Origin of the sequence: Blastomonas sp. AAP53, assembly GCF_000331245.1 — a bacterium.
Classification (GTDB): Bacteria; Pseudomonadota; Alphaproteobacteria; order Sphingomonadales; family Sphingomonadaceae; genus Blastomonas.
Genome location: NZ_ANFZ01000018.1, coordinates 225,817 through 280,673, shown reverse-complemented (window position 1 = coordinate 280,673; position 54,857 = coordinate 225,817). Strand labels below are relative to the sequence as shown.

Genomic DNA, 54,857 nt, shown 5'->3' with positions numbered 1-54,857 from the left:
TATCGATCTTGAGGTCGCTCTCCTTGACCTCGATCTCGATATTGTCGTCGATCACCGGATAGACCCAGACGCTGGAAAAGCTGGTGTGCCGCCGCGCCGAGCTGTCATAGGGCGAAATGCGAACCAACCGGTGCACGCCGCTTTCGGTCTTGGCAAAGCCGTACGCGTTCTCGCCCTTGATCAGCAGCGTGGCGGACTTGATACCGGCCTGTTCGCCCGCGTGATAATCGACCAGCTCGACCTTGTAGCCGCGCCGTTCGGCCCAGCGCGAATACATGCGCTGCAGCATCTCGGCCCAATCCTGGCTCTCGGTGCCGCCCGCGCCCGCATGGACTTCCAGATAGGTGTCGTAGCTGTCGGCCTCGCCGGCGAGCAGCGCCTGCACCTTGTCGCGTTCAGCGCGCTCGGCCAAGGCCTTGAGGCTGGCGAGCCCTTCGGTGATGGTCTCGTCATCGCCCTCGGCTTCGCCCAATTCGACGAATTCGATGGCGTCGGCCATCTCGGCACCGATCTCGTTGACCGTGCCAATCGCCTGTTCCAGCCTGCGCCGCTCGCGCATGACCTCTTCTGCAGCCTTGGGATCGTTCCACAGCGTCGGGTCCTCGACACGCGCGTTCAGCTCGTCGAGGCGACGCAGCGCGCGGTCCCAGTCCAGAAACTTGCGGACCAGTGCCAGCGCGGCGTTGATGGTATCGATATGGGCCTGCCCTTCGGCACGCATGGGTTTCACTCCTGATGACTTGGAGCCGCGCTCTAGCCGATTGCCTGCCAATCGCAAAGCCCTGCACAGCAATGGCGATTGATCTTGGTCCACAAGCGCCTAGATTGGTGACCATGCACGGCACCCCAGGCCCGGTCACCATCGATCTGAACATGCTGATGCGTGCCTATGCGATCGGTATTTTCCCGATGGCCGATGCCCGCGACGATGTTGATGTGTTCTGGGTGGAGCCCGAAATGCGCGCCATCCTGCCGCTCGATGGCTTTCGTTTCTCGAAATCGCTGAAGAAGGTGGTGCGCCAGAACCGCTTCACCGTCACCTGCAACCGCGCCTTTGGCCGTGTGATCGCGATGTGCGCCGAATCCGCCCAGGGCCGCGAGCAGACCTGGATCAACCGCACGATCGAGGCGAGTTTCCTCGCGCTGCACCGGCAGGGGCGCGCGCACAGCATCGAATGCTGGCTGGGCGACGAGCTGGTCGGCGGCTTGTATGGCGTGGAAATCGGTCGCGCATTCTGTGGCGAAAGCATGTTCAGCCGCGCGACCGACGCCAGCAAGGTGGCGCTTGCGTTCCTGGTAGCTGCAATGCGCAAGGGCGGCCTTCAACTGCTCGACTGCCAGTTCATCACGCCGCATCTGGCCTCGATGGGCGCGATCGAGCTTCCGCAGGCCGACTATCTGGAACTGCTCGGTGATGCGCTCAGCGATTCGCCGCTGGCCCCATCGAAGACGCAGCGGCCGCACCCGGTGATGCCAGGTCTTTATTCGGTATCGGTTGAAGGCGTGGTGGGGCCAGGCGTCGATTCGGGACTGGTGGCCGGGTTTGCCGCATTGGCAGGCGCAGGCGCAGTGGGCGCAGGTGAAGGCGCGCCGCCTTCAGCCTCTGCCGGGGCTTCCTCGCCAGGATATTCCATCGCGCAGTTCTTGACCCAGACGTCGTAGATCGGATGCTCGACAACGTTGAGCGACGGCGATTCCTTGAACACCCAGCCGGAAAAGACGCGCTTCCAGACCGGGTCGGACGAGCGTGTCTCGCGGTCCTGCACCAGCAGCTGAACGAATGCTCCGGTCTCGGGTACCGGTTCCCATGGCGCGGTCCGCTCGCACGCCGACAGGCGGATGATCGCATTGCCGATGCGCCGCGATTCGCCGGGCTTCATCTCAATGTCGCGGGTTTCGCCGTTGCGCTTGTTGAGAAAGGCTATGGTGGCGACCCGCTCGGCCATCGGCGTGGCATCACCCTCGGCCAGCGGGACCGGCGCGGGTGCCGCCTTGCGACCGTCCGCAGGCTTCAGCGCCACGCGTTCGGACGATGGCTTCAGGCGCTTGCCATATTGCAGCCCGCCATAGACGCCCGCCCCGATGAGCGCGGCGACGATAATGATGATGGCGATGATTCGCCCGCGCGTCACGCCTCAGGCGTCCACGCTTCGTAATCGCCGGTCGCTGCCGCGCGAACGCCGCCTCGCTCCAGCGAACCTGCGGGACGATAGGCTCCGGTCGTGCCGGTCAGATTGGGGACGTAATCCTTTTCCCAGATCCGCGGCGGCGGCAGATGGCTCTCGGGAATCGCGTCATAGCTGTTGTGCAGCCAGCCGTGCCATTCGGACGGCACGCGGCTCGCATCATTGGCGCCGTTATAGAGCACCCAGCGGCGCTCCTTCTGGCCCTTTTTGGGCTTGGAGCGGAAATAGCGGTTGCCCTGATGGTCTTCGCCGACCTTTTCGCCGTTCAGCGCGCTGAACAGATGCGTACCGACGGTCGCGCCGTCCCACCAGGTGAAGATCTTTGCCAATAGTCCCATGGAGGCCCGCTTAATGCCTGTGCGCGCAAAGGGGAAGATGGTTTTGTGCACCAGCACGCGTTCACCGGGCGTTTCGAGGCGGGCAAAACGGCAGAAGCGGGACGGTGGTGCCATCCCGCTTCTTTCCACAGGTGCGACCCTTGGGGATCGGGGCCGTCGGGAAACGCTGTCCCCGGCAATCCGGTTCAGCCAGCCAGCGCCATCTGCTTGTCGGACACCAGACGGTGCATGGCCTTTTGCAGCTTCTCGAAGGCGCGCACTTCAATCTGGCGCACGCGTTCGCGGCTGACGTTATAGACCTGGCTCAGCTCTTCGAGCGTCTTGGGATCATCAACCAGACGACGCTCGTTGAGGATGTGCCGCTCGCGTTCGTTGAGCGACTGCATCGCCTCGCCCAGTAGCGCGTGGCGCATCTGTGCTTCCTGCGCATCGGCAACGGCAACGTCCTGCAACGGCCTGTCGTCGGTCAGCCAGTCCATCCACTGGCCATCACCATCCTCGCGCATCGAGACGTTGAGCGACGCATCGCCCCCCATCGCCATGCGGCGGTTCATGTTGACGACTTCGGTCTCGGACACGCCCAGCTTCGTCGCGATCGTCGTGACATCGTCGGGGTGCAGATCGCCATCCTCGAACGCGCGCAGATTGTTCTTCATCCGGCGAAGGTTGAAGAACAGCTTCTTCTGCGCCGCAGTGGTGCCCATCTTCACGAGGCTCCAGCTGCGCAGGATATATTCCTGGATCGACGCCTTGATCCACCACATTGCGTAGGTCGCAAGGCGGAAACCGCGATCGGGCTCGAACTTCTTCACGCCCTGCATCAAGCCGATATTGCCTTCGGAGATCAGCTCGCTGACCGGCAGGCCATAGCCGCGATAGCCCATCGCGATCTTCGCGACAAGACGCAGGTGCGAGGTTACCAGCTGCGCAGCGGCTTCAGGATCCTGATGTTCCTGATAGCGTTTGGCGAGCATGTATTCCTGCTCGGGTTTGAGCAGGGGGTATTTGCGAATTTCGGTGAGGTAGCGGTTCAGGCTCGCCTCTCCGCCAAGGGCGGGGATGGTTGCCGGGACACTTCTGGTCGCGCTCATTTTTTCCCTTTCTGCCAATCCGTTATGCAGGCCTCGAAGGAGCGCCCGTCATGGGGATCGCATTTCGACTTGCAACCTAAACACGCAATCTATCCAAAAGTTCCGCCATGTCGGCCGGAATCGGACTAAAAAAGTCGCATTCAGATCCAGTCACCGGATGTATAAAGCCCAGACGCTGTGCGTGCAATGCCTGACGCCGGAAATCCGCCGCTTTGAGCAGGTCCCGCAAGCCTTTTGGCGGACGCGAATACAGCGGATCACCCAGCAGCGCGTGACCGATGCTGGCCAGGTGCACACGCACCTGATGTGTGCGCCCGGTCTCCAGTCGGCACTCGATCCGGGTGGCGCCAGAGAGCTTTTCCTCGCTGGTGAAGTGCGTGACGGCATGCTTGCCGCGCCCCTCGCCCACCAAAGCCATCTTCTTGCGGTCGTGGTCGCTGCGCCCGATATTGCCGGATATGGTGCCGCTGGCTGGAACCGGCCGTCCCTGCACGACGGCAACATAGCGCCGGTTGATCGCATGCTCGGCAAATTGCGCTGCCAGCCCCAGATGCGCGGCATCGGACTTGGCAACCACCAGCAGCCCGGACGTGTCCTTGTCGATGCGGTGGACGATGCCCGGCCGCGCCACGCCGCCGATGCCTGACAGCTGGCCCGCACAATGATGCAGCAGCGCGTTGACCAGGGTGCCGTCGGCATGGCCCGCCGCCGGATGCACCACCAGCCCGGCGGGCTTGTCGACCACCAGCAGGTCGCCGTCTTCGTACACGATATCGAGCGCGATATCCTGCGCTTCGGTGTCGAGCGCGCGCGCCTCCGGTATGGCAATCGCGTAATGCATGCCCGCAGCCAGCTTGACCGACGGGCGGGTCGATGGCTTGCCATCGAGCATCACGGCACCCGCCAGGATCAGCGCCTTGATCCGTTCGCGCGACAGCGAAGGCTCGACCACGGCAAGGCCCGCATCCAGCCGCTGTCCTGCAACGGTTTCCGGAATGATCCCGGTGGCACTGGATTGCGCTGAATTCATCGCTATCGTGTGGCCGATGCCGGTCCAGCTTTCAAGCGCGCTCCTCGTCGAGCTAGTTGCACAGGCAGCAACTGCCCATCCGCAGGAATGCTGCGGGCTGCTGATCGGAAGCGAGCAGCGCGTTCAGACCATCCGTCCATGCGCCAATGTTGCCGACGATCCGGCGACCGGTTTCGAGATCGATCCTGGCGCGCTGATTGCGGCGGAACGCGCCATGCGGCAGGGCGGCGAGCAGCTGATCGGCCATTATCATTCGCACCCCAACGGCCGGTGCGAACCATCACCGCGCGATGCCGCCAGCGCAGCGGATGATGGAAGACTGTGGCTGATCATTGCAGGCCAGCAGGTCAGTGTCTGGCGGGCGGTCAGCGGCGGCGCATTATACGACGCGTTTGATCCGGTCCCGATCACCCTGTCGGATGGATGAGCGCCCCTGCCTGCCATTGCCTTGACGCTTGTCCGCATTAAGGCTTGAACCCGCTCACCCTTTTCGCCACATCGGCGCTATACGGCCACCGCGCCATTTCTTGCGACCAATTGTCCCATCATCGCCACAAAGGCCACCCCCTGCTTATGCCCAGTTCCACGGACCTGTCTGAAATCGAACTCGCCAGCCTGTTGTGCTCGCGCCTGTGTCACGATCTGCTGAGCCCGATCGGAGCGATGAACAATGGCCTGGAGCTGCTGGCGGATGAAACCGATCCGGAAATGCGCGCGCGCTGCATCGAATTGCTGACCGACAGCGCCCGGGCATCTGCCAACAAGCTCAAGTTCTTTCGGCTGGCTTTTGGCGCTGCGGGCGGTTTTGGCGACAAGGTTGATGTCAACGAGCCGCGCCAGTTGATCGAGGGGCTGGTCGTCGACAAGCCGCGGGTCGAGCTGCAATGGCATGTGCCTACCGCCATGCTGGCAAAGCCCGCGGTCAAGGTGCTGCTCAACCTGGCGCTGATCGGGCTCGACGGGCTGGTGCGCGGTGGACAGCTGATCATCGCCGCCGAGGAACAGGGCGGCATCTGCGAGATCGCAATCAACGCCGCCGGCCCCAAGGTGGTGATCGACGAGGCGCTGGCAGCCATGTTGCAGGGCAATGTCACCGCCGCTGCCTTGAGCCCGCGCACCGCGCCTGCCTATATGGTGGAGCGCATCACCCGCACCAATCGCGGCACCATCCAGCTGGCCACCACGCCCGAATCGCTGATCATCGGCGCGACGCTGAGCGTCTGATCGCCAGGGCAGGCCCGCGTGCAGTCTTTCACGGCCGCAACGTGATCTTAACCATATCCAGCGCACACCGTCCCCCAGCGCATGCGGACGGTGACGATGGACGACCTGGTACAGGAATTTATTGCTGAGACCCGTGAAACGCTCGATGCGTTGGCCAGCGAACTTGTGCTCTGGGAGCAGGACCCGCAGGACAGCGAGCGTTTGGCCAGCATCTTCCGCTTCGTCCACACGGTCAAGGGCAGCTGCGGCTTCCTCAACCTGCCGCGCTTCGAGCGGCTGAGCCATGCCGCCGAAGATGTGCTGGCGCAGGTCCGCGATGGCAGGCGCGAGGCTTCTGCAGCGCTGGTCGATGCGGTTCTGGCTGTCATCGACCGGATCGGTGAGCTGATCATCGTCATGGAAACGGGCGAGGCGCTGCCCGATGGCAGCGACGCAGACCTGATCGCCGCACTGGGTCGCTCCGACGAACCTCTCGAAATCGCCCAGCCCAAGGCTGCCCCGCTGCCCGATGACGCCAGAGGCGCAGCGCGCAGGCAAGCCATCCGCTCGATCCGCGTCCCCCTCGACCTGATCGACCATCTGATGAACGGCGTGTCGGACATGGTGCTGGCGCGCAACGAGGTTGCCCGGTGCCTGCGCGACGAGCAGAATGGCGCGTCGCTGGACAACGCCTTCGAGCGGCTGTCTGCCTGCATCGCCGATATGCGCGACGCGATCGGCCAGACCCGGATGCAGCGGATCGAACGCATCTTCTCGCCGATGCCGCGGCTGGTGCGGGATCTGTGTGCGGACCTGGGCAAGCAGGTCGATTTGCGCACGTCGGGCAACAATGTCGAGCTGGACCGCGAGATGATCGAGATGATCCGCGATCCGCTGACCCACATCATCCGCAACTCGATCGACCATGGCATCGAATCGCCTGCGGCCCGCCGGATCATCGGCAAGCCCGAGACAGGCCGCCTGAACATTTCGGCGCGCCAGTCGGGCAACCAGATTCTCATCGAAATTGCCGATGACGGCCGGGGTATCGATACCGACAAGCTGATGTCGCGCGCTCTGACATCCAAGGTGCGCAATGCAGCCGAAATCAACGCGCTGAGCGAACGCGCCAGGCTGGAGCTGATCTTCGCCCCCGGCCTTTCAACAGCAGACAGCGTGACGGCGGTCTCCGGTCGCGGTGTCGGCATGGATGTCGTGCGATCGAACATCGAACGGATCGGTGGTTCGATCGATCTGGAGAACAACCCCGGCAAGGGGCTGCGGGTCATCCTGCGGGTGCCGCTGACCTTGACCATCATCCCGTGCCTGACGGTGCGGGCCGGTGGTCAGGAGTTCGCGATGCCACGCTCTGCAATCCGCGAAATCCTTTTCGATACAAACAACCAGGTCCGCATTCAGCAGGTCGGCGGTTGCGACCTCGCCCATATTCGCGGTGAGTGCCTGCCCTATGTCGCGCTGGAAACGCTGCTGGGGCTGGAGCTGAACCCCGATCCTTCGAGCAGCTATCGCACCATCATCACGGTCAACGCCGCCTCTGATCTGCGCTATGCGCTGGGTGTCGAAGAGGTCATCGATCACGAAGAACTGGTCGTGCGGCCAGGCGCGCCGGTGATCATGGCCGACGGCCTGTATGCGGGGACGACATTGCCCGACAACGGCCGCCCGATGTTGCTGCTCGATCCATTGGGCCTCGCCCACCGGGCACAGCTCAACGAACGCGGACGGCTCGATCCATCGACAGGCGAAGACGCGCAGGCCACCCCCGTTCCCGATGGCGGCTCGGCATTGCTGTTCCGCGAGACGAGCGGGGATTTGCGGCTGATCGCGCTGAGCGCCGTCGAACGCGTCGAGGACGTTTCCACCGATCGGCTCGCCATAGCGGCGGGGCAGGTCCGGGTGAGCATCGATGGCGAAAGCCGTCCGGTCATCGGCCTGTCGGCCGTGCCCGCCGAGTCCCATGTCAAGCTGCTCCACCTCACCGATGGCCGGATGCAACTGATGTATTCGGTCGATGACGTGATCGATATCGTCCGGCTACCCGCCAAGGTCGAGCCTGCACCCAGGCCCGGTCTGGTCGGCGGGATCGCACTGCTGGGCGATCTGCAGCTTGAAGTGCTCGACGTGCACTGGATCTTCAGCTCGCAAGGCGGTGCGCCGAGCGAGTCCGAGCGCCCTGCCTGCCGGCTGATCGGCCAGGACGATCCGTGGACGCGCAACATCCTGGCTCCACTGGTCGCCGCCGCTGGCTATCGCCCGATCCTGACCTCTGCCGATGCCGATGATGACGGTGTGGACGCGGTCATCAGCATCATCGTTGGCGATGCCGCGCCCGCTCCTGTTGCCTTGCGCGGCCAGATCATCCGGCTGAGCGATTCGATCAGCAGCACGGGTCAGGATTGCGACACCATCTATCGCTACGACCGCGCGGCGCTGCTGGGCCGCCTGATCGCCGGGCAGACGAGGCAAGCGGGATGAACAACCTCTATCTGATCGCCGTCATCGCAGGCGAAACGGTGGCCTTGCCCACCAACCAGGTCGACAGCGTGGTCAAGGTCCGCGAATCGGTTCCTGTACCGTCTGCAGCCCCCTTCATTTCCGGGCTGTTCGCGCTGCGCAGCCGCGTGCTGACGCTGATCGATTGCCAGTTCTTCGTGACCGGCGAGCCGATCGACCTCGTTCCCGGCCAGCCCGCGATCGTCGTCAATATCGGAGGCTGCAGCTATGGGCTGCTGGTCGACGATGTGCTCGACGTCGTCCAGATGACGGGCCAGGCCATGCCGCTGCCCGGTCAGCTGCCCGCCGGATGGAGCGACATTGGCCGTGGACTGCTTCAGGTTGCCGATGCCACCTACCTCATGATCGACCCGGAGTATCTGGTGAACCCATCCACCCGGCGTGCGGCTTGACCCGGCTTTTGCGGATGAACGTTCACTGCAAAGGCATTTCCGTTAAGCTGCTGATTACCAATCGCCCCTACACTTGCACTGCGGCAAGCATGTCGCTGGGAGGCAGCTTTGATGAAAACGTGTCTGGTCGTCGATGACAGCAAGGTGATCCGCAAGGTCGCCCGGCACATTCTTGAAACGCTTGATTTCACCGTTTCCGAAGCCGCTGATGGCAGCGAAGCGCTTGAACATTGCGGTCGCGCGATGCCCGATGTGGTGCTGCTGGACTGGAACATGCCGGTTATGGGTGGAATGGAATTCCTCTGCGCGTTGCGTCAGGTCGAAGGCGGCGCAACCCCCAAGGTTGTCTTTTGCACCACCGAAAACGGACGCGGCCACATTCAGGCAGCGATCGAAGCGGGTGCAGACGAATATGTCATGAAACCGTTCGACCGCGAGACCCTTCACAGCAAGCTCCAGATCGTCGGCTGCGCCTGATCTGCGCGACGGGGGGAGGGCAGATAGCATGACAGGGTCAGGACATCTGGCCACCGCACGCACTGGCCTGCGGAGGGCTGAAGCCGTCGCTGCAAACAGCCGGGTGCTGATTGTCGACGACAGCCTTGTCACGCGCTCGATCGTCCAGCGGATTGTCGAAGCCCTGCCCGGCTTTTGCGTGGCTGCAAGCGTGGCCTCGGCTGAAGCAGCACTCGCCTATCTGGCCGACAATGGCGTCGACATCATCATTCTCGACATCGAGATGCCGCACCGCGACGGTCTGGATGCCCTGCCCGACCTGCTGGAGGCGAGCCACGATGCCAAGGTTCTGGTGCTGTCATCGCATTGCGGTACCGGGGATCAGGTGGTGATCAAGGCTCTGGCTCTGGGGGCCAGCGATACCCTGGCCAAGCCGGATCGCCAGTTTTACCCGCAGGATTTTATCGCCGCGTTTCATACACGGCTGCAGCTCCTGGCCGAGGCGCGGCTGACGCGGCGTGAAACGGTGCCCGTGGTTCTGGCCCGCCGGGTTGTTCCGCCCTGCCCGCTGCACTGCATTGCCATCGGATCTTCCACGGGCGGCATCTCCGCGATCCATGAACTGCTGACGGCGCTGGACCCGCGCATCACCGCACCAATCTTGATCACGCAGCATCTGCCAACCGAATTCATGCCGCATTTCGCGCGGCATATCGACGACCTGGGCCTGCGCCCGGCGCGGCTTGCGACGCATCGCGGCAAATTGGAACGGGGGCACATCTACTGCGCACCGGGCGATGCCCATCTGGGGCTGGAACGCCACAACGGGCAGGTCCGGATGCTGCTGCTGCCTGCCTGGCCCAATACCGCCTACCTGCCCTCGGTCGACCCGATGCTGGAGTCGGTCGCGCGGTGCTTTGGCGCCAGCGGTGTAGGCATCATGCTCAGCGGCATGGGTTCAGATGGCATCAACGGCGCTCATGCCCTCGCTGAAACGGGCGCCCCTATCTACGTTCAGGATGTGCAATCCAGCACGATCTGGGGAATGCCGGGTGCCGTTGCCCGCGCGGGCCTTGCCAGCGTCATCCTGCCGCCCACCGGAATTGCCCGCTTCATGGCCGATTGCTGGCTGGAGGACACATGATACACTCTCCCCCTGCCGCCAGCGCCACCCGCATACTTGCAGGGCTGCTGGAAGCGCGCACAGGCCAGCAGATCGCGCCGAGCCGCTACTGGCGAATCCAGACCGCGCTCGCCCCGCTGCTCAAGCAGCATGCCATTCCCGATCTCGACGCTCTGGTCGCGGTCCTTTCCGATCCGGACAATGAAAGCCTGCTGCAGGAATCGCTTGAGGCAATGTTGAACAACGAAAGCTTCTTCTTCCGCGATACCGCGCTGTTCGCGTCGTTGCGGTCCGAAGCCTTTCCCACCTTGCGAGAACGCCGCAGCCAGCAAAAGACGCTGCGGATATGGTGCGCCGGGACATCGACCGGACAGGAGGCGTATTCGGTCGCCATGCTGTTCCACAGCGAGCGCGACAAATGGACCGACTGGACCATTGAGATCGTCGGAACCGATATCTCGGCGACGGTCATCGAACGCGCCAAGGCGGGCCGCTACAGCCAGTTCGAAATTCAGCGTGGCCTGTCGGTCGATTACATGCTGCGCTACTTCTCGCAGGATGGGGAAGATTGGGTGATCGATCCGGCCTTGCAGAAAATGGTTCGCTTTCAGCAGGAAAACATCCTCAAGCCGCGTACCGATCTCGGCAAGTTCGACGTGATCCTGTGCCGCAATGTGCTGATGTATTTCGGGCCGGAAACGCGGTCGATTGCGTATGCCAAGCTGGAACGATCGCTGGAAGATGATGGCCTGCTGATGCTGGGTGCGGCCGAGTCCGTGTTGAGCCAGACCGATCTGTTCTCCGCCACGCGCGAGATGCGCGGGCTGTTTTGCAAGGCGGTGCCGGGCCGCACCGGCAAGTCCAGCCTGCCGGCCCCCTTCGACTGATCTATTTGCCCGGCTGTTTGTTCGCAAACGCAGCAAATAGCTGTCCTGTCCGGGCATTTGCACTATGCCAACGGCCATGCAGCCTGATTCGTCCCTGACTGATCCGCCCGAACGCGGCTTTGGCCGGCTCGACTGGGCCGTGGCCGTGGCGATGATGCTGCTCTGGGGCTTCAACATCATCGCGATGAAATCTGCCGTGGACAGTGCAGGCGCACTGCCCGGTGCGTTTCTGCGCCAGGCGATCGTCGCCGTCGTGTGCCTTCCATTCCTGCGGATCGTTCCAGGCCGGATGCGGTTGATCGGCGTGTTGGGCGTGCTCAGCGGCGGACTGTTCTATGTCGCCATCGGCCTGTCGCTCAAGGTCAGCACCAATGTCAGCGCGCTGGCCATCGCAGGGCAACTGGGCGTGCCTTTCTCGCTGATGCTGGCGGTGGTTTTCCTGAAGGAAAAGATTGGCGTGCCGCGCCTGATCGGCATCCTGTTGGCGCTGTTCGGCGTGGTGCTGCTGGTCTTCGATCCCAAGGTGGCCAGCGAGTTGCCAGCGATCGCCATTTCCGCGTGCGGGTCGCTGATCTGGGCGATCGCGACGCTGATCCAGCGCAATCTGGGCGGCATCGGCGTGCTCAACATCAGCGGCTGGATGGGGCTGATCGGATCGCTGGTGATCCTGCCCTTCGCGTTGCTGCTCGAGCCCAATGGCATGGCGATGCTGCCGCACCTCAGCATGGAAACCTATGCCTGGACCATCTACGCGGCGCTTGGCTCGAGCATCGGCGGCCACGGCGCGATGGTTTGGCTGCTTCAGCGGCACAGCGTCTCCACGGTCAGTCCGCTGACGATCCCCACCCCTGTCATCTCGGTGGCCTTTGCGACCTGGTGGTTCGGCACGCCGCTCACCCCGCTGATGATTGCAGGTGGATTGATCGCGCTCGTCGGCGTCTCTATCGTGGCCATCCGCAACGCGCAAAGATCGCGGATGCTGGCCGAAGCGCGGCTGATGAAGGAGGGCACCAGGTCTTGATCGACAACCCGTCACCGAATTTTGACGAGCGCTCGCTGCCGATCACGATGCTGGTGCTGCATTACACCGGCATGCAGGATGCGCCCTCGGCGATCGACTGGCTGGCCAATCCCGATTCCAAGGTCTCTGCGCATTATGTCGTGACCGAAGATGGCCAGATCATCCGCATGGTCGATGAGGCCAACCGCGCCTGGCACGCAGGCCGCGCGCACTGGCGCGGCATCACCGACGTCAACAGCGCCAGCATCGGCATCGAGATCGTCAATCCCGGCCACGAGTTCGGCTATCGCCCCTTCCCCGAAGAGCAGATGTCGGCGCTGATCCCGCTGGTGGCGGAGATCGTCGATCGCCACGGCATCCCGCGCGCGAACGTGGTGGGGCACAGCGATGTCGCGCCCGCGCGCAAGCAGGATCCGGGCGAACTGTTCGACTGGCAAAGGCTGGCGCGGGTGCGCCTGGCGCTGCCGATCCCCGACGGGCGGCTGGTCGATCCGTACTGGAGCGACGGCGCGTTTTTGCTCGCGCTCGAACGCTTCGGCTATGACATTTCCGATGGGCGCGCCGCCACGACCGCATTCCAGCGCCGCTGGCGCCCCGGCACGATCACCGGCGAGGTCGATGGCGAATGCCGCGCCATCCTGTTCTCGCTGCTGCTGGACCGCGACGCGGGCCGTTACCGCTGATTGCGTTCAGGCAGGTTCGCCGCTAGGGCCGCTTCTGCCAGAGGGTCGGGCAGCCGCGGGTCATGCAAATGGCGCGAGGAAAGTCCGGGCTCCACGAAACAAGGATGCCGGGTAACGCCCGGCGGGGGCGACCCCAGGGACAGTGCAACAGAAAGCAGGTTGCCAAGGCTTCGGCCCGGTAACATTGAAAGGGTGCGGTAAGAGCGCACCGCGCGGCCAGCAATGGTTCGCGGCATGGTAAACCCCATCCGGAGCAAGACCGAATAGGGGCGGATTTGGCGATACGGTTTCTGCTTGCAGAGGCGCGTCCCAGGGGTGTTTCGGCCCCTTGCCGCCCGGGTTGGTTGCTTGAGCGGTGCAGCAATGCCCCGCCTAGAGGAATGGCTGCCCATGACCGGCAACGGTCAGGACAGAACCCGGCTTACAGACCCTCTGGCAATTTTTCTGAATTCAGCCGCGGTGACGCGCGAAGCTCACAGCGCAGCCAGCACCAGCTTCGACGGCACCGAATAATCGACGGCGGCTGGCGATTGTTCGAGCTCATCGAGCGTGCACTCGGCAAAATCCTGGGCTGCATCATCGCCGGCATACGCCTGCGAACCCAGCACGTAGGTTGCCATCATGGCGATGGACAGCATGGCAGAAAACATCAGCTGGCGGCTCATTGCGGAAAATCCTAAGAAACGTCTTGATATGCAATCTATGCTGCAGACGCGAGATAGCTAGCCGATCAATCCTTTCAAGACCCTTAGCGTTCGACAAACGACATTGGCGGTCGATAAGGGGAAAGCTCTGTCAGCCGAGGAAACCGAAAATGAACGACATTGCATGGGCCATAGAACTGCAGATCCGGCGGTTCGCCATGCTCAACGACGCCCATGATGCCGATGGGCTGGCGGCGATGTTCACCGCCGGCGGCAGCTTTGCCCGGCCCAGCGAGCCCGATGCTCCGGTGATCGGCCGCGACAATATCCATGCGTTCTTTCGCGACCGCCCCAAACGCGTCACCCGGCATGTGATGGCGAACACGATTGTCGACATCATTTCAGACACCGAGGCGCGGGCGCACAGCTATGTCGTGCTGTACATGGCCGACAAGACGCTGGTGGGCGATTTTCACGATCGCCTGGAACTGCACGACGGCATATGGCTGTTTGCAGAGCGCCGTGGCAGCCTGGTGTTCTGACCCCCGCCTTCGGGCAAACCCCACGTTACCCAGCAGGGGACTAGCCCTGCCCGCCCAGCATCGCTAGATGACACGCATGGCAGGCAGACGATCCACGGACTGGGGATTCCCGCGCTGGCGCGGCTACGGGTCTTCGCGCGAGGCGCAGACCGTGCGCCTGTGCGACCGGCACAATTGCACCGAAGCGGGCAAGTGCCCCGCGCCCAAATCGCCCAACAGCCCCGACCGCTGGTATTTCTGCGAAAAGCACGCAGCTGAATACAACCAGGGCTGGGACTATTTCGCCGGGCTCGACAAGGAAGAGGCCGCAGCACGCGCCGCCGAGGAAAAGCGTGATACCTCTGGCTATCGCGAATCGGTGTTCAACGAATGGGCGGGCTCTGGCGATGGCAGCCGTTCGCGCGACGAGATGCGCGCGCTCGATGTGCTGGAATGCAATGCGCATAGCGAGTTCGACGAGATCAAGAAGGCCTATCGTCGCCTAGCCAAGGCCAACCATCCCGACACCAACCAGAACGACAAGGACGCCGCCCAGCGGTTCCAGGCGATCCAGGCGGCCTATGCGGTGCTGCGTAGCGCCGAGGAAAGAAAGACCTGGAAGGGCGTGTAAACGTCTCTGCCTGTCCCTATCTGCTTCCCCATGAAAAGCGAAATTCGCGCCAACTGGTCGCATGCGATCCTTGTGTGCAAGAAATGCCAGAAGCGCGCAAAAGCCAGCTTCGGGCCAGAAGGCGACCCCTCGCTCGCCAAGGCTCTCAAGCGGAGACTGCCGGGCGGAAAGGGGCGCAAGGCCAGGCTCGGGGTGATCGAAGTCCCCTGCGTCGATATCTGCCCCAAGAAGGGGGTCGTGCTGATCGATACCCGCCACCCCGACAGCTGGCGGATCGTGCGCGAAGATGCCGATATCGACCGGCTGGCCGAAGAGTTGACCTGACCCCCGCCTCCCCCGTGTTCCCGATACAAAAAGGCCCCTCCCGTTGCCGGAAGAGGCCCTTTCGCATGATGCAAGGGTAGTGCGTATCAAAGCTTAGCGGCAGCTGACCCGGCTGCGATCGATGGCGCGGCCTGCGGCTGCACCGCCCAGGCCACCGATAACGGCACCCAGCGTCTTGTCACCACGGCCGGCGATCTCATTGCCCAGCAGCGCGCCGACACCTGCACCGACCAGCAGGCCGGTGGTGCCGTTGCTGCGCTGGCAGCGATAACGGCCGTCATCGCCACGCCAGTAGCGGCCCTCATAGCGCGCCTGGCGGCGCGCATCGCGGCGGCCTTCACGATAGGCGCGGCGCTCGCCACGGTCGAACTGGGCAACTTCCTGCGTCTGGAAGGTCGTCGGCAATGCAAGCACGGGGGCGGGGGCAGGCGCCGGGCTCAACAGGGCAGCTGCACTGGCAAGGGCAAGGTTCAACATGATGGTATCTCCACTGATTGCTCCGGGCGGTTTGTCCCGGCTCAACGCTAACAACATTCATCCTCGCCCCCGGTTTCATGAACAGAATACAACGGTGCTGAATCGGGGCCATATGAGGTCGAACCGAGGTTCTGGCGCGACGAGCCGTTGTTTTGCTTGCAACCTTGCGCTGTCTTATCCATATAAGACACATGCTGAACATTCTTTCCATCATCATCGGGGTCGTCGCGCTGCTGCTCGCGATCCCTGCCTTCATACCCCTGCTGGGTGCGCTCAACTGGCTGATCGTGCCGATTGCGCTGCTCGGCGTGCTGCTCGGATTTCTGTCCAGCAGCAACACCGGGCGCAATTTGTGCCTGATTGTGCTGGTGATCTGCATTATCCGGCTATCTCTGGGCGGCGGCATTCTCTAATTCGCCGCGATGAGCGGTGATAGCGAACGATTGAAGGGCCTGCCCGAAGCGGTGGGCGCCTACACCATCTGGGGCTTCATGCCGCTGTTCTTCAAACAGCTGCAGGGCATATCCCCGGCGGAGATCGTCGCACACCGCGTCGTGTGGTCGGTCATCCTGGTGCTGGCGATCCTGTGGGTGCGCAAGAGCCTCGGCGAGTTCCGCACGGCCATTTCCGATCCCCGGACCCGGCGGTTCATGCTGGCGAGCACCGCGCTGATCGGGGCAAACTGGCTGATCTACATCTGGGCGGTCGCCAACAACCATATCCTGGCCGGCAGCCTTGGCTATTACATCAACCCGCTGATCAACGTGGCGCTGGGCGTCGTCTTCTTCAGCGAAAAAATGAACCGCACGCAGTTGGTCGCGATCGCGCTGGCCGCTGCGGGCGTGCTGGTGCTGGCCAGCGAGTCGCTGGCATCGATCTGGATCAGCCTGTCCCTAGCAGCCACCTTCGGGCTGTATGGCATGGTCCGCAAGATGGCCCCGGTGGGGTCGCTGCCGGGCCTTGCCTGCGAAACCGCGCTGATGCTGCCGCTGGCGATCGGCTATGCCCTTTGGGCGGCGCTGTACGACCCGACGCCGGGCTTTGGCTATTCAGGATATACCGATGCGTTTCTGATCGCGGGCGGCGTGATGACGACACTGCCGCTGCTGCTGTTTGCCAGCGCTGCACGCAAGATGCCGCTCTCGACGCTGGGCTTCATCCAGTTCATCGGCCCGACTATCCAGTTCGTGCTGGGCGTGTTCGTCTATGACGAACCGTTTACTCGCGCGCATGCGATCTGCTTTGCGCTCATCTGGAGCGCGGTGGCGATCTTCTGCGGGGATAGCGTGAGGCGTTCACGCGATGCGCGGCTTGCGGCCGCGAGGTAAGGAAAAACCCTCCCCCTTGGGGGAGGGTCTTGGGTCAGGTCAGCCCGCGCCGACGAGGCCCTTTTCCTGCATCATCGCCTGAAGCTCACCGGCTTCGAACATTTCCATCATGATGTCCGATCCGCCGACGAATTCACCCTTCACATAGAGCTGGGGAATGGTCGGCCAATCGGAAAATTCCTTGATGCCCTGGCGGATTTCCATGTCCTGCAGGACATCGACGCTCTCGTAATCCACGCCCAGATGGTCGAGAATGGCAATGGCCTTGCTCGAAAAGCCGCACTGCGGGAACAGCGGCGTACCTTTCATGAACAGCAGGACGTCGTTGGCCTGGACGATTTCAGCGATGCGCGCGTTGGCGGTGTCGGTCATGGGTTCAGCTCCGTGAATATGCAGATCATGCCAATTAGCTGGGAAGAGCCGTGGTCAGTTGCAAGGCATGCAGTTCTCCGCCCATCCGGCCACCCAGCGCGGCATAGACGGCGCGCTGCCGGGCAACGCGCGTCAGCGGGCGAAAACTTTCAGCCACCACATGCGCGGCATAATGGTCGCCATCGCCCGCCAGATCGGTGATCGTGACGTCGGCATCGGGGATGCCTGCCTTGATCAGAGCCTCGATATCGGCGGCGGCCATCGGCATGGCTCAGTTCGCCTCTTCGATATACTGGCGGCGTGCCTCGACCATTTGGGCCTCCAGCGCGGTGCGCACGCCCATCTCGTCGATATCGACACCGGCCGATACCAGATCGCCCAGCAGCTTGCGGATCACGTCCTCATCGCCGGCCTCTTCGAAATCGGCCTGAACGACCGACTTGGCATAGGCTTCGGTCTCTTCGGGCGTCAGGCCCATCTGCTGTGCGGCCCAGTGGCCGACCAGGCGGTTACGCCGCGCGGTGATGCGGAACTGAAGGTCTTCGTCGGCTGCAAACTTGGCTTCGAACGCGCGTTCGCGATCAGTGAAACTGTTCATGTCGGCCCTTCATTGGTCAAAAACTGGGTTGGTCATGCAGGTCTGGCGTTAGCGCATAGGGCCAGCACGCCCTAGCGGCAAGCGCGAAACCGCACGATCCTGCTGGTTACATCGTCACGACAAGCTTGCCGATGGCCTCACGGTTTTCAAGCCGGGCAATCGCCTGCGGTGCATTTTCGAAGCTGAAGGTTTCCGAAATGCGCGGGGAAATCTTGCCCGCCGCCCAAAGGTCGAACAGTTCGGCGATGTTGGCAGCGTTGCGCTGCGGTTCGCGCGCGGCAAAAGCGCCCCAGAACACGCCGCAGACATCGCAGCTCTTGAGCAGCGTGAGGTTGAGCGGCAGCTTGGCGATGCCAGCCGGGAAGCCCACCACCAGAAAGCGGCCTTCCCATGCCATCGCACGCACTGCAGGCTCGCTATAATCGCCGCCGACCGCATCATAGACGATATCCGCGCCATTGGGGCCGACCGCATCCTTGAAGGCATTCGCCAGGGCCTTGGACTGGTCCTTGTCGAACGGCTGGCGGCCATAGACCACCACCTCATCCGCGCCCGATTCGCGCGCGGCCTGTGCCTTCGCCTCGCTGGAAACGCCCGCCACAACGCGCGCGCCATAGGCCTTGCCGAGTTCCACAGCGGCAAGACCCACGCCGCCTGCAGCTCCTAGCACCAGCAGCGTATCGCCGGGCTTGATATGGCCGCGATCCTTGAGCGCGTGGATCGAGGTGCCATAGGTCATCAGCAGCGATGCGCCCTGTTCGAAGCTGAACTGATCGGGCAGCCTGTACGCGCCCGCTGCTGCTACGACCTTCTTTTCAACGAGGCCGCCAAAGCCCGTGCCCGCAATGACGCGATCACCCACTGCCCAGCCGGACACGCCCTCGCCCACCGCTTCGACGATCCCTGCAATCTCGCTGCCCGGTGCGAACGGACGCTGGGGCTTGAGCTGATACATGTCCTTGATGATCAGCGCGTCGGGGAAGTTGATCGAACACGCCTTCACCGCGACCAGAAGCTCGCCGGAGCCGGCGAGCGGCGCGTCGATTTCGGTCATCGCCAGCGTATCGGGTCCGCCGGGGGCAGTCGACAAAAGGGCTTTCATTTCAGGCTCTCTCCATGTTTCTGTTTGATGGGCCGCCGTCCCGTCTTCGCGGGATCAACGGGTTCAGGCGGTTGCGGGCACCAGCCACGGGCGCTGCGCGCTGACTTGCTGCTCATAGGCGCTGATCGCGTCTGCCTTGCCCAAGGTCAGGCCGATTTCGTCGAGCCCCTGCATCAGGCAGGTCTTGCGGAACGGGTCGATCTCGAAGGTGAAACGGTCCTGAAACGGCGTGGTGACGGTCTGGCTTTCCAGATCGATATGGATCGGGTCGGTCGCCGCGACCTCCATGAGCCGATCGACAGCCTCCTGCGGCAGCACGACGGTCAGGATGCCGTTCTTGAACGCGTTGCTGGAAAAGATGTCCGAAAAGCTGGGGGCGATGACCGCCGTGATGCCGAGATCGATCAACGCCCATGCGGCATGTTCGCGGCTCGACCCGCAACCGAAATTGTCGCCCGCGATCAGGATCGGCGCACGGGCGAACTCGGGATCGTCGAAGATATTGCCGGGTTCGGCGCGCACCGATTCGAACGCGCCCTGACCGAGGCCCTCGCGGCTGATGGTCTTCAGCCACTGCGCCGGGATGATGATATCGGTATCGACATTCTTGCGGCCAAACGGGATGGCCCGGCCCTCGACACGCTCAATCGGTTGCATGGGGGCCCTCGGTCGCTTCGGCGCCGGGTTCTTCCGGCTTGGCTGGCGCATCGGTCTTGGGCTTGGTGAATTGCTTGCCGACGTACAGCAGGGCCGCAGCGAGCGCCGCCGACCCTACGGCTGCCCCGGCCATGGCCTGGTTGGACCAGCCGCTTTTCTTGTCCTTGGTCACGTTCTGTTACTCCGCCGCTTGGGGAAATGCCGGCAACTTCTTGATGTCGGCCGGCTCGTGCTGAATGATGACTGTCGCATTGAGATTGTCGGCCAGTTTCTTGAACCGGTCAAGCGAAGCCAGCGTCTGCGCCCGATCGAAGTTGAAGGTGGGCACACCGTTACTGGAGTAATTCTCCTTGAAATGCGCCAGATCACCGGTCAGCAGCATGGCCTTCTTGCCCTTCAATCGCACCAGAAGGCCGTTGTGTCCGGGCGTATGGCCCGGCAGGCGCAGCATCGTGACCGAGCCGTCGCCAAAGATGTCCTTGTCGTTCGCGACTGCTTCCACCTTGCTGCCACCCTTGATCCAGGGCTCGAACGGCTTGGGATCCGCGCCATAGCTGGCCGGATCGGTGGTCACCACCTGCCAGTCCTGCTTGCCGACGAGGAGCGTGGCTCCGGGAAAATCGGCAAGCTGGCCGATATGATCGAAATGATAGTGGCTGACACCGACATATTTGATCTGCGCCGGATCAACGTTGATCTGCGCCAGCTGCTCCTTGATCGTCGCGGTCACGGTTGCATCCATCGCCGCCTTGGGGTCGAGCGGCTTGCCCTTCATCGCGGCAGGAAGCCCGGTATCCCACAGCAGATAGTCTGTGCCATGGCGGATCAGGTAGCAGCTGCTAGCCAGCCGCTTCGACTGGCCGGTATAGGCCTGCGTGTCGGAAAAGGCGTTGAGGTCGTTGGCCGCGACCGAACCGCAATCGAGTCGCCACAGCTGCATATCCGCCTGCTGCGCGGCAGCGGGGGTGAAGACAGACAGGCTGGCGGCGATTGCCAGGCAGAACATCGACTTGCGCATTTGAATTGCACTCCTGTTGCAGGTCTTGCCGCATCGTCGGCCAGCCTGGCCGCTGCGGCAAGCCCCTGTTCGATCAGACCAGCGCGCGAACGTCGCTGAGCCGCCCGGTGACCGCCGCAGCGGCAGCCATGGCGGGCGACACCAGATGGGTGCGCGCGCCAGGACCCTGGCGACCGACGAAATTGCGGTTCGAGGTCGAGGCGCAGCGCTCGCCAGCGGGTACCTTGTCGGGGTTCATGCCCAGACACGCCGAGCAGCCCGGCTCGCGCCATTCGAAGCCTGCTTCGATGAAGATGCGGTCTAGCCCTTCGTCCTCGGCCTGGCGCTTGACCAGGCCAGAGCCCGGCACGACCAGAGCAGACTTGATGCCTGGCGCATTGCGGCGACCTTTCAGCACGGCCGCTGCGGCACGCAGATCCTCGATGCGGCTGTTGGTGCAGCTGCCGATGAAGATATGCTCGACCGGGACTTCGGTGAGCGGCGTGCCTGCAGACAGCCCCATGTAATCGAGCGATTTCTGCGCAGCGGCGCGCTTGGACGCATCGGCAAAGCTTTCGGGATCGGGGATCATGCCGGTGATCGGCACGACGTCTTCAGGGCTTGTGCCCCAGGTAACCGAAGGCGCGATATCGGCGGCGTCGATGACAACGCTCTTGTCGAACTGTGCGCCGTGATCGGTGTGCAGCGTGCGCCAATAAGCGACCGCCGCGTCCCAATCGGCCCCCTTGGGCGCCATCGGGCGACCTTTCAGATAGGCAAATGTCGTATAATCCGGCGCGATCAGACCGGCGCGTGCGCCCGCCTCGATCGACATGTTGGCGATCGTCAGCCGTCCTTCGACCGACATCTGCTCGAACACGCGGCCCCGATATTCGACGACATGGCCGGTGCCACCGGCAGCGCCGATCTGGCCGATGATGTGCAGGATCAGGTCCTTGGGGCTGACGCCCGGCGGCAGGTCGCCCTCGACGCGGATTTCCATCGATTTCGACCGCTTGAGCTGCAGCGTCTGCGTCGCCAGCACGTGCTCGACCTCGGACGTGCCGATGCCGAACGCCAGCGCGCCCAGCGCGCCATGCGCGGCGGTGTGGCTATCGCCGCACACCATGGTGCAGCCGGGAAGCGTGAAGCCCTGTTCGGGCCCGATGACATGGACGATGCCCTGGCGAATGTCGGTCGCCTCGATATAGGGCACGCCGAACGCGGGCGCGTTGCGCTCCAGCGCTTCGAGCTGCGCGCGGCTTTCGGGGTCGGCGATCGGCAGACGGTTGCCCGCGGCATCGACCCGCGCGGTGGTGGGCACATTGTGATCGGGCACGGCGAGCGTCAGATCCGGCCGACGCACCTTGCGTCCGGCCATGCGCAGTCCCTCGAACGCCTGCGGGCTGGTCACTTCGTGCACGAGGTGGCGATCGATGAAGATGATCGCGGTGCCATCGTCGCGCTGATCGACGACATGCGCATCCCAGATTTTCTCGTAGAGCGTTTTTGCCAGAGCCATCGCGCAAATTACCCCTTTTGACCGATCTTTGCAGGCCGATTGGCAGATGCGGCAAGGCAAATCCAGCGCGGATTTGGTTGCCAATGCAACCAGGACAATATGACCTCTTCAATCGGCATGCGAATGCGCCTATTCTGGTGGCATGCAAGCTCTGATCAACCTCGGCATCGTTGTCGCCTCCGTCGCGTTCATGGAATTCGTGGCGTGGTGGAGCCATAAATACGTGATGCACGGCTGGGGCTGGGGCTGGCACCGCGACCATCACGAGCCGCACGACAACCTGCTCGAGAAGAACGACCTCTACGCCATCGTGGGGTCGGCGCTGTCGATCAGCCTGTTCATCATCGGAGCGTGGCTGTGGGAGCCGGCGACCTGGATGGGCATCGGCGTAATGATCTACGGCGCGATCTACACGCTGATCCATGACGGCCTGGTCCATCAGCGCTATTTCCGCTGGGTGCCCAAGAGCGGCTATGCCAAGCGCCTGGTCCAGGCGCACAAGCTGCACCACGCGACGATCGGCAAGGAAGGCGGGGTGAGCTTCGGCTTCATCGTCGCCGAGGACCCGGTGAAGCTGAAGCAGGAGCTGAAGCGCCAGCGCGAGGCGGGGATTGCCGTCGTGCGCGATTCGGTGGGGGCGAACTAATCAACGATTCCATAAGCCCTCCCCCTCGATGGGAGCGGCAGGAAGGTCATCCTTCTTCGGCAGCCGACTGCGCGGGGCCTTCGACAGGCTCAGGCTGAGCGGAAGGTGGTGAATGAGTTGGATAAAAGGCGAAATATCACCCGAGCCCGCTCAGCCTGAGCCTGTCGAAGGCCCCGCGATCAACCTCACAGCATCGCCAAATCCGTCGGCAGACCCAGCGATACGCGTCCCACAAGCTCATACACGCTGCTCGCCGTCGCGATGTGCTGCGTGGCGACATGGGCATCGCGGAAGCGGCGTTGCAGGGTGCTGGTCATGTAGACCGCGCTGCCGCCGCCGATGGTGAACGCGGTCTTGGCGACATCGGCCGCCGTTTCGGTGGCAAAGGTCGCCGCCAGACGCAGCAGCGCGCGCTCATCGGCGGAGAGTGCACCGCGTGTCGTGGCGCCTTCCCAGCATTTTTCGACGCTCTCGCGCAGATACGCCTCTGCCCCGCCCAGCTTCGCTTCAGCGCGCATCAGTTCGGTCTGCACCACGCCGCGCTCGGCCAGGCTGCGCTGCCCGCCCTGCGGCTTCTTCGCGCGGGCTAGCGCCTTGATCTCGTCCATCGCGCCTGCCGCATTGCCCAAAGCCACCGAAGCGACACCCAAGGCCAGCAGGCCGAAGATCGGGAACTGGTAGAGCGGGCCCTGCTCGACCGGCTTGTCGGCGATCAGCGAGACGCTGCGCTCCTTGGGCACGATGATGTCCTTGACGGCGAAGTCGCCCGAACCCGTGCCCTTCATTCCCATCACATGCCAGGTATCGAGCAATTCGGCCTGGTCCGCCGGGAACATCATCATCCGGTGGTAGGGCGCGCCGTTTTCGAAACGCTGCAGTTCTCCGTCCTTGAAGATCATCGCCCCGCCCGACAGCCAGTCGCAATTGGCGCTGCCCGATCCCCATTGCCAGCGGCCCGAGACGACATAATGGTCACCTTTGTCGTCGGCCCGGCCCATCGGCGCAAATACGCCGCCGGTGATCGAATGCGGGTCGCAATAGATCTCTTTCGCCACATCGTGCGCCAGATACGCCGCGTTCAGCGCAGTCGTCGATCCGATCATCGCGCACCAGCCGGTGCTCGCTTCGGCCCGGGCGACGGCGTGCAGCACGCCCATCATGTCCATAGGCGACAGCTCCAGCCCCGCCAGGCTGCGCGGCCGCAGGATGTTGAAGGCGCCTGCATTCGCCAACTGCTGCGCGATATCGGCGGGCAGCCGCCGCGCCGCCTCGATCTCGTCCGCACGCGCGGCGATACCCGGCAGCAGGATGGAAATGGCATGGCCCAGCGGCTGGATGCTTTCGAGTGGTTGCATGACTTTTTCCCAAACCCCGTTAAATCGCCAGCCCTAAAGCCGCATCAGGCTCGCCAGATTGTTGCGCTGCATGTCGCTCGATCCGCCGACGATCGGCATGCCCAGCAGGTCGCGGACATGCCGCTCCATCTCATAGGCATCGCTCAGCGCATAGGAACCCATCACCTGCTGGCAGGTGAGCGCGATCTCCACGCCCGTATCGGCGACAAACAACTTGGCCATGCTGGTCTCGACCGAACAGGGGCGCCCCTCGTGCGCCAGCCATGCGGCGTGATACAGCATGTGCCGCGCCGCATGCCATTTGGTACGCGCGGTGACCAGTTTGTGGCGGATCGCCTGATGCTGGCTGATCGGCTTGCCGAACTGCTCGCGCTCCTGCGCATAGGCCCAGGCCTCGTCGATCGCGGCGCGCGCGATGCCCAGAGCCACGGCGGAAATCTCGAGCTTCTCGACATCGAGCGCGCGCCCCGCGAGCAGCTTCCAGCCCTTGTTCCACATCGCCTCGCCGCCGACGATCGCGGATGCCGGCAGGCGAACGTTGTCGAAATACACGTCCTGGCTGTGCGTGTAGCGCAGGTTGACGTGTTCGATATCCTGCATCGACACGCCGGGGGCCCTGGTCGGCACCAGCACGAACGACAGGTTCTTGTAGCGCTCTTCCGCCGGGCCCGAGCGGACCAGGCAATAAATGTAATCCGCCCAGTCCGCACCGGTGCACCAGCGTTTGGCCCCGTTAATAACAATCTCGTCGCCCTCGCGCACCGCGCGCGTCTCGACACTGGCGAGATCACCGCCGACATTGGGCTCGGACAGGCCATAGGCGAAGAACAATTCGCCCTTGGCGAGGCGCGGCAGGAATTCGGCCTTCTGCTCGGGCGATCCGTTCTCGCTGAGGTTCATGCCGCCGTAAAAGCTGGTGTGGATGAACGGCCCCGCCAGACACGGCCCTGCAGCGGCCAGTTCCTCGATCACCGCGATCGCGGCGACCAGATCCTGCCCTGCCCCGCCGAATTCTTCCGGCACGGTCAGCGCGGTGAGGCCCAGTTCGTTGAGCCTGGCATAGACATCGCGCGGCCAATGCGCCGCCCTGTCCCACGCCTGCCGCGCCTCGCGCGGGGCATGCTCGGCGACGAACCGCTGGATCGTCGCACGCAGGGCGCTGACATGATCGGGCTCGTCGGTAAAGGTCTGGAGGGTCATTCCGCCCTCTCGAATGCGTCACCCTGAACTTGTTTCAGGGCCCATTTCTCCCCGCGCGGCTTCGGTGCCTGGGGCACGATGGGTCCTGAAACAAGTTCAGGATGACGACAATTGGTCAGCGCCACTCCCCTTACTCCCCCGTCAGCCTGGGTGCGCGCTTCTCGGCCATCGCCGCCACCGCCTCGCGCCGGTCGCCCAGATAGTTCGAGACACTCTCCCAGCCGATCGCCGCATCCATCATCTGCGCAGCGAGAGCGCGCAGCGGAATGTTGGTGACGCTCTTGGTCCAGCGCACCGCCCATTTGGGGTTGCCCTGCAGCTTGGCGATGATCTCGCCGAGCTTGGCGTCGAGCTGGTCGCCCGGCACCGCATGGTTGATCAGCCCCAAGGCCTTGGCTTCGGTCGCGGTCAGCATGTCGCCGGTCATCAGCAGCTCCTTGGCGCGGGCATAGCCGATCAGCTGCGGCCAGATCAGCGCGCCGCCATCGCCCGCGACCAGCCCCACCTTGACATGCGGATCGCCGATCAGCGCCTTTTCGTCCGCCACGATGATGTCGCATAGCAGCGCAATCGTCGCCCCCAGCCCCGCCGCCGCGCCATTCAACCGGCACAATATCGGCTTTTCCATCTCGAGCAGGCTGGAGACGATGCGCTTGGCATCCCAGGCAATGGCGCGGAAGCTCGCAGGATCGTCGATCTGCTGCTGGAACCATTCGAAATCCCCGCCCGCGCAAAAGGCCCTGCCCTTGGCGGTCAGCACGATGATGTCGCTGTCGCTGTCGCGCTGCAGGTCGGTGAACACCCGCGCCAGTTCGTCGTGCATCGGCCCGTCGACGCCGTTGACCGGATGATCCGAAGTGATGATGGCGCTCAACACCCGGCCATCGCGCTCGAAGGTGAAGCGGCTGTAGCTCTGGTCTTCTATGCGGAAATGCTGGCTCATCAAAACTCTCCCAATCGCACCAGACGGCGGCCAAAGCTGGCGCCGGTAAACAGCCCGCAGAACGCCTCGGGCATCGCTCCCAGACCGTCGAACTGCTCTTCGCGATACACCAGCTTTCCATCGCCGATCATCGCGCCCATTTCGGCCTGCGCGGCCGCAAACTGCGGAATGTCATCGAACACCAGGATGCCACGCATCGTCAGCCGTTTGGCGATGAACTCGCCGGTGTTGGTGATCCCTGCCCGCTCGCCCAGCGGCACGTTATAGTCGGCGACCTGGCCCGAGACGACGATGTTGCCGTTCAGCCGCATCATCGGCAACACGCGGTCGATCATCGCATTGCCGACATTGTCGAACAATATGTCCACGCCCTTGTGGCAGGCCGCAGCGATGGCGGCGTCGAGATCATCGACCGCCTTGTAGTCGATCGCCGCATCGAAGCCGCACGCCTCGACCAGCCAGTCGCATTTGTCCTGGCCGCCCGCGATACCGGTGACGCTCGCCGCGCCCCAGGCCCGCGCGAGCTGGCCTGCAGTCGCACCGACGACACCGGCGGCAGAGGTGATCAGCACATGCGCGCCCTCGCGCATCGCGCCCACGCGTTTCAACCCGAACCAGCTGGTCATGCCCGGAATGCCCAGCACGCCCAGCCACAGCGAGCGCGGCAGGCCATTGTCGGCGATCGGCATCACATAGCCGCGCCCATTGCCGATGCTGTGCGTGGTCCAGCCGCCGCTGCCCGTGACCCAGGTGCCGACCGGAAAACGCGCGTTGCCGCTTTCGACGACCTGCCCGACCATGAAACCGTCGATGGTGCCGCCCGGCGGAATCGGTGGCGCATAGCTGGCACCGGTGGCGTGCAGGCGCGATCGCACGCCCGGATCGACCGAGGCAATGCGGTGTTCGATCAGGAATTCGCCATCTGCAAGCGCCGGGATCTCGGCCTCGACCAGCGCAAAATCATCGGGTTGCGGCAGTCCGTCTATCGGTGCTTTCAGCACCACGCTGCGCATCATCGCCCTGGCCAAAGTCCGCTCCTGCTTCGCTATCGTTGCAAGCTTGATTGCATAACCGATACCATTAGCAAAGCAGAAATGCTGACACGAGTGTCAGCCAGAGCGGCGCTCGCTGCCGAGTTCGGCGAGCAGCGCGCGGTCCGCGTCGGGCACCAGGCCTTCGAGCACCCGCCAGAAACCGGTGACCGATTCCTGCCCTGCCCGGCGATAGGCTTGCGACAGGCGGCTGCGCAGTGCCTCGAACAGCTCGGATTCCAGGGTCGCTCCCGCCGCCGTCAACCGCAACAGCTTCTGTCGCCGATCGGTCTCGCCGCTGCGTGTTTCGATCAGGTCGCGGCGCTGGAGTTCCGTCAACACCCGGCCCAGCGATTGCTTGGTGATCGCCAGCGCGCGCAAGAGCTGGCTGACGGTCAGGTCGGGGTTGCGCGCAATGAAATACAGCGCCCGGTGGTGCGCGCGGCCCAGCCCCTGCACCGCCAACTGATCGTCGATCGACTTGGTCAGCCGGGTGTAGCCGAAGAACAGCAGTTCGACACCGTGGCGGATTTCATCCTCGCGCAGGAACAGCGCGGATGCCGATGGGGAAGATGGGACAGGCATGTTGACCTTGATTGCCAGCACGATTAGGTCTTGGCAAGCCCGCGTTGCAGCAAGGTCAACGAACGGGTCCGGACGACCGCCCATAATCCTTGCAGTTTTCAGGGGATGACATGCTGCCCTTCGCCATCGAGCCGACCACCAACCCCACGCCTGCCAATGTGCGCGATGCCGCGCTGGTCGATCCCGGCTTCGGCAAGCTGTTCACCGATCACATGGTGGTGGTGCGGTATGATGTGGACAAGGGCGGCTGGCACGATGCCAGGGTGACCGCGCGCGCGCCGATCCCGATGGATCCGGCCTCCTCTGTGCTGCATTATGCGCAGGAAATCTTCGAGGGCATGAAGGCCTACAAGCTGTCCGACGGCAACACCGCTTTGTTCCGCCCCGATGCCAACGCGCGCCGTTTCAACGAATCTGCCGCGCGCATGGCGATGCCCGATGTGCCCAACGATCTGTTCATCGAGGCCGTCGAGCAACTGGTGCGGATCGACTCGCAGTGGTTTCCCCAAGTCGATGGCGGCGCGCTGTATCTGCGCCCGTTCATGTTCGCCAGCGAGGTGTTCCTGGGCGTGCGCCCCGCCAGGCAATATCTGTTCATCACCATCGCCTCGCCGGTGGGCGCCTATTTCAAGGGCGGCATCGCGCCGGTCACCATCTGGGTATCGCAGCATTATACCCGCGCTGCCCCCGGCGGCACGGGCGCGGCCAAATGTGGCGGAAACTATGCTGCCAGCCTTGTCGCGCAGGCCGAAGCCACCGCGCAAGGCTGTGACCAGGTCGTGTTCCTCGATGCGGCAGAGCACAAATGGGTCGAGGAACTGGGGGGCATGAACCTGTTCTTCGTCTTCGAGGACGGCAGCATCGTCACCCCGCCGCTCACCGGCACGATCCTGCCCGGCATCACCCGCAATTCGATCATTGATCTTGCCCGCGCGCAGGGCCTGACCGTGCGCGAGGAACCCTATTCGATCGACCAGTGGCAGCAAGATGCGGAGAGCGGCAAGCTGCGCGAGACCTTCGCCTGCGGCACGGCCGCAGTGGTGACGCCCGTCGGCACGGTGAAGTTCCCAGACGGCAGCTTCACGATCGGCGGCAACCAGTCGGGCCCGGTGACCGCCAGCCTGCGCTCTGCCCTGGTATCGATCCAGCGCGGCGACGCTGCCGATCCGCACGGCTGGGTCCACCGTATCGCATGATGAGACACAGGCACCGCCAGCGCCCCAAAAAGGCGCTTGGCGGCCCGCGCCTTTTCCGTATATAGGCCGCTCCCGCGCTGCCCCGGCCCCTCAGCCTGAAACAGCGCCGCGAGCACGGCATTGGGGTGTCGCCAAGTGGTAAGGCACCGGTTTTTGGTACCGGCATTCGCAGGTTCGAATCCTGCCACCCCAGCCAGCTTTTGAGATCGTCGCGAGGCATTGAAATAGCATCCAGGAGCTGGCGAAGCAGATCAGCGAGCCGGTAGGGATCGCACCTTGGGCCAGCCACGCAACAGCACCAGTCCCGGTAGCTCGGCGGGGGCTGCAACCACGTCGGGCCGGGCCTTTTCGAAATTCAGTTGCGAATGACGCGGGCCGCCGTGGCCAGCCAACACCATCCAGTCCAGCCTGAACTGGCGCGCCATTAGCACGTTCTGCAAAACCGGATGCGCGCAATCGGCGGCCGATGATCGGTGGCGGCGGATTGGCGGGCCGGGTCGGGCCGGTAGGTGGCGCTGCAAGTGCTGCGCACATGGTGATCGCCCGCCCGCCATGCGATCAATGGGCGGGTGCCGACCCGGTTTCGGGATTGTAAGCCGGGTTCTTCGGGTCGAGCGGGTCTGTGGCCGGACGGACGGGCGGACTTGCCGATTCGGCCCAGGCGCGCGTCACGATATCGCGCAGCATGCTGGCCCCTGCCCCGGTGCGGGCATAGACCAGGTCGCGCGCGGACTTGGACTCGGGCGTTGCAAAAGCAGCCTGCTTTTCCAGCTGGTACACACGCTCCATGTTGGCGGCGCTGTCGTCCAGAAATACCAGCACGGTGTCGAACAGATCGCCACCCTGGCGCGCCACCGGCGCGACATTGCTGGCAACCTGCTGCTCGGTCAGACCGATCATGTCGACGAACTGGCTTTCGAAGCGGCTATGGATCGTGCGGTCGGTGGTGTAGCCCCTGGGATTGTCCCCGCGCCAGCCATCGCTGTGGATAGAGGCATGCAGCGGCTGCGCGCCATCACCGATGTAATGGCCGATCCGTACGACATCATAGGCCAGCGCCTGATCGATGAACCGGGTGTCCTTGCCCTCATCCGCCAACTTCCGGTGCCAGCGCATTCCTGCCACCAACCGGCCATAGGCCTCCACGATCGCGTACGGCATCGTGCCGGTCCAGCGGACATTGGTGCGCAGCGCATCATCGGAGGAGGGATCCGCCACCGTCCGCTGCTGGTTGAGCAAGGCAATGACGAACTCGTAGCGTGACCGTGGTTTGGTCTGCATGAACGTGAACTGTTCGCTGAACCAGCCATGGTTGGGATCTTCGTCGATCTTGGAGAACGGCTCGGACGACGAGCGCCAGATATCGGGCAGGCTGGCGAGGCCGCCGATGAAATCGATGTGATCCTTCAGAAAGACCGGGCCGTCCTCTGGAATGCTGGTGATCGCCGCCCGGTTGATTGCGGTGTGTGCCGTTGTCCCCCACGCCAGCGCCGGGGCCGGAATGGCGGCAACCGAAAGGTGCAGCGCGGCTGCAAGGGCGAATAGCGATCGGGACATGGATTTTCTCCGGAAATGCATTTGGTGATCAAGGATCGAGCGGGTCGAGCGGCTCGGCGTGAAATGCCTTGCGATCGGGCAGGAATTCGAACGCGAAAGCCGTGTCTGCCGCAGTCACCTGGCCCGGTGTCACGCCGGTTTCCTGCAGGGTGCGCGTCATCAATGCCGTGCTGCCGATATACGGTGAAGTCGCCGGATCGGTGACGATCAGCGAGGGCCGGTCGGTGGGCAGGCCGGCGGCAAACAGCAGGCGCGCGCAATTGCGCAGATTGGTGGTGGTGTGCCGCGCATGCGGCTCGATCAAGATGCGGTCAGCGGGGATCTCGTATTGCTCGATCAGGATGCGCTTCATCTCGACCGCCTCGTTGAACGGGGTGCGGTTGGGATGGACGTTGCCGCCACTGACGACAATGAACGGAGCCAGACCGGCCGCGAACAGATCGGCGGCCCGCGCCATGCGGATATGGCCCATCACCCCGGTGCGCGACTGCGCGTCTTCCGGACCGTGGCCGAACACCAGCAGCGCAGGGTAGCGATAGTCCGCCCAGCGCGTGCTGACAGCCAGCGCCGCTGCTGCCGCATTGGCTTGCGCCAGTTGCTGGCGATAGGCAGCGGCATCGGTGCGCTCGTTCATCCGCAGCAAGCCGATCGCGTAGCGACCCGGTGCATCGAACACCAGATCATCGGCGCGGGTGCCCGCAGCCGTCACCTGGCCATGCGCATCGAGCACCGCGCCAAAGGGCTCCTCCTTCGTGTCGAAGATGGTAGCATCAATCAGCGGATAGCGCGGCGGCGTGCCTTGGGCATAGACTGCGATGAGGTTGTTCATTCCGGCGGCGGCATCAGTCCATGCCGCAACGACGAGTTCCGGATCGGCCAGCGCCTCGTGACGCGCAAACCGGCCCGAGGGGCGCATATGGCGCGTCACCAGAGCCTGAGCGCGGCCCGGCTCGGCGGCGATCCGGCGCAGGGCACCCTCTACGGTTGCGATATCGGCGGGCGTCCACGCCCAGGCATCGGCAAGGCAAGCCGGCCTGGCCGTGCAGGCAGTCGCCGCGCGGACCCGCTCGGCCCGTTGCGCCGCCAGCGTGATCAGCGCAGGATCGCTCCTCAAGGCGTCCCCCCAGCCCGGCGCGGTGCGCAGCAGCGACAGCAGCGGAAAATTGAGCGCTTCGAGCGTGTCGTCAAAGGGCGCGGTGTATCCCGGCGGGTCCATTGCCTGCGCCGCCCCGGGGAGCGCCAGCGCGGCGAGCAAGGCTATCAGGGGACGCATCGATCGTTTCATGGCTCGCACCTTCCGGCGACAGGGTTGCACCGCCACCCGCCCGCAAACGGGGGAACATGATAGCCGTTGCCATGGACATTGGGCGCGGTGAGATAATCGGTCGAGATGATCTGCGCGCCGCTCGCCAGCGTGCGGTCGCGCCGGTCGGGATCGTTGCGGCGCGCCTCGTCGGTATCGATGTCGGCGCGCGAACGCACCATATAGCCGGCGCGTACCAGCTGCGGAATGCGATCGGGCCGGGTGAGCGCGTTATCCACCAGCACGAACGCGGTGTGCGGCATTCCCGGCAGACCCTGCACGAAGGCCGCCCGGCCTTGCAGCGATGGCCGGTCCTGCATGTAGGGCGCGAACGTCTGCAGGTTCAGACCCGGCACAAGATACAGGAACACGAACCTGCCGCGCATCTGCGACAGCCTGGGCCAGGCCTTGGCGAGTGCTGCCTTCTCCAGCGTGGCATGGTCGCCGCGCAACTGGTCTGGCGTGAAAATCCGCTGCGGGCCCAGGATGTCGCGGATCGCCTGATCCACTTCCTCAAAAGCCGCTGCATCGAACGCCGGCACCTTCACTGCACCATCTACGGCTCGGTCGAGCGCTGAGGATTTGGGTTCCAGCAGCACGAACACCGGGCTGTGGTCCGGGTTGGCATCGGACCAGCGCCGCATCAGGCTCAGGCAATCACGAAGCGCCGGGCACTGGCTGCGGAAATCGAGATCGGCGACGTGCAGCACCTTCATGCCTGGCTGCTTCAAGGCGTCGGTGTGAATCGGGGCGAGATCGCGCAGGCCCTGTTCGCGCAGCTGGCGATAGGGCAGCGGATCGGCATAGAGCCCGCCCTCAGGATCGGAGTGCAGATCCAGCTCGATGCTGCGCACCCCCATGCGCAGCTGCGCCTCCAGCGGCATCTGGACGTAATCGAGCGAGAGCGCAGGGTCGCTGATCCCTGCAGGGTGCTCTTCGGCCAGCGCTGCGCGCCGGTCCTCGGGCAACTGCTCGCGCATCGCAGCATAAAGAGCCGCCAGCCGGGGTGCCATCAGCGCCATCGCCCGCGCATCGGCGGGGATGGCATAGCTGTTGTGGGTGCCGATCACCTGGATCTCGTTGATCCTGGGATCGGCCCTCTCACCAGGCGGTGTATCCGCCCCGGCAGCGGCGGGCACAAGCACCGCCGCTGCCATTGCTGCGCCCAAAGGCCAGCGCATCACCATTTGCGGGTCACCACGAAGCGCACGTTGCGTCCGAACAGCGGGCGACCGTAAATGGCCTGGCTCGCGCCCTGCCCTGCCAGCTGGTCGGTGCGCGGATTGCCCTCGGTCAGGCCGCGCGCGTTGGTGATGTTGTCTCCCACCACCTGGAACGACCAGTTGTTGTAATCGGCGACGATCCCCGCCCCCAAAGTGTCATAGGCGGGCAGCTCGGTGAGGTTGAACAGATCGACGAAGCGCTTGCCGGTATAGTTGTAGCGCAGATAGGTCTGCACCTGCAGATCGCCGATGTTGAAATAGACCGTCGGGCGGAAGTTGCCGTAGATCTTGGGCTGGCGGATCAGCTGGTTGCCATCCACCGCCGCTGCCGAGGCGCCGAGTTCATTGACGAGGTCCGATATGGTCGGGTCGCTGACCGTGACGGTCCCTGCCAGCGACAGCCAGCGCACGGGACGGATATCGATATCCGCCTCCACACCCTTGGTGACCGCAGAACCGATGAAGGTCAGCGGCACGTTGTTCTGGCCGGTGTTCGGGTTGAACGCCAGGAACGAGGCGTTGAACGGATCGAACTTGGTGTAGAAGCCGGTCAGGTATGCCGCCACACCGGGGAGCGAAATCTTGACCCCGGCTTCATACTGGCGCGCCTTGGGCGTGACATTGGCCGCGCCCGAATAGACGTTGAACTCGCTCGGCACGCGGAAGGCTTCGGCGACGCGGGCGTAAACACCGAACGACGGACTGATGTCGTAGTTCGCGCCCACTGTCCAGGGAGTCACATCGACCGTGAACCGCCGGTTGGTCGGCACGCCGGTATAGGCGCGCGTGGCATTATCGGCGAGCGTGGTCGGGTCACCCAGATTGACCGTCGTCTGGCCGATGCCGAAGCCCTTGAAGGTATAACGCTCGTGCCGGATGCCGGCATCGATGCGCAGATTGTCCGTCACCTGCCAGGTGTCGTTGGCAAAGGCGGCCCACATCGTCACATCGCTTTCGCCAGCGGTAACTGTGGTCGAATAGCGCAGCACGCCCTTGTCGGTCACCGACCCCAGCACCTGGCCGGTTGCCGAATAGGCCAGCAGGTCCAGCGTGCGCGGCTGGGTCGCGAGTTCGAACAGATAATCCTGATAGCGCTGGTTGTATTCATTGCCATAAGCAGCCGCATAGCCACCAAAGACGACGCTGTGCTTGCCCAGGCCGGTTTCGAATTCGCGCGACAGGCGCAGTTCGCCCTGGCCCGAATAGAAATCCGACGAGATCGCGCGGTACTGCGCGCTCAGCACCAGCCCCGATGTCGCAGCGGGATCGAACACCGTCGCACCATTGGTGCCGCCGATGGCATATCCCAGCCGTGCGACCGTGGCGGTCGGCGTGTTGAATGCGGCGCGGGCGGCAGTCAGGAAGCTGTTGGCAAAGACGGTGCTGTCGACCGGGTTCGTGGTCGAATACAAAGCGTCGAAGTCCACGCGCCCATCGGTCCAGCGACCCTTGGCATCGAACGTCCAGTCACCCAGTTCCTGGGTGTATTCCAGGCCGATGCTGTACATCTTGGTGTGCCGGCCATCGGCCAGATCGCGATCCTCGACCGTGGTGCCACCGGCACCGTTCGAATAGAGCAGGCGGGCGTTGCGCAGGGCGGGCGAATTGAGCGTGCCTTCGAAATAATCGAGCAACGGGTCGAGCGAGGCTGCGGGGTTGCGCGGATCGGCCACCGGGATCGGCAGATAAAAGATGTTCTTGTCGTTCAGATACAGCACCGACAGCTTGACCTGGCCGGTGTCGAACTCATGCCGGATGTTGGCGCGGAACTGGCCGCCGTCGTCGCTGGGAAAGCCGTTGGGGCGATAGCCATCATGGCGGCGGACAAAGCCACCGGCGGCGAAATAGGTGCGATCGCCGATCAGTCCTGAATGGAACGCATCGAGCCGGTAGAGCCCGGTATCACCCAGCGTCACGCGAACTGCACCTGCAGGCGTGTCCGATCCGGTGACGGTAATCGCATTGAAAATGGCCGAAGCGTTGCTCGCAAAGATCGGAGCAGGGCCGCCGCGAACGAATTCGATCGTTTCGGTCATCAGGTCGACGCGGTTGAGCACATCGCCCTTGAAGAACGGACCGTCATTGTCGTGATAGATCGGCAGGCCATCCTGATGAAAGGCCTGGAAGCTGCCTTCATTGGGAATGCCGCGCACGCGGTAGACGTTCTGTACTTCGCCGCCGGTGGCTTCGGCATGAATGCCGGGAATCTGGCCCAGCAGATCGGCAAAGTTGAGCGGTGCCAGCTTCTGGATATCGTCGTTGGACAATGCCGTGACCGCATAGGACACATCGAACTTGCGCTGCTCGGTGGCCGAGCCGGTGACGATGATCTCGTTACCGGTGGATGCCGTGCGCGAGTCCTTGTCTGCGTCGGAATCCGTGTCTGCCGCTGGTGCCGGTGCCCTGGCGGCCGTCTGCGCATGCGCTGCGGTCACAAGCCCTGTTGCCATGGCCGTTCCAAGCAACAAACGCGCAATAATTATCGTCGACTTCATGGTGCGATTCCCCCCGCCGTGATTGGCTCGGACAGGCCTTTAGGGGGCGACCATGACTGGTTCTGGACCGGAAGGTGACGCTTGTGCGTGGATTAAAAGTCAGTTCGACGCGATAGGGTTTCTCCTCAGCCAGGCTTGCAGATCAGAGTCTTGAGGCATGGCCCCGCACATCCCATCGCTATGCCGAGCGCGATGAAACGGAACCCTCGTGCTGGCTGCCGGACAGGTGAAGCGCGATACCGGTGGGTCGGTCATGGCTCAGGACACCCACGCAGTTCGCCGGCCCGTGCGGTAGCGTGTGCCTAACCAGAGAGGGGGCAGCCGTTGACCCGGACACGGAAATCCGACGAGTGCTTGTAAGCGCGGCGGCGGGCGCGGTTGATGCCGCCCAGCGGCCGATGCGCCACCAGCGCGTTCCATGGAGAGAAGTGCAAGGCTTCGTCGATGCGCCGCACCTTGTCTTCGAACCAGCTGTCCTGCGGCTCTATACGCAAAGTCGCAACCTGAACGAAGGGCGCGTCCTCTTCCTTCCATTCGACGCTGGCATCCTTGATCGGCTGTTTCTCCAGATCGCGCGCAAGCTGAACCTCGAAGGCCCACTCGCCGGTCAGCTTGGCGGCATCTTCGCGGATGGTTTCGCGCAGGCCATCGGGCCGCCCGGAGGTGTCGATGATCGTGCCGGTCAGAACCGTGAGCGAGGGCGAAAGCGGACGCAGGCGGAACTTTGCGACATGATCGCCATAGCGGAACGGCACGGTGGTGAAATAGGTTTCGCCCAGCGGGTGAACCTGCGGCAAACCGCCCATTCCTGCCAGGGCCTGCGATTCGAGGCCAACCTTGCCCAGAGCGGAGTTGATGAAGCCGAGCACTGTCGAGAGCGCGACCTTTGCACCCTCGGCGCGATCGGTGGTCGCGGCGAGCAGTTTCAGCTTGCCTGCAAACTTGTCTGGCGTGGGCACGGCAAAGACGGGGCCGTTGACCATCAGGAAATCCTGACCATCGCCCTCCGCACCGGGAAGGCGCTCGCCCTCAACGCGCTCGACCTTAAGCGCTATGCCCCGCGGAAGCACGACGTTATCATCCAGGATATCTCCAGGATTGGTCGAGACGCGCAGCGCAGCGGAATAGGTGCCGGGCCTCGCAAACAGGCCCTGCGCGAGTTCTGGCGGAAGATGGCCGTCAACCGTGAACGTGCCCTCGAACAGGCCGTGCGCCTTGGCATGCACGGCACGCACCGCATGGCCATAATCTGCCGCCGTGGTTTCCAGAATGTGGTCGAACGACTGTTCGAGGCTGGCATCGGTTTCCGCCTCATCGGGCTGAAGCTGTTCAAGGTCGGCGGCGTAACGAAGCGGAGGTGCTATCACGAAACGATCCTTCAGGCGGCCGATGCAAACGGGTCGGGCAAATGGGGGAGGACCTTGTCGAGCGTGAGTGGGAAGCTGCGCACGCGCACGCCGCAGGCGTTGCGGACGGCGTTGGCAATCGCACCGGCCGCGCCGCAGATGCCGAGTTCACCGACGCCCTTTGCCTGCAGCGGGCTGGCCGCCGCATCGCGCTCTTCCAGCAGGATCACCTCGAGCGCGGGAACGTCGGCGTGCACGGGCACGTGGTATTCGGCCAGATCGTGGTTGACCAGATGGCCATCGCGCGTGTCGAACGCCAGCTCCTCGGTCAGTGCGCTGCCAATGCCCCAGACCATGCCGCCCAGGCACTGCGACCGCGCAGTCTTGGCGTTGAGCACGCGGCCAAAGCCGAACGCCCCGGTCATCCGGCGCACGCGCACTTCACCGGTGAAGGCGTGAACCGCGACTTCTGCAAAGAATGCGCCGTAGCTCGCTTGCGAGAAATCCTTCAAGGTCTTGCCGGGCTTGATCGAGCCGACTTCGGCAATGTCCTTGCCGTCCAGAAGCTCGACGAGCGAACGCTCGCGACCGTCAAAACTGGCCATCCCGTCGCGAATTTCGAGTTCATCGGCATCACTTTCCATGTGCTTGGCCAGTTTTTCGCGGATTGCCTCGCAGGCGCGCATGACCGCAGAGCCGGTCGAGATCGCGCCGAAACTGCCGCCCGATCCGGCACCCGGCGGCAGGCTGGTATCACCCAGCACGACCTTCACCTGGCTGATCGGCAGGCCCAGCATTTCGCCCGCGATCTGCCCCAGAATGGCATAGGTGCCGGTGCCGATATCGGTCTGGTCGCTCTCGACCAGTGCGGTACCATCTGCCTTGAGCGTGACGCGCGCCTCGGCAAGTGTCAGCATGTTGACGCGCGCGGCACTGGCCACGCCCATCCCGATCCACCAGTCACCCTCGCGCGTCTGGCAGGGCGCGGGCTTGCGCTTGTCCCAGCCAAACTGTGCAGCGCCCTGCTCCAGCGCTTCGACCAGCATTCGCGACGAATAGGGCGTGCCCTCGACCGGCACCTTGCCAGGCAGGTTGCGCTTCCTCAGCTCGACAGGATCGATACCGACCGCTTCGGCAAGCTCGTCCATTGCGGCTTCGAGCACCTGCATGCCCACGGCTTCTCCGGGCGCGCGGACGGACCCTGCAGTCATCCGGCAGATCCGCGCGACCTCCACCTTGAGCAGGCGGTTCTCTCCGCCGTACAGAAACTCGGTCGCTTGCGTGACAGGTTCGGCAAAATCCTCCCCGGGCAGGTTGGAAACATGCGCTTCATGGCCCAGGCCGATGATCTTGCCGGCCGCATCGGTGGCGAGGCGCACACGTTGGCGTGTTTCGGAACGGCGCATGACGGTCTGGAACACCTGCTGGCGTGTCATCACCACCCGCACCGGGCGATCCAGAGCCTTGGCCGCAATGGCAGCGGCTACCGCCTCGTGCGTGATCCCCAGCTTGGAGCCGAAGCCCCCACCGACATAAGGCGCGATGATCCGGACCTTCTTGGCCGGCATCGACAGGCAATCGGCGATTTCCTTCACATTGTAGGCCAGCATCTGATAGCTGCCGCGCAGGATGAGATGGTCATCCTCCCAGTACGCAATCGTGGCATGGGGCTCCATCGCAGCGCTGGCATGGCCGGGCGTATGGTATTCGACATCGATGCTGAACGCCGCTTCGCGCATCGCCTGGTCGAGATCGCCGCCTACGACGGGCTCCTCGTCAGACGGCTGCTCGACCTCGGCATCGGGGCTTTCCGGGTCGAACGCGACCGGGACTTGTGCGTCGTCATAGTCCACTTTGAGCGCAAGTGCGGCGTCGCGGGCCTGCTCGAACGTCTCTGCCACGACCAGGGCTACGGGCTGGGCGAAATAGTCGACCGTATGGACATCCTGCACCGGAGCCTTGCCGGCGGTGCCCTGGACCGAGCGACGAACCATCGCTTCGTCGGCAAGAACCGCCAGCACGCCCGGCATGGCCAGAACAGGGTCGCGATGGATGGTCTTGACGGTGCCTTGCGGAATGCCCGCCAGAACCAGCACGCCTTCGACGAAGCCGTCGATTTTCCATTCTGCCGAATAGGTCGCGGTGCCGCTGACCTTGAGCGGCCCTTCCGGGCGGTCGAGCGGCTTGCCGATGACACCCTGCTTCATGGTGTCCAGCAGATTGCGCTCGTCGGGGGTGTTGTACATATCGGCCAGGGGCAAGCGCATGGGTCAGGCCTTTCCAGTTCGTGTGGCGTCGTTCAGCGTCGCGGCGAGCGCACGCGCAGCGAGCGGAATCTTGAAGTCGTTCGCGCCAAAGCCCTGCGCATCCTTCAGCAGGACCTCTGCAGCCTTGGCGAACAGCGCCGAGCTGGGCGCCTCCCCGATCAGCACCTGCTCTACCGCCGGATCGCGCCAGGGCACCGTGCCGAGGCTGCCGAAAGCCAGTGCGCACCGTGCAATGCGCCCCTCGTTCATTGTCAGATCGACCGCCACCGACACCAGCGCAAAGGCATAAGAGGCGCGATCGCGCACCTTGCGGTATATCTGCACGCCACCTGTCGGCGCGGGCAGCCGCACGGCGGTGATGAGCTCGCCTGCTTCCAGCACGTTGTCGCGCGCGGGGTCGTCGCCGGGCGGCAGATGGAACTGCGCAATGGGGATCTCGCGCTCGCCCGACGGGCCTTGCGTGAGGACGACCGCCTCCAGCGCGAGCATGGCCACAGCCATGTCCCCCGGATAGGTCGCGATGCACGCATCGCTGGTGCCAAGCACGGCATGGATACGATTAAAGCCCTCGCGCGCGGCACAGCCCGAACCCGGGTCCCGCTTGTTGCACGCCTGGCTGGTATCGTAGAAATAGCCGCAACGCGTCCGTTGACACAGGTTCCCGCCTGTCGTTGCGCGATTGCGCAACTGCGGGCTGGCGCCTGCCAGAATGGCCTTGGCGAGCAACGGCCAGTTCTCGCGAACCTGCATGTCTGCGGCGCAATCGGCATTGGTGACAAGCGCGCCGATTCTCAGCCCTTCGCCATCCTGCGCGATGTCGCCAAGGCCGGAGCGTCGGAGCGAGACGAGCCGTTCGGGCGTGGCGATCTGCAGCTTCATCAGGTCGACCAGGTTGGTGCCCCCGGCGATCGCTGTTGCGCCATCGTCCAGGAACTGCAGCGCTTCTGCCGTCGATGCGGCGTGGTCGAGTGCAAACGGTCTCATGCCACTGTCCCTTGATGATCAGCATCCGCTGCGATCACCTCTTCGAGTGCGGCAATGATGTTCGAGTAAGCGCCGCAGCGGCAGATGTTGCCACTCATCCGTTCGCGCAATTCTTCGGGCGTGGGGGATGGCCGTGCGGTCAGATCCTCTGTCTGCGCGCTCGCCCAGCCGTCGGCGAGTTCCTGCATCAGCGCTTTTGCCGAACAGATCTGGCCGGGCGTGCAATATCCGCACTGGAAGCCATCGTGTGTCACAAACGCCCGCTGGAGCGGCGCAAGCTTGTCAGGCGTACCGATCGCTTCAATCGTCTCGATCTCGTCACCATCATGCAGCTGGGCGAGCGAAAGGCACGAGTTGATGCGACGCCCCTCGACCAGAACGGTACATGCACCGCACTGCCCGTGGTCGCACCCCTTCTTGGTACCGGTCAGCCCCAGATCCTCGCGGAGCCATTCGAGCAAGGTCCGCCGCGGATCGGCTGGCAATGGATTGGCGACGCCATTCACGACGGCCATGGCAGTGCTTGAAACCATGTCTGCTGGATACCTTTTCGCTGGGGTTGCAATTTGGGTACGTGCAAACCTGGGGAGCGATCCCGCCCCTGGCTGATTTATCGCGATCATCGCGCGCGCCCTGCCGCAGTTTCGCAGTTGATCCGCCAGTGGCTTTGGCTGTCACAAGGTTCGCAAGCCCGGGCTGGCCTTCGCAGCCTTGTGCATGCTACCTGCGCACGGCTAAGAAATGCGGGAACCAACATTGCGAAAAGAGGCAGCGTGACAAAGTCCAGCGGAACCACGCAACCCTATAGCGTCGCGAGCAGATGGGCCTTCGTGGGGCTGGTCATCGGCATCGCTTTCTTCGTCATCAGCGCGGTGATTGCCTATTTCAACATCGAGAATGTGCGCGACAGCGAGCGCGAAATCCGGCGCACGCACGGCGTTCTGACCACGCTCGACGATGTGCTGTCCGCCACGCTCGATGCTGAAACCGGGCAGCGCGGATTCCTGCTGACGGGGCGCGATGCCTATCTCGAACCCTATTCCGAAGGGATCGCGCGGGCCGATGACGAACTGCGCAAGCTCGATGGCCTGACGCGCACGAACCCGCTCCAGAAGGAAAACTTCGCCGCGCTGGAGAACAGGATCACGGCCAGGATGCGGATCATGGCGGACGTCATCGAGGTGCGGCGCACCCAGGGCGTAGAGGCCGCGATCGCGGCACTGGCCACCGATCGCGGCAAGACTGTCATGGACGACATCCGTGAATATGTCGCCCGGATGACGCGCGAAGAACAGAGGATGCGTGAAACCCGGCTGGTTGCAATGGCCGCTGCCTCACAGGCGGCCGTTCTCAGCGTCGTCATGACCAGCCTCAGCGGCATCGGGCTGACGGTCGCAGTCTTCTTCCTGTTCATGCGCAACACCCGCAGCCGTGAGCGCCAGCAGTGGCTTCAGGCCGCGCAGGCCGATCTGGGCAAGGCGATGATGGGTGACAAGACGGTATCGGAGCTTGCCGCAGCCATCCTGTCCTTCCTGCACGAGCGCACCGGCAGTCCGGCAGGCGCGCTGTTCAAGGGGGAGAGCGGCAGCTTCCGGCGCGCCAGCATGCTCGGCGTGCCCGGCGATGCCGATGTCCCGACTGAATTCGCGCTCCATGAGGGGCTGATGGGACAGGTTGCGGTCGATGGCCGGATCATGGTCCTGGGCGATGTTCCGCCCGGTTACCTCACGGTCGGATCGTCGCTCGGTCGCTCGGCGCCGCGGCATCTCGTCATTGCTCCTGCCAAGGCCGACGATGCGGTCAATGCGGTGATCGAACTCGGCTTCTTCGAGCCGGTCGACCAGGTGGTGCTGGAACTGCTCGACGAGGCGTCAGGCGCTATCGGCATCGCGCTGCGCTCGGCGCGGTTTCGCGAACGGCTGCAGGATGCGCTCGAGGAAACCCAGCGTCAGGCCAGCGAGCTGCAGGCGCAATCGGAAGAGCTGCGGGTTTCGAACGAAGAGCTCGAGGAGCAGGGGGCGGCGCTGCGCGAATCGCAGGCGCGGCTGGAGCTGCAGCAGGTCGAGCTCGAGCAGACCAACAGCCAGCTGGAAGAGCAGGCGCAAGCGCTCGAGACCCAGCGCGACGAGCTGGAGCGCGCCAGTGCGACCTTGCAGCTCAAGGCGCGCGAACTGGAACAGGCGAGCCAGTACAAGACCGACTTCCTGGCGAACATGAGCCACGAGCTGCGCACCCCGCTCAACTCGCTGCTGATCCTGTCCAAGCTGCTCGGCGACAATCCCGATGGCAATCTGTCGTCCGAACAGGTGCGGTTCGCGCAGACGATCCAGTCGTCGGGCAACGATCTGCTCAACCTGATCAACGACATTCTCGACCTTTCCAAGATCGAGGCGGGGCATATCGAAATCCAGGCGGGGTCGGTTCCGATGGACCGGCTGCTGGGCGATCTGAAAAAGGTGTTCCAACCCATCGCCGACGAGCGGGGGCTGACGCTGACGCTCGAGCTGTCCGATGAGTGTCCGCGCTCCATCCTGACCGATCGCATGCGGCTAGAACAGATCCTCAAGAACCTGATGTCGAATGCGCTGAAGTTCACCGAGAGCGGCAGCGTGCGATTGACCGTGGCATCGGCGGACGACGACACAGTGACCCTCACGGTCGCGGACACCGGCATCGGCATCACCAAGGAACAGCAGGACAGCATCTTCGATGCGTTCCAGCAGGCCGACGGCTCGATCAGCCGCAGGTACGGCGGAACCGGACTGGGCCTGTCGATCTCGCGCGAGCTGGCCCGGCTGCTGGGCGGCGCGATCACGGTGGAGAGCGAGGTGGGCGCGGGCAGCCGGTTCATGCTAACCATTCCTGCGACCTATGATCCCGCCCGGGTCCCCGTGCGCGAGCAGGCGCGCTCCGCGCCGCAACCGGCGGTGGCCAGCCCGCAACCTGCCATGCGTCGTCCCGCTGCCAAGCTTCGCACGTCCGAGGTCCAGGCCGACCGCAATGCGCTCGATACCGGCAAGCGTCTGCTGCTGGTGATCGAGGACGATGCAACCTTTGCCTCGATCGTGTGCGATCTGTCGCACGAAATGGGCTTCCAGTGCATCGTCGCCGGCACCGCGCAGGAGGCGATCGACATTGCGCGCGACTACAAGCCCAGCGCGATCGTGCTCGATATCGGCCTTCCCGACCAGTCGGGGCTGACCGTGCTCGATCATCTCAAGCATCAGGACGAAACCCGGCACATTCCGATCCACGTGATCTCGGGCGCCGACCAGAGCCAGACTGCGCTGGCGCTGGGGGCGATCGGCTATCTGGAAAAGCCGGTGCAGCGCGAACGGCTGGCCGAAGTGCTGGGCGGTCTTCAGAAGAAGCTCGCCTCATCGATGCGGCGGGTTCTCATCGTCGAGGACAATGACGTGCAGCGCGACGCGGTGTCCGAACTGCTCAAGTCGCAGGATGTCGAAACCGTGGGCGTGGGCACCGTGGCGCGGTGCCTCGAGCTGCTGCGCAGCGAACCCTTTGATTGCATGGTGCTCGATCTGGCGCTGCCCGATGCCTCGGGCTTCTCGCTGCTGGAAGAGCTCAGCCAGGACAGCGATCGCGCCTATCCGCCGGTGATCATCTATACCGGGCGCGATCTGACGTCGGAAGAAGAGCAGCGCCTGCGCCGCTATTCCAGCTCGATCATCATCAAGGGGGCCAAGTCGCCCGAGCGGCTGCTCGACGAGGTCTCGCTGTTCCTCCACCAGGTGGTCGCCGAGATGCCGCCCGAGCAGCGCCGAATGCTCGAAAAAGCCCGGCATCGCGATGCCGCGCTCGAAGGGCGGCGCGTGCTTATCGTCGAGGACGATGTGCGGAACGTTTATTCGCTCACCAGCGTTCTCGAACCGCGCGGCGTCATCGCCAAGATCGCACGCAACGGCCAGGAGGCGCTCGATATGCTGGAGGCAAGCGCCGATGGGGCCGAAAAGCCGATCGACCTGGTGCTGATGGATGTGATGATGCCGGTCATGGACGGGCTGACGGCGGTGCGCACGATGCGCGGCAACCCGAAATGGGCCAAGCTGCCGGTCATCATGCTCACCGCCAAGGCCATGCCCGACGATCAGCAGAACTGCCTCGATGCCGGGGCGAACGATTACATGGCCAAGCCCATCGATGTCGACAAGCTGCTCTCGCTGGTGCGGGTATGGATGCCGCGCTAGTGACCAGCTCGATCGAGGACATCGAAATCCAGCTGCTGCTGGAAGCGTTGTACCAGCATTATCACTATGACTTCCGCCAGTACGCGCGTGCGTCGATCAAGCGCCGCTTGCTGCAGGCACGCAGCCAGCTGGGCTATGCCAGCATTTCCGAGATCCAGGCTGCGGTGCTGCGCGATGCGACGCTCCTGCCCCGTCTGCTCGATTTCCTGACGGTTCAGGTGAGCGAGATGTTTCGCGATCCGTCCTATTTCCGCGCGCTGCGCGAAAAGGTCATTCCGCACCTCCACACCTATCCCTCGCTCAAGGTGTGGGTGGCAGGCTGCAGCAACGGCGAAGAACTTTATTCACTCTCCATCCTGTTTCACGAGGAGGGGCTGGCCAGGAAGACCCTGTTCTATGCCACCGACATCAATCCGACCGCGCTCAAGGCGGCGCAGGCCGGGGTCTATTCGCTCGACCAGATAAGGCTGTTCACCGAAAATCATCAGCGATCGGGTGGGCGATCATCGCTGTCCGATTACTACACCGCCGATTATGGGCGTGCCGTTTTCGACAGGTCGCTTTCCAGCCAGGTCGTGTTTTCCGACCACAGCCTGGTCACCGATGCCGCATTCGGCGAAATGCACCTGATTTCGTGCCGCAACGTGCTGATCTATTTCGACCGCGAACTGCAGGATCGCGCGGTCGGCCTGTTTCGCGATTCTCTTGCGCGCAGAGGCTTTCTGGGTCTCGGATCGAAGGAGAGCCTGCGGTTTTCCGCGCATGCCGATGCCTTTGACGAGTTCGAGCGCGAAGAGAAGATCTATCAGCGGACTGCGTCGTGATGCGGGCGATCGTCATCGGCGCTTCGGCGGGCGGGGTGCAGGCGCTGCTGTCGATCCTGACAGCCTTGCCGCCACAGTTTTCCTGCCCGATCCTCATCGTCCTCCATGTGCCCCAGCGCAACGACAACCCGCTGGTCAGTTTGCTGCGGGCCCGATGTCTTCTCGACGTCAAGGAAGCAGAGGACAAGGAACCGCTAGGACAAGGCACGATCTATTTCGCCCCGCCCGGCTACCATCTGCTGATCGAGAAAAACATGACGATTGCCCTGTCCTCCGACGAACCCGTCAACTTCTCGCGCCCCGCCATCGACGTGCTGTTCGAGACGGCGGCCGATGCCCTGAGTGACGCTGTGACGGGCATCATCCTCACCGGCGCCAACCATGACGGTGCCCAGGGTCTGCGAGCGATCGGTGCGGCCGGTGGTACGGCCATCGTCCAGGACCCCAGCACCGCCGAAATGCCTGCGATGCCGCTGGCCGCGCTGGAAGCCTGTCCGTTGGCGCAATCGCTGAGTATCGACGAGATAATCGAGTTCCTGAGGAAGGAGGCAGCGTGATGACGATGGCTGACGATCCGGTTCGCATCCTGCTGGTCGATGACCTTGAGGAAAACCTGATTGCCCTGAGCGCCTTGCTGCGCCGCGAGGGGCTGAGCTGCGATACCGCGCGCAGCGGCGAGGCGGCGCTGGAGCTGTTGCTGGTCAAGGACTATGCGCTGGCCTTTCTCGACGTCCAGATGCCCGGCATGGACGGCTTCGAGCTCGCCGAGTTCATGCGCAACAACGAACGATCGCGGCACATTCCGATCATCTTCGTCACCGCTGGCGCCAGCGACGGTACCCGGCGCTTCAAGGGCTATGAGGCGGGCGCGGTCGATTTCATCCAGAAGCCGATCGAAGCCGATATTCTCAGGTCCAAGGCGCGGGTGTTTCTCGAGCTCTACAGCCAGCGCCGGCAACTGGCGGTCCAGCGCGATGAGCTTGCCGCGCTGACCGAGTCGCTCAAACAGGCCGACATCCAGAAGAACCGCTTTCTTGCCGTTCTGGGGCACGAGCTGCGCAACCCGATCATGGCGCTCAACGCCGGACTGATCATGCTCGAGCGCAAGAAGGGCCAACCGGTCGAGGGCGAAATCCGCACTTCGATGAGCCGCTATCTGACGCACATGACGCGGCTGGTGGAAGACCTGCTCGATATCTCGCGGATCGAACAGGGCAAGATCTCGCTGCAGCGCGAGCGGGTGGACCTGAACGACGTGCTGGCGTTCGCCATCGAGACATCGCGTCCGGCGATCGACGAGGCCGGACACACGCTGCATCTCGAGCTTCCGCCGAAGCCGGTGCTGCTGGATGCCGACCACGCGCGCATGGCGCAGATCATCGGCAATCTGGTCAGCAATGCAGCCAAATACACGCCTGCTGCAGGCACGATCCGGGTGACCGCGCGCGCCGAGGACCAGACCGCCTGGATCGAGGTTTCCGACAACGGCATCGGCATCGCGCCCGATCAGCAGGGCCGCATTTTTGGCATCTTTGAGCAGGCCGATGTCAATGGCACGGTCAAGCAGGATGGCCTCGGGATCGGGCTGGCGCTGGTCAAGCAGCTGGTCGAGCTGCATGGCGGCACCATCCGCCTGAAACACAGCGCGCCCGGAGAAGGCAGTACCTTTGAGGTGTGCCTTCCCACAATCGGCTAGCGCCTGACCACCCGATCAGGGTATTTTGTGGGATTGCTATCTGGCGGAGAGGGTGTCGGTCATATTATATATCTAAAAATATGATCTAATGTGATTTTATTCCAACCCGCCCCGATGCCTATCCCTAACCCTACCCCAACGTGTAGACTGTTGACCAAGGGGATAGCCGCGCCTCTGTGACGACGAAAGCAGTAGCCGGATGCAACACCACCCACTCCACGGTTGGTCCACAAGACTTGGCCTAGGACATTCCGGCCGTTCCCTTTGGCCTCCGCCGATGACGGCATCGGACAGGACCGTACATCTCCTGTTGGATAAACCCAGCGGCTAGGTGCGAGAATGGCCCGTCAGCTCTGCTCCTGGGCTGGCAACTGAATTAACTGGCTCGGTGGCAGGCCAAGCGGCCTCTGGGATCACAGATTATTTTGGTATCGGCATAGCTATGGCGTGCCGGTGGCTTGCGCTCGCGCTACTGCTTCTGGGCGAGGTTATCGCGCACTTCGCCGCCGACCCGGCCGTCATCGCCAGCAGCAAATTGGCAAGTGCCAATGCGCCAAGGGCATTCAGGATAATCACAGCAAACAGCATCTTCGTGGTAACGGTTGTCGCAACCGGAATGGTCATCCCTCCGGGCGCAATCGCATCTTTGGCAGCCACGCGCCCAGTACCAAACCCAGAATGCTCCCCACGCCAGCCGTAATCTGAATCGCGCCAATGACCGCAGTCACGTCCCAGCGTTCAGGTGGCTCCGCTGGCTGCTTGTGGCTCCCACAAGATGTGGCGGTCGTCCAAGCATATCAGGTTGTCAATCTCGACCAGCACGCCTCGGGAGTGATAGCCAATCAGCTGCTTGACCGGAATTTCCCGGTTGCGGACAAGAATGGCAGTTTCTTCCGAAGAGAAGTCGGTCATGCCGCGGGCACGTTCGGTGCCTGTCTCGTCATAGATGTGAATCACATCGCCCTTGACGTAATTCCCGCAGATCGAAACCACGTCGTCGCGGTCGATACCCCGCCCGCCCGCAGCCATTGCCTCGGCCGCATTTTTGGAAATGACGATGCTGCCATCCATCTGCAAACGGTCGGTCAGCCATGCTGCCCAGCTGTCTGCGGGTTCGGCATGCGCCACACAGGTCGTGCACGGTCGAATGCCATCCAGCACAGAGGTCACCGGATTGTCGGCCTCACCGTTCGCTATCAGCGTCGTGCAACCGGCGTTCTGCGCCATGTTCGCCGCCTGCATCTTGGTCAGCATGCCGCCAGTGCCCAGCGTTCCAACCTCACTGGTGACCGCGAGATACTGGCTGACATCGTGCACGGTTTCGACCAGCCTGGCGCCGGGCTCGGACGGATTGCGGTCATACAGCCCATCAACCCCGGTCAGGATCACCAGATGCTGGGCCTGAACCATCTGCGCCACCTTGGCGGCCAGACGATCATTGTCACCCACCCGGATTTCTTCGGTCGTGATCGTGTCGTTCTCGTTTATGATCGGGAGCACGCCCGATTCGATCAGCCGGTGAAGGGTGTTCTTGGTGTTGAGAAACCTCCGATGGTCTCCGAAGTCACCCAAAGTCACCAGAATTTGCGCGATCTTGAGATCATGTTCGTGTCCGATCTGCTTGTAGGCGTTCAGTAGCAGCGGCATTCCGCATGCTGCAGCGGCCTGTTTGTCGCGCAAACCGGCGGTTGCAGGGGTGATGCCGATCATCTTCATCCCCAACGAGACGGCCCCCGACGAGCATAGAACGACCTCATAGCCCCTGGATGACAAGAGAGCGATATCTTCCATCAATCGTTGAAGAAACGCCCAGCGTGGTACAAGATTGTTTTGATCAGTCAAAAGACTTGAACCAACCTTGATAACAATACGGTCTGTTTTATTCACGATTTACTCTACTTTTTACTTTAGGAATTAGGCGATTAAAGGCATATCAATGCCTCCGAAGTCACTCGCATGGCATATGGTTTGACACCGAAAGCCAATTTTGACATAGGGGCCTATATCCTTGACATTAACATATGGCAACCCGGCCTTCCGCCGGAGCGCCGGAATGTCATTCAGGCACATGCTGTCGGCTCATATGGATTGTCTTTGAAATCTGTCGGACCCGATAGCGCCACATTGACCCATATCGATAATGAAGAAGGTTGTTGTTTTGCGTATTGCATTGGTTGGACATGGAAAAATGGGTAGCGCATTGCTCACCCAATGGTGCTCGGTCGTCGACACGGATTTTCCCGGCACTAAGTTTTTCGTTATCGATCCGATGCAACACGACAGCTTGTCTGCGGAGTCGGATCATATCGACTATCTTCGCGAGCCGCCTCCTGTCGACGAATGCGCGTTCGACCTGGTCATTGTCGCGGTTAAGCCGCAGGTTGTGGCCGAGGTGCTGCCCGATTATGCCGCGCGGCTATCGCAAGACGGGTTCGTCGCTTCGATTGCGGCTGGCTGCTCGATTGAACGGCTTAAGGCCCTGTCCGGCGGTGCAGCCGTTGTCCGCGTGATGCCCAACCTCCCTTCGGCCATTGGCGCAGGCGTCAGCGGGCTGTGCGCAGATGGCGACGCGACAGAGGCCCAGCGGGCATTGATCGAACGCCTGATGGCGGCAGCGGGTAGCACGATGTGGGTGCCGGACGAAGACATGCTCGACCGGTTGACCGCCGTTGCAGGATCAGGGCCGGGTTATATCCTCGAGATCGCCCGCAATTATGTTGATGCTGCAGCGTCCATGGGCTTCAGTCCAGAAGACGCGCGGCAGCTGGTGCTTGGAACCATGGCGGGGACAATCGCGATGGCCATAGGCTCGCAATCCAGCCTTGAGCAACTTCGCATCAGCGTGACCAGCAAGAACGGGACGACCGCAGCGGGGCTTGAGGCTCTCAACGGGGATGACGCGCTGGGGGAGCGGTTTAGCGCCACGTTGAAAGCCGCCTATGTCCGCGCGGTCGAATTGCGTTGACCGCCCCGCATCGAAATCCAGACACACGGGCCAACCTCACAGGCCGGCCTCGCGGGAGAGACGACCCATGACATTGCATAAACCAGTCCAGACAGAATCTGCCGATGCGGCCGCGCATGTCTTCGCGCTTTGCAAGGCCGCAAGGGTCGCCGCGCGGCAGCTTGCGACGGCGGATACCGCGACGAAAAACATCGCACTGCGCGCCGCAGCGCGGGCGTTGCGTGTGACGAGTCCTGATCTCATCGCCGCCAATGCGGCGGACATCGCCAGTCTCGATGGCAGCAAGCCTGAATCGTTCATCGACCGGTTACGCCTCGACGAGGCCAGGGTCGCAGCGCTTGCCGACGCGCTCGATGCCATCGCCGAACTGCCAGACCCGGTCGGCCGCGAGCTCGCGCGATTTGAAAGGCCCAACGGCCTGGATATCCGCCGGGTGGCGGTTCCGATCGGGGTGATTGCGATGATCTATGAGTCCCGCCCCAATGTCGGCGCGGATGCAAGCGCGCTGTGCATCAAATCCGGCAACGCCATCATCCTGCGGGGCGGATCCGAAAGCATCCGTTCAACCGAGGCGATCGTGCGCTGCATGCGCGAGGGGCTGGTCGAGGCTCGTTTGTCACCCGATTGCGTGCAGATGGTTGGCACCACCGACCGGGCAGCGGTCACCGAATTGCTACACGCGGTCGACCATATCGATCTTGCCATTCCCCGCGGTGGTCGTGGCCTCGTCGAACTGGTCCGCCGCGAAGCGCGCGTGCCGACGTTGCTGCATCTCGATGGCAACTGCCACAGCTATGTTCATGCCGATGCGGATGTGGCGCAGGCGGTCGCGATCATCCGCAACGCCAAATTGCGTCGCACCGGAGTATGCGGCGCGACAGAAAGCATCGTCATCGACCGTCAGATCGCCGCCAAGGTTCTGCCTGCACTGGTCGACGCCATGCCCGATTGCGAATTGCGCGGCGATGCCGAGGCGATCGCCATCGAGCCGCGGCTGTCCTGCGCCAGAGATCAGGATTGGAGCACCGAATATCTCGACGCCATCGCCTCGGTAAAGCTCGTCGACGAACTCGATGCCGCGATTGCCTTCATCGCGCAGCATTCCTCGGGGCATACCGATGCCATCCTCACGCGGAACACCGATGCTGTGAGGCAATTCATGCTGTCGATCGACAGCGCGGTGGTGATGCACAATGCCTCCACGCAGTTTTCGGATGGCGGTGAATTCGGAATGGGCGCCGAAATCGGCATCGCCACCGGCAAAATGCACGCGCGAGGCCCGGTTGGTCTCGAACAGCTGACCAGTTTCAAATATCTCGTCCATGGTGCCGGACAGATTCGCGCCTGACCGGTACTGTCTGTCTGAGTCCAACCCACTGCCGAACGGAACATCGTCATGAATTCGGAAACCGCCGTCTCGCTGGGCGCCTATTTTGTGCTGATGATCGGCATAGGCCTGTATGCGTGGCGCAAATCGACGAGCAATGTCTCCGAGTTCATGCTGGGGGGGCGCAACCTGCCACCTGCGGTCGCAGCACTCTCTGCCGGCGCCTCCGACATGAGCGGCTGGATGCTGATGGGGCTCCCGGGGGCGGTTTATCTGTCAGGGTACAGCGCCGTTTGGATCGCGGTGGGACTGACCGTTGGCGCCTGGGCAAATTACCGCCTCGTCGCGCCGCGCCTGCGCGCATACACCGAAATCGCCGAAGATGCGGTGACGATCCCGGACTATCTTGAAAAACGCTTCGAGGATCGCAGCCGCAAACTCAGGGTGATCGCGTCGCTGGTCATCGTGGTTTTCTTTACCCTGTATACCTCGGCCGGCCTGGTGGCCGGCGGCAAATTGTTCGAGGCGTCGTTCGGCTATGATTATCGCTTCGGGCTCATCCTGACAGCGTCGGTTGTGGTGCTCTACACCTTGTTCGGCGGCTTTCTTGCGGTCAGCCTGACCGATTTCGTCCAAGGCTGCATCATGTTCATCGCTCTGGTGCTGGTACCGATCGTCGCGATTGCAGCGGTCGGTGGCTGGAATGAGACACAGGCTGCGGCCAGCGCAACCGATCCGGACTATTTCGACTGGTTTGCCGGGGTCAGCACGCTCGGCATCATATCGAGCCTTGCCTGGGGACTGGGCTATTTCGGCCAGCCCCACATCATCGTGCGCTTCATGGCAGTGCGCTCGGTCAAGGACATGCCAGCCACGCGCCGCATCGGCATGTCGTGGATGATCGTTACCGTGATCGGCGCGGTACTGTGCGGTATTGGCGGGCTTGCCTATGTCGCACAGAACAACATCGCACTGGCCGATCCTGAAACAATCTTCATCGTGTTGTCGCAGACGCTGTTTCACCCCTATATCGCGGGCTTCTTGCTCGCTGCGATCCTGGCCGCGATCATGAGTACGATCTCCTCGCAGCTTCTAGTGTCATCAAGTTCGCTGACCGAAGATTTCTACAAGACGTTCTATCGCAAATCCGCCAGCCAGACCGAACTGGTGATGATCGGCCGGGTGGCGACGCTGCTGGTGGCAGTCATTGCGGTGTTTCTGGCACTCGATGGGTCGAGCAGCATCCTGTCGCTGGTCGGCAATGCGTGGGCAGGCTTCGGTGCGGCGTTCGGCCCTGTCATCCTGCTCAGCCTGCATTGGCGCCGCATGACCCGCCAGGGTGCGCTTGCAGGCATTGTCAGCGGAGCAACGACGGTGCTGATCTGGCTTTACGCCCCCATAACGATCAACGGGCAAGCGCCCACCGACGTGGTTTACGAGATCATTCCAGGGTTCATCCTCAGCACCATTGCTGCCGTCGCTGTCAGCCGGTTCGGCAAACCAGCACCGGACACTCTGGCAAAGAACTTCAGCGCAATGCTTTCTGAGCAATGAACCGCTGAAGCTTGCCGCCGACGAGGCTGTAGGCAGCCTCCACCTTGTCCCTGGGCGTATGGGCGAGCATCAGATCAAATTGCCACCGTTTCAAAGTCTATGCCGCCGGAATTGCCGTTCGCGGTTTTGTTGCAGCGCTTGGCTTGCCTAGGATCAATCCCGTTCGCGAGAGAACGCTTGGCATCATCCCGACGCTCGCTTGCCTCGCGAAGGGTGACCTCTGGATAGCCTCCGAAGGTCAGCAGCAGCTCCTGACCCTTGAGCCTGAATTTGAACCGTCAGACAATCCGGCCGGTCTTATCGACGTGGAGGTAGAGCCCTCCAGCGTCACTCATCTTGTAGTCCTTGTCTCGCGGCTTGGCCGTCCTCACTGCAGTATCGGTGAGCATCATACCCCCATCGTCTTCAGCATACCCCCGACCCCACCCCCAAACTGCATGGCGTACCCCCGGAAAGGGATGACTTGGCACGGAAATGCGACCCGAGAAAACTCCCGTATTTGCAGGGGTTTATAGACGTTCATGGAGGGGTATGAAAGAACCACTGGCGGAGAGGGTGGGATTCGAACCCACGGTGAGCTTGCACCCACGCCGCATTTCGAGTGCGGTACATTCGACCACTCTGCCACCTCTCCGGCCTGGTGCGGTCCGGGCCTTGCGGCCTGGCGATCCAATCGGTTTCCCGCAGGGCATGAAGCGTGGTCGATCTGCGGGAACGCGGGCCATTAGCGCAGGCTTTGCGGCTTGCCAAGGGGAAACCTGCACCCTGATGGCGGAAAGCTTGTATGCTGCGTTGCAACACATTAGATTAAGCTTATGAGCAACAATCCTTTCCGTTCCGACAGCGCCGATGCCCCCCAGAACGTCGCATCATCGGGCGCGGTGGTCATGCCCCGCATATCGCGCGCACGCTATGCGATCGGCGACGTGGTGCGGCATCGTATCTTCGATTTCCGCGGCGTCGTGTTCGATATCGATCCGGTGTTCGCCAACAGCGATGACTGGTACGAATCGATTCCGGAAGAATTGCGCCCTGCCAAGGATCAGCCGTTCTACCACCTGTTCGCTGAAAATGCCGAGAACAGCTATATCGCTTATGTCAGCCAGCAGAACCTGGTGAGCGACGAGGACGGCGGCCCGGTCGATCACCCGGCGGTACCGCAGCTGTTCGGACCCTTCAGCGATGGTCGCTATCGCCTGCGCACGATGCACTGATCGCGTACGGGCGGCAGCCCCGGCCCGTCAGGACCGCAGCTTCCAGCCCGAACGCAGCAGCGCATAGCAGGCAACGCCGAGCGCGGCGTTGATCGCCAGCAGCACCGCCGCGCCCAGCAGCAGCGGCGAATCGGTGGTGCCGATAAAGCCGTAGCGAAAGCCCGAGATCACGTAGAAGAACGGGTTGGCGTGGCTGAGCGCGCGGAACGCCGGTGCCATCGCATCGACCGAATAGAAGGTGCCGGACAGCAGCGCGAGCGGCGCGACGACGAAATTGGTGATCGCGGCGGCATGGTCGAACTTTTCCGCCCAGATCGATGTCATCACGCCCATGAACGCCAGCATCATCGACCCCATCAGCCCGAACCACATGATCGCCAGCGGATGGCGCGGCATGACATCGATGCCGGGCCACAACAGCATGGCCAGCCATACCGCCGTACCGACCAGGATCGCGCGGGTCACAGCGGCGATGACCAGCGATACCAGCACCTCGAGCTCGGACAGCGGCGGCATCAGATAATCGATGATCGTGCCCTGGATCTTGCCGACCAGCAGCGAGAAGCTGGAATTGGCAAAGCTGTTCTGCATCATCGCCATGACGATGAGGCCCGGCGCAAGAAAATCGGCGAACGGAACATCGAGTACGGTGCGCCCGCTGCGGCCCAGTGCAACGGTGAAAATCACGAGATACAGCATGGTGGTGATCGCCGGCGCCCAGATGGTCTGCAACTGCACCTTGAAGAAACGGCGCACCTCTTTCATATAGAGTGCTTTCAGCCCTCCCCAGTTTATTGCGCTGATCCTGACCGTGCCCGGCTCT

Annotated in this window: 56 protein-coding genes, 2 tRNA genes, 1 other RNA gene and 1 pseudogene (2 of these 60 only partly in view); 27 read left to right on the top strand and 33 right to left on the bottom strand. The window is 63.2% G+C overall.

Annotation, left to right across the window (positions count from 1 at the left end; genetic code table 11):
* A protein-coding gene (gene prfB, locus D618_RS0115285; RefSeq protein ID WP_017672410.1) for a peptide chain release factor 2 crosses the window boundary here: on the bottom strand, nucleotides 1-721 show its 5' portion. It extends 407 nt beyond the left edge of the window; only the first 721 of its 1,128 coding nucleotides appear in the window; the start codon lies at nucleotides 719-721; the stop codon falls past the left edge of the window.
* A 113-nt stretch (nucleotides 722-834) separates the two neighbouring features.
* Between prfB and aat the strand changes: the two genes are divergently transcribed.
* A complete protein-coding gene (gene aat / locus D618_RS0115280) occupies nucleotides 835-1,662 on the top strand; it encodes a leucyl/phenylalanyl-tRNA--protein transferase (protein WP_017672409.1) in 828 nt (275 codons plus the stop codon).
* A 35-nt stretch (nucleotides 1,663-1,697) separates the two neighbouring features.
* On the opposite strand, the pseudogene D618_RS20090 reads toward aat, so the two are convergent.
* From D618_RS20090 to D618_RS0115260, 4 genes and pseudogenes are all read right to left on the bottom strand, one after another.
* A pseudogene (locus tag D618_RS20090) lies at nucleotides 1,698-1,880 on the bottom strand (DUF2155 domain-containing protein); the annotation flags it as partial.
* A 248-nt stretch (nucleotides 1,881-2,128) separates the two neighbouring features.
* On the bottom strand, nucleotides 2,129-2,524 hold the full coding sequence (locus D618_RS0115270; RefSeq protein WP_026091740.1) for an NADH:ubiquinone oxidoreductase subunit NDUFA12: 396 nt from the start codon (nucleotides 2,522-2,524) through the stop codon (nucleotides 2,129-2,131).
* A 185-nt stretch (nucleotides 2,525-2,709) separates the two neighbouring features.
* Nucleotides 2,710-3,615 (bottom strand): RNA polymerase sigma factor RpoH, encoded by a 906-nt coding sequence (gene rpoH, locus D618_RS0115265; protein ID WP_017672406.1) that lies wholly within the window; start codon nucleotides 3,613-3,615, stop codon nucleotides 2,710-2,712.
* Nucleotides 3,616-3,691: 76 nt separating this feature from the next.
* Entirely contained in the window at nucleotides 3,692-4,645 is a 954-nt protein-coding gene (locus D618_RS0115260) for an RluA family pseudouridine synthase (protein ID WP_017672405.1), read from the bottom strand.
* Between the two features lie 16 nt (nucleotides 4,646-4,661).
* Between D618_RS0115260 and D618_RS0115255 the strand changes: the two genes are divergently transcribed.
* The 10 genes from D618_RS0115255 (at nucleotide 4,662) to rnpB (ending at nucleotide 13,385) form a co-directional block, all read left to right on the top strand.
* Nucleotides 4,662-5,072, top strand: a complete 411-nt coding sequence (locus D618_RS0115255) for a M67 family metallopeptidase (RefSeq protein ID WP_017672404.1) — start codon at nucleotides 4,662-4,664, stop codon at nucleotides 5,070-5,072.
* Between the two features lie 146 nt (nucleotides 5,073-5,218).
* Nucleotides 5,219-5,869 carry a histidine phosphotransferase family protein gene (locus D618_RS0115250; protein WP_017672403.1) on the top strand — a complete coding sequence of 217 codons (651 nt, stop codon included), beginning with the start codon at nucleotides 5,219-5,221 and terminating at the stop codon, nucleotides 5,867-5,869.
* A 96-nt stretch (nucleotides 5,870-5,965) separates the two neighbouring features.
* A complete protein-coding gene (locus D618_RS0115245) occupies nucleotides 5,966-8,344 on the top strand; it encodes a chemotaxis protein CheA (RefSeq protein WP_040370896.1) in 2,379 nt (792 codons plus the stop codon).
* Nucleotides 8,341-8,775: a chemotaxis protein CheW gene (locus D618_RS0115240; RefSeq protein ID WP_017672401.1), complete on the top strand. Its 435-nt coding sequence runs from the start codon at nucleotides 8,341-8,343 to the stop codon at nucleotides 8,773-8,775. Before D618_RS0115245 ends, D618_RS0115240 begins: the two co-directional genes overlap by 4 nt.
* A gap of 111 nt (nucleotides 8,776-8,886) precedes the next feature.
* Nucleotides 8,887-9,252: a response regulator gene (locus tag D618_RS0115235; RefSeq protein WP_017672400.1), complete on the top strand. Its 366-nt coding sequence runs from the start codon at nucleotides 8,887-8,889 to the stop codon at nucleotides 9,250-9,252.
* A 28-nt stretch (nucleotides 9,253-9,280) separates the two neighbouring features.
* A complete protein-coding gene (locus D618_RS0115230; protein WP_081590543.1) occupies nucleotides 9,281-10,375 on the top strand; it encodes a chemotaxis protein CheB in 1,095 nt (364 codons plus the stop codon).
* Nucleotides 10,372-11,241, top strand: a complete 870-nt coding sequence (locus tag D618_RS0115225; RefSeq protein ID WP_017672398.1) for a protein-glutamate O-methyltransferase CheR — start codon at nucleotides 10,372-10,374, stop codon at nucleotides 11,239-11,241. Before D618_RS0115230 ends, D618_RS0115225 begins: the two co-directional genes overlap by 4 nt.
* A 76-nt stretch (nucleotides 11,242-11,317) precedes the next feature.
* Nucleotides 11,318-12,262 (top strand): DMT family transporter, encoded by a 945-nt coding sequence (locus D618_RS0115220; protein ID WP_017672397.1) that lies wholly within the window; start codon nucleotides 11,318-11,320, stop codon nucleotides 12,260-12,262.
* Nucleotides 12,263-12,309: 47 nt separating this feature from the next.
* Nucleotides 12,310-12,945 (top strand): N-acetylmuramoyl-L-alanine amidase, encoded by a 636-nt coding sequence (locus D618_RS0115215; protein WP_081590547.1) that lies wholly within the window; start codon nucleotides 12,310-12,312, stop codon nucleotides 12,943-12,945.
* 37 nt (nucleotides 12,946-12,982) lie between these two features.
* Nucleotides 12,983-13,385: RNase P RNA component class A (rnpB, locus tag D618_RS19150), an RNA gene on the top strand.
* Nucleotides 13,386-13,418: 33 nt separating this feature from the next.
* Here rnpB and D618_RS0115210 read toward each other — a convergent pair.
* Nucleotides 13,419-13,610 carry a hypothetical protein gene (locus D618_RS0115210; RefSeq protein WP_017672395.1) on the bottom strand — a complete coding sequence of 64 codons (192 nt, stop codon included), beginning with the start codon at nucleotides 13,608-13,610 and terminating at the stop codon, nucleotides 13,419-13,421.
* A 149-nt stretch (nucleotides 13,611-13,759) separates the two neighbouring features.
* Here D618_RS0115210 and D618_RS0115205 point away from each other — a divergent pair, with 149 nt between their 5' ends.
* From D618_RS0115205 to D618_RS0115195, 3 genes are all read left to right on the top strand, one after another.
* Nucleotides 13,760-14,131 (top strand): nuclear transport factor 2 family protein, encoded by a 372-nt coding sequence (locus D618_RS0115205; protein ID WP_017672394.1) that lies wholly within the window; start codon nucleotides 13,760-13,762, stop codon nucleotides 14,129-14,131.
* A 67-nt stretch (nucleotides 14,132-14,198) separates the two neighbouring features.
* Nucleotides 14,199-14,741 (top strand): J domain-containing protein, encoded by a 543-nt coding sequence (locus D618_RS0115200; protein WP_026091738.1) that lies wholly within the window; start codon nucleotides 14,199-14,201, stop codon nucleotides 14,739-14,741.
* A 30-nt stretch (nucleotides 14,742-14,771) separates the two neighbouring features.
* Nucleotides 14,772-15,065 carry a hypothetical protein gene (locus D618_RS0115195; protein WP_017672392.1) on the top strand — a complete coding sequence of 98 codons (294 nt, stop codon included), beginning with the start codon at nucleotides 14,772-14,774 and terminating at the stop codon, nucleotides 15,063-15,065.
* Nucleotides 15,066-15,158: 93 nt separating this feature from the next.
* On the opposite strand, the gene D618_RS0115190 is transcribed toward D618_RS0115195, so the two are convergent.
* On the bottom strand, nucleotides 15,159-15,542 hold the full coding sequence (locus tag D618_RS0115190; protein WP_026091737.1) for a glycine zipper 2TM domain-containing protein: 384 nt from the start codon (nucleotides 15,540-15,542) through the stop codon (nucleotides 15,159-15,161).
* 191 nt (nucleotides 15,543-15,733) lie between these two features.
* Between D618_RS0115190 and D618_RS0115185 the strand changes: the two genes are divergently transcribed.
* Nucleotides 15,734-15,955, top strand: a complete 222-nt coding sequence (locus D618_RS0115185) for a hypothetical protein (protein WP_017672390.1) — start codon at nucleotides 15,734-15,736, stop codon at nucleotides 15,953-15,955.
* A 9-nt stretch (nucleotides 15,956-15,964) separates the two neighbouring features.
* Nucleotides 15,965-16,870 carry an EamA family transporter RarD gene (rarD, locus tag D618_RS0115180; protein ID WP_017672389.1) on the top strand — a complete coding sequence of 302 codons (906 nt, stop codon included), beginning with the start codon at nucleotides 15,965-15,967 and terminating at the stop codon, nucleotides 16,868-16,870.
* 39 nt (nucleotides 16,871-16,909) lie between these two features.
* Here rarD and grxD read toward each other — a convergent pair whose 3' ends face one another.
* From grxD to leuC, 8 genes are all read right to left on the bottom strand, one after another.
* The gene (grxD, locus tag D618_RS0115175) at nucleotides 16,910-17,242 is read right to left on the bottom strand and encodes a Grx4 family monothiol glutaredoxin (RefSeq protein WP_017672388.1); all 333 of its coding nucleotides are present in this window, start codon (nucleotides 17,240-17,242) and stop codon (nucleotides 16,910-16,912) included.
* Between the two features lie 34 nt (nucleotides 17,243-17,276).
* Nucleotides 17,277-17,510, bottom strand: a complete 234-nt coding sequence (locus D618_RS0115170) for a BolA/IbaG family iron-sulfur metabolism protein (protein ID WP_026091736.1) — start codon at nucleotides 17,508-17,510, stop codon at nucleotides 17,277-17,279.
* 3 nt (nucleotides 17,511-17,513) lie between these two features.
* Nucleotides 17,514-17,840: a DUF1476 domain-containing protein gene (locus D618_RS0115165; protein WP_017672386.1), complete on the bottom strand. Its 327-nt coding sequence runs from the start codon at nucleotides 17,838-17,840 to the stop codon at nucleotides 17,514-17,516.
* Nucleotides 17,841-17,946: 106 nt separating this feature from the next.
* Nucleotides 17,947-18,942 carry an NADPH:quinone oxidoreductase family protein gene (locus D618_RS0115160; RefSeq protein WP_017672385.1) on the bottom strand — a complete coding sequence of 332 codons (996 nt, stop codon included), beginning with the start codon at nucleotides 18,940-18,942 and terminating at the stop codon, nucleotides 17,947-17,949.
* A 63-nt stretch (nucleotides 18,943-19,005) separates the two neighbouring features.
* Nucleotides 19,006-19,599 carry a 3-isopropylmalate dehydratase small subunit gene (gene leuD, locus D618_RS0115155; protein ID WP_017672384.1) on the bottom strand — a complete coding sequence of 198 codons (594 nt, stop codon included), beginning with the start codon at nucleotides 19,597-19,599 and terminating at the stop codon, nucleotides 19,006-19,008.
* The gene (locus tag D618_RS18620; protein WP_017672383.1) at nucleotides 19,586-19,771 is read right to left on the bottom strand and encodes a hypothetical protein; all 186 of its coding nucleotides are present in this window, start codon (nucleotides 19,769-19,771) and stop codon (nucleotides 19,586-19,588) included. Before D618_RS18620 ends, leuD begins: the two co-directional genes overlap by 14 nt.
* A gap of 6 nt (nucleotides 19,772-19,777) precedes the next feature.
* Entirely contained in the window at nucleotides 19,778-20,617 is an 840-nt protein-coding gene (locus tag D618_RS0115145) for an N-acyl homoserine lactonase family protein (RefSeq protein ID WP_017672382.1), read from the bottom strand.
* A gap of 73 nt (nucleotides 20,618-20,690) precedes the next feature.
* Entirely contained in the window at nucleotides 20,691-22,118 is a 1,428-nt protein-coding gene (gene leuC / locus D618_RS0115140) for a 3-isopropylmalate dehydratase large subunit (RefSeq protein ID WP_017672381.1), read from the bottom strand.
* Nucleotides 22,119-22,260: 142 nt separating this feature from the next.
* Between leuC and D618_RS0115135 the strand changes: the two genes are divergently transcribed.
* On the top strand, nucleotides 22,261-22,764 hold the full coding sequence (locus tag D618_RS0115135; protein ID WP_017672380.1) for a sterol desaturase family protein: 504 nt from the start codon (nucleotides 22,261-22,263) through the stop codon (nucleotides 22,762-22,764).
* A gap of 185 nt (nucleotides 22,765-22,949) precedes the next feature.
* On the opposite strand, the gene D618_RS0115130 is transcribed toward D618_RS0115135, so the two are convergent.
* From D618_RS0115130 to D618_RS0115110, 5 genes are all read right to left on the bottom strand, one after another.
* The gene (locus tag D618_RS0115130; protein ID WP_017672379.1) at nucleotides 22,950-24,119 is read right to left on the bottom strand and encodes an acyl-CoA dehydrogenase family protein; all 1,170 of its coding nucleotides are present in this window, start codon (nucleotides 24,117-24,119) and stop codon (nucleotides 22,950-22,952) included.
* A gap of 33 nt (nucleotides 24,120-24,152) precedes the next feature.
* Nucleotides 24,153-25,319, bottom strand: coding sequence for an acyl-CoA dehydrogenase family protein (locus D618_RS0115125; protein WP_017672378.1), 1,167 nt, complete (start codon nucleotides 25,317-25,319; stop codon nucleotides 24,153-24,155).
* A gap of 130 nt (nucleotides 25,320-25,449) precedes the next feature.
* Entirely contained in the window at nucleotides 25,450-26,262 is an 813-nt protein-coding gene (locus D618_RS0115120; protein ID WP_017672377.1) for an enoyl-CoA hydratase/isomerase family protein, read from the bottom strand.
* On the bottom strand, nucleotides 26,262-27,290 hold the full coding sequence (locus D618_RS0115115) for an NADP-dependent oxidoreductase (protein WP_238550694.1): 1,029 nt from the start codon (nucleotides 27,288-27,290) through the stop codon (nucleotides 26,262-26,264). Before D618_RS0115115 ends, D618_RS0115120 begins: the two co-directional genes overlap by 1 nt.
* Nucleotides 27,291-27,371: 81 nt before the next feature.
* Nucleotides 27,372-27,878, bottom strand: coding sequence for a MarR family transcriptional regulator (locus D618_RS0115110; RefSeq protein ID WP_026091734.1), 507 nt, complete (start codon nucleotides 27,876-27,878; stop codon nucleotides 27,372-27,374).
* Between the two features lie 110 nt (nucleotides 27,879-27,988).
* Here D618_RS0115110 and D618_RS0115105 point away from each other — a divergent pair, with 110 nt between their 5' ends.
* Complete coding sequence (locus D618_RS0115105; RefSeq protein ID WP_017672374.1) at nucleotides 27,989-29,074, top strand: branched-chain amino acid aminotransferase; 1,086 nt, start codon at nucleotides 27,989-27,991, stop codon at nucleotides 29,072-29,074.
* Nucleotides 29,075-29,195: 121 nt separating this feature from the next.
* Nucleotides 29,196-29,270 (top strand) — tRNA-Gln (locus D618_RS0115100).
* 55 nt (nucleotides 29,271-29,325) lie between these two features.
* Here the strand turns inward: D618_RS0115100 and D618_RS19915 are convergent.
* The 9 genes from D618_RS19915 to D618_RS18615 all read right to left on the bottom strand — a co-directional run bounded on the left by D618_RS19915 (nucleotide 29,326) and on the right by D618_RS18615 (nucleotide 40,782).
* On the bottom strand, nucleotides 29,326-29,499 hold the full coding sequence (locus D618_RS19915; protein WP_017672373.1) for a hypothetical protein: 174 nt from the start codon (nucleotides 29,497-29,499) through the stop codon (nucleotides 29,326-29,328).
* 133 nt (nucleotides 29,500-29,632) lie between these two features.
* Nucleotides 29,633-30,631, bottom strand: coding sequence for a hypothetical protein (locus D618_RS0115090; RefSeq protein WP_017672372.1), 999 nt, complete (start codon nucleotides 30,629-30,631; stop codon nucleotides 29,633-29,635).
* Nucleotides 30,632-30,659: 28 nt separating this feature from the next.
* Complete coding sequence (locus tag D618_RS0115085) at nucleotides 30,660-31,916, bottom strand: YdcF family protein (RefSeq protein WP_152414763.1); 1,257 nt, start codon at nucleotides 31,914-31,916, stop codon at nucleotides 30,660-30,662.
* A complete protein-coding gene (locus D618_RS0115080; RefSeq protein ID WP_152414778.1) occupies nucleotides 31,913-33,115 on the bottom strand; it encodes a Ca2+-dependent phosphoinositide-specific phospholipase C in 1,203 nt (400 codons plus the stop codon). The genes D618_RS0115085 and D618_RS0115080 overlap by 4 nt, the downstream gene beginning before the upstream one ends.
* Nucleotides 33,115-35,607, bottom strand: a complete 2,493-nt coding sequence (locus tag D618_RS0115075) for a TonB-dependent receptor (protein WP_017672369.1) — start codon at nucleotides 35,605-35,607, stop codon at nucleotides 33,115-33,117. Before D618_RS0115075 ends, D618_RS0115080 begins: the two co-directional genes overlap by 1 nt.
* A 347-nt stretch (nucleotides 35,608-35,954) precedes the next feature.
* Nucleotides 35,955-37,019 (bottom strand): catalase family protein, encoded by a 1,065-nt coding sequence (locus D618_RS0115070; protein ID WP_017672368.1) that lies wholly within the window; start codon nucleotides 37,017-37,019, stop codon nucleotides 35,955-35,957.
* 11 nt (nucleotides 37,020-37,030) lie between these two features.
* Nucleotides 37,031-39,265 carry a xanthine dehydrogenase family protein molybdopterin-binding subunit gene (locus tag D618_RS0115065; protein ID WP_017672367.1) on the bottom strand — a complete coding sequence of 745 codons (2,235 nt, stop codon included), beginning with the start codon at nucleotides 39,263-39,265 and terminating at the stop codon, nucleotides 37,031-37,033.
* 3 nt (nucleotides 39,266-39,268) lie between these two features.
* The gene (locus D618_RS0115060) at nucleotides 39,269-40,249 is read right to left on the bottom strand and encodes a xanthine dehydrogenase family protein subunit M (protein WP_017672366.1); all 981 of its coding nucleotides are present in this window, start codon (nucleotides 40,247-40,249) and stop codon (nucleotides 39,269-39,271) included.
* Nucleotides 40,246-40,782 (bottom strand): 2Fe-2S iron-sulfur cluster-binding protein, encoded by a 537-nt coding sequence (locus tag D618_RS18615; protein ID WP_238550693.1) that lies wholly within the window; start codon nucleotides 40,780-40,782, stop codon nucleotides 40,246-40,248. The genes D618_RS0115060 and D618_RS18615 overlap by 4 nt, the downstream gene beginning before the upstream one ends.
* A gap of 240 nt (nucleotides 40,783-41,022) precedes the next feature.
* Here D618_RS18615 and D618_RS0115050 point away from each other — a divergent pair, with 240 nt between their 5' ends.
* From D618_RS0115050 to D618_RS0115035, 4 genes are read left to right on the top strand one after another with little or no spacing between them, the layout of a single operon-like run.
* The gene (locus tag D618_RS0115050; protein WP_238550692.1) at nucleotides 41,023-44,454 is read left to right on the top strand and encodes a response regulator; all 3,432 of its coding nucleotides are present in this window, start codon (nucleotides 41,023-41,025) and stop codon (nucleotides 44,452-44,454) included.
* The gene (locus tag D618_RS0115045; RefSeq protein WP_017672363.1) at nucleotides 44,439-45,278 is read left to right on the top strand and encodes a CheR family methyltransferase; all 840 of its coding nucleotides are present in this window, start codon (nucleotides 44,439-44,441) and stop codon (nucleotides 45,276-45,278) included. Before D618_RS0115050 ends, D618_RS0115045 begins: the two co-directional genes overlap by 16 nt.
* Entirely contained in the window at nucleotides 45,278-45,835 is a 558-nt protein-coding gene (locus D618_RS0115040; protein ID WP_017672362.1) for a chemotaxis protein CheB, read from the top strand. The genes D618_RS0115045 and D618_RS0115040 overlap by 1 nt, the downstream gene beginning before the upstream one ends.
* Nucleotides 45,835-46,974, top strand: coding sequence for a hybrid sensor histidine kinase/response regulator (locus D618_RS0115035; protein WP_017672361.1), 1,140 nt, complete (start codon nucleotides 45,835-45,837; stop codon nucleotides 46,972-46,974). The genes D618_RS0115040 and D618_RS0115035 overlap by 1 nt, the downstream gene beginning before the upstream one ends.
* Nucleotides 46,975-47,394: 420 nt before the next feature.
* On the opposite strand, the gene D618_RS0115030 is transcribed toward D618_RS0115035, so the two are convergent.
* A complete protein-coding gene (locus D618_RS0115030) occupies nucleotides 47,395-47,631 on the bottom strand; it encodes a hypothetical protein (protein ID WP_193746728.1) in 237 nt (78 codons plus the stop codon).
* An 81-nt stretch (nucleotides 47,632-47,712) separates the two neighbouring features.
* Nucleotides 47,713-48,861 (bottom strand): glutamate 5-kinase, encoded by a 1,149-nt coding sequence (gene proB, locus D618_RS0115025; RefSeq protein WP_026091732.1) that lies wholly within the window; start codon nucleotides 48,859-48,861, stop codon nucleotides 47,713-47,715.
* Between the two features lie 253 nt (nucleotides 48,862-49,114).
* Between proB and D618_RS0115020 the strand changes: the two genes are divergently transcribed.
* The 3 genes from D618_RS0115020 to putP all read left to right on the top strand — a co-directional run bounded on the left by D618_RS0115020 (nucleotide 49,115) and on the right by putP (nucleotide 52,820).
* On the top strand, nucleotides 49,115-49,939 hold the full coding sequence (locus tag D618_RS0115020) for a pyrroline-5-carboxylate reductase (protein WP_081590542.1): 825 nt from the start codon (nucleotides 49,115-49,117) through the stop codon (nucleotides 49,937-49,939).
* A 67-nt stretch (nucleotides 49,940-50,006) separates the two neighbouring features.
* The gene (locus D618_RS0115015) at nucleotides 50,007-51,287 is read left to right on the top strand and encodes a glutamate-5-semialdehyde dehydrogenase (protein ID WP_040370842.1); all 1,281 of its coding nucleotides are present in this window, start codon (nucleotides 50,007-50,009) and stop codon (nucleotides 51,285-51,287) included.
* Between the two features lie 48 nt (nucleotides 51,288-51,335).
* Complete coding sequence (gene putP, locus D618_RS0115010; RefSeq protein WP_017672356.1) at nucleotides 51,336-52,820, top strand: sodium/proline symporter PutP; 1,485 nt, start codon at nucleotides 51,336-51,338, stop codon at nucleotides 52,818-52,820.
* Between the two features lie 544 nt (nucleotides 52,821-53,364).
* Here putP and D618_RS0114995 read toward each other — a convergent pair.
* Nucleotides 53,365-53,454: transfer RNA gene (locus D618_RS0114995), tRNA-Ser, on the bottom strand.
* 253 nt (nucleotides 53,455-53,707) lie between these two features.
* On the opposite strand from D618_RS0114995, the gene hspQ reads away from it, so the two are divergent.
* A complete protein-coding gene (hspQ, locus tag D618_RS0114990) occupies nucleotides 53,708-54,034 on the top strand; it encodes a heat shock protein HspQ (protein ID WP_040370888.1) in 327 nt (108 codons plus the stop codon).
* 27 nt (nucleotides 54,035-54,061) lie between these two features.
* Here hspQ and D618_RS0114985 read toward each other — a convergent pair whose 3' ends face one another.
* Nucleotides 54,062-54,857 carry the 3' portion of an ABC transporter permease gene (locus D618_RS0114985; RefSeq protein WP_017672353.1) on the bottom strand. Its footprint extends 35 nt past the window's final position, so the window shows 796 of its 831 coding nt (coding positions 36-831); its start codon lies beyond the right edge, outside the window; it ends in the stop codon at nucleotides 54,062-54,064.

What these genes read in the sequence shown, in the direction of transcription:
- aat (WP_017672409.1), top strand. Translation starts at nt 835, where the DNA reads ATGCACGGCACCCCAGGCCCGGTCACCATCGATCTGAACATGCTGATG.
- D618_RS0115270 (WP_026091740.1), bottom strand. Translation starts at nt 2,524, where the DNA reads ATGGGACTATTGGCAAAGATCTTCACCTGGTGGGACGGCGCGACCGTC.
- rpoH (WP_017672406.1), bottom strand. Translation starts at nt 3,615, where the DNA reads ATGAGCGCGACCAGAAGTGTCCCGGCAACCATCCCCGCCCTTGGCGGA.
- D618_RS0115260 (WP_017672405.1), bottom strand. Translation starts at nt 4,645, where the DNA reads ATGAATTCAGCGCAATCCAGTGCCACCGGGATCATTCCGGAAACCGTT.
- D618_RS0115255 (WP_017672404.1), top strand. Translation starts at nt 4,662, where the DNA reads ATGCCGGTCCAGCTTTCAAGCGCGCTCCTCGTCGAGCTAGTTGCACAG.
- D618_RS0115250 (WP_017672403.1), top strand. Translation starts at nt 5,219, where the DNA reads ATGCCCAGTTCCACGGACCTGTCTGAAATCGAACTCGCCAGCCTGTTG.
- D618_RS0115245 (WP_040370896.1), top strand. Translation starts at nt 5,966, where the DNA reads ATGGACGACCTGGTACAGGAATTTATTGCTGAGACCCGTGAAACGCTC.
- D618_RS0115240 (WP_017672401.1), top strand. Translation starts at nt 8,341, where the DNA reads ATGAACAACCTCTATCTGATCGCCGTCATCGCAGGCGAAACGGTGGCC.
- D618_RS0115235 (WP_017672400.1), top strand. Translation starts at nt 8,887, where the DNA reads ATGAAAACGTGTCTGGTCGTCGATGACAGCAAGGTGATCCGCAAGGTC.
- D618_RS0115230 (WP_081590543.1), top strand. Translation starts at nt 9,281, where the DNA reads ATGACAGGGTCAGGACATCTGGCCACCGCACGCACTGGCCTGCGGAGG.
- D618_RS0115225 (WP_017672398.1), top strand. Translation starts at nt 10,372, where the DNA reads ATGATACACTCTCCCCCTGCCGCCAGCGCCACCCGCATACTTGCAGGG.
- D618_RS0115220 (WP_017672397.1), top strand. Translation starts at nt 11,318, where the DNA reads ATGCAGCCTGATTCGTCCCTGACTGATCCGCCCGAACGCGGCTTTGGC.
- D618_RS0115215 (WP_081590547.1), top strand. Translation starts at nt 12,310, where the DNA reads ATGCTGGTGCTGCATTACACCGGCATGCAGGATGCGCCCTCGGCGATC.
- D618_RS0115210 (WP_017672395.1), bottom strand. Translation starts at nt 13,610, where the DNA reads ATGAGCCGCCAGCTGATGTTTTCTGCCATGCTGTCCATCGCCATGATG.
- D618_RS0115205 (WP_017672394.1), top strand. Translation starts at nt 13,760, where the DNA reads ATGAACGACATTGCATGGGCCATAGAACTGCAGATCCGGCGGTTCGCC.
- D618_RS0115200 (WP_026091738.1), top strand. Translation starts at nt 14,199, where the DNA reads ATGACACGCATGGCAGGCAGACGATCCACGGACTGGGGATTCCCGCGC.
- D618_RS0115195 (WP_017672392.1), top strand. Translation starts at nt 14,772, where the DNA reads ATGAAAAGCGAAATTCGCGCCAACTGGTCGCATGCGATCCTTGTGTGC.
- D618_RS0115190 (WP_026091737.1), bottom strand. Translation starts at nt 15,542, where the DNA reads ATGTTGAACCTTGCCCTTGCCAGTGCAGCTGCCCTGTTGAGCCCGGCG.
- D618_RS0115185 (WP_017672390.1), top strand. Translation starts at nt 15,734, where the DNA reads ATGCTGAACATTCTTTCCATCATCATCGGGGTCGTCGCGCTGCTGCTC.
- rarD (WP_017672389.1), top strand. Translation starts at nt 15,965, where the DNA reads ATGAGCGGTGATAGCGAACGATTGAAGGGCCTGCCCGAAGCGGTGGGC.
- grxD (WP_017672388.1), bottom strand. Translation starts at nt 17,242, where the DNA reads ATGACCGACACCGCCAACGCGCGCATCGCTGAAATCGTCCAGGCCAAC.
- D618_RS0115170 (WP_026091736.1), bottom strand. Translation starts at nt 17,510, where the DNA reads ATGCCGATGGCCGCCGCCGATATCGAGGCTCTGATCAAGGCAGGCATC.
- D618_RS0115165 (WP_017672386.1), bottom strand. Translation starts at nt 17,840, where the DNA reads ATGAACAGTTTCACTGATCGCGAACGCGCGTTCGAAGCCAAGTTTGCA.
- D618_RS0115160 (WP_017672385.1), bottom strand. Translation starts at nt 18,942, where the DNA reads ATGAAAGCCCTTTTGTCGACTGCCCCCGGCGGACCCGATACGCTGGCG.
- leuD (WP_017672384.1), bottom strand. Translation starts at nt 19,599, where the DNA reads ATGCAACCGATTGAGCGTGTCGAGGGCCGGGCCATCCCGTTTGGCCGC.
- D618_RS0115145 (WP_017672382.1), bottom strand. Translation starts at nt 20,617, where the DNA reads ATGCGCAAGTCGATGTTCTGCCTGGCAATCGCCGCCAGCCTGTCTGTC.
- leuC (WP_017672381.1), bottom strand. Translation starts at nt 22,118, where the DNA reads ATGGCTCTGGCAAAAACGCTCTACGAGAAAATCTGGGATGCGCATGTC.
- D618_RS0115135 (WP_017672380.1), top strand. Translation starts at nt 22,261, where the DNA reads ATGCAAGCTCTGATCAACCTCGGCATCGTTGTCGCCTCCGTCGCGTTC.
- D618_RS0115130 (WP_017672379.1), bottom strand. Translation starts at nt 24,119, where the DNA reads ATGCAACCACTCGAAAGCATCCAGCCGCTGGGCCATGCCATTTCCATC.
- D618_RS0115125 (WP_017672378.1), bottom strand. Translation starts at nt 25,319, where the DNA reads ATGACCCTCCAGACCTTTACCGACGAGCCCGATCATGTCAGCGCCCTG.
- D618_RS0115120 (WP_017672377.1), bottom strand. Translation starts at nt 26,262, where the DNA reads ATGAGCCAGCATTTCCGCATAGAAGACCAGAGCTACAGCCGCTTCACC.
- D618_RS0115110 (WP_026091734.1), bottom strand. Translation starts at nt 27,878, where the DNA reads ATGCCTGTCCCATCTTCCCCATCGGCATCCGCGCTGTTCCTGCGCGAG.
- D618_RS0115105 (WP_017672374.1), top strand. Translation starts at nt 27,989, where the DNA reads ATGCTGCCCTTCGCCATCGAGCCGACCACCAACCCCACGCCTGCCAAT.
- D618_RS19915 (WP_017672373.1), bottom strand. Translation starts at nt 29,499, where the DNA reads ATGGCGCGCCAGTTCAGGCTGGACTGGATGGTGTTGGCTGGCCACGGC.
- D618_RS0115090 (WP_017672372.1), bottom strand. Translation starts at nt 30,631, where the DNA reads ATGTCCCGATCGCTATTCGCCCTTGCAGCCGCGCTGCACCTTTCGGTT.
- D618_RS0115085 (WP_152414763.1), bottom strand. Translation starts at nt 31,916, where the DNA reads ATGAAACGATCGATGCGTCCCCTGATAGCCTTGCTCGCCGCGCTGGCG.
- D618_RS0115080 (WP_152414778.1), bottom strand. Translation starts at nt 33,115, where the DNA reads ATGCGCTGGCCTTTGGGCGCAGCAATGGCAGCGGCGGTGCTTGTGCCC.
- D618_RS0115075 (WP_017672369.1), bottom strand. Translation starts at nt 35,607, where the DNA reads ATGGCAACAGGGCTTGTGACCGCAGCGCATGCGCAGACGGCCGCCAGG.
- D618_RS0115065 (WP_017672367.1), bottom strand. Translation starts at nt 39,265, where the DNA reads ATGCGCTTGCCCCTGGCCGATATGTACAACACCCCCGACGAGCGCAAT.
- D618_RS0115060 (WP_017672366.1), bottom strand. Translation starts at nt 40,249, where the DNA reads ATGAGACCGTTTGCACTCGACCACGCCGCATCGACGGCAGAAGCGCTG.
- D618_RS18615 (WP_238550693.1), bottom strand. Translation starts at nt 40,782, where the DNA reads ATGGTTTCAAGCACTGCCATGGCCGTCGTGAATGGCGTCGCCAATCCA.
- D618_RS0115045 (WP_017672363.1), top strand. Translation starts at nt 44,439, where the DNA reads ATGGATGCCGCGCTAGTGACCAGCTCGATCGAGGACATCGAAATCCAG.
- D618_RS0115040 (WP_017672362.1), top strand. Translation starts at nt 45,278, where the DNA reads ATGCGGGCGATCGTCATCGGCGCTTCGGCGGGCGGGGTGCAGGCGCTG.
- D618_RS0115035 (WP_017672361.1), top strand. Translation starts at nt 45,835, where the DNA reads ATGACGATGGCTGACGATCCGGTTCGCATCCTGCTGGTCGATGACCTT.
- D618_RS0115020 (WP_081590542.1), top strand. Translation starts at nt 49,115, where the DNA reads ATGAAGAAGGTTGTTGTTTTGCGTATTGCATTGGTTGGACATGGAAAA.
- D618_RS0115015 (WP_040370842.1), top strand. Translation starts at nt 50,007, where the DNA reads ATGACATTGCATAAACCAGTCCAGACAGAATCTGCCGATGCGGCCGCG.
- putP (WP_017672356.1), top strand. Translation starts at nt 51,336, where the DNA reads ATGAATTCGGAAACCGCCGTCTCGCTGGGCGCCTATTTTGTGCTGATG.
- hspQ (WP_040370888.1), top strand. Translation starts at nt 53,708, where the DNA reads ATGCCCCGCATATCGCGCGCACGCTATGCGATCGGCGACGTGGTGCGG.